Source organism: Rhizobium sp. CF080, from assembly GCF_000282095.2.
In the GTDB taxonomy this organism is placed as follows: domain Bacteria; phylum Pseudomonadota; class Alphaproteobacteria; order Rhizobiales; family Rhizobiaceae; genus Neorhizobium.
Genome location: NZ_AKKC02000004.1, coordinates 1,547,246 through 1,604,916 on the forward strand (window position 1 = coordinate 1,547,246; position 57,671 = coordinate 1,604,916).

Here is a 57,671-nt window from a genome sequence, read left to right on the forward strand (position 1 = left end):
CGTGCCAAGCCCCCCAAACAAGGAAGGTCGTGTTTGCTCCATGCCACAAGCCTCCAAGGACCATGGTGGCCGCCAAGTTGAAATAGGTACGCCCAACACCTTTCCGGTTGCCGCCCAGCGAGATGTAGAGATAGTCGCGCAGCCAACTCGAGAGAGAAATGTGCCAGCGGCGCCAGAAATCCGTAATGTTGACGGACCTGTAGGGCGCGTCGAAGTTCTCGACAAAATGGAAACCTACCATCATGCCGAGTCCGATCGCCATCGACGAATAGCCGGAGAAATCGAAATAGAGCTGGAGCGTGTATGCTATGGCGCCAAGCCAGCTCTCCGCCATGGTCGGATTTGGGATCGAAAAGGCCGCGTCGGCGATCGGAGCGATCGAGTCGGCAATAAGCACTTTTTTCGCAAGCCCCGTCAGGAAGCGCATTGCTCCATAGTTGAACTTCGTCCAGTTGTGAACACGGCCATAGAATTGCTCGGCCAGGTCAGAAAAGCGTAACACCGGACCGGCGATCTGATGCGGAAAAAAGGCGATGAAAGCCGCATAGTCAACGAAGGTCCGCGACGGTTCGAGATCACGCCGATAGACATCGACGACATAACTGATGTTGTGGAAGATGTAGAAGGAGATGCCAATCGGCAGTATGACGTGCGGCAAGGACCAGCTGTAGGGAGTGCCCTGATTGAACAGATAAGCGCTGCTGTCAGCGAAGAAGTTGAAATACTTAAAATAGAAGAGCAAGGCGAGATCGCAGACGACGGTCGCGACCAGGAGCAGTTTTCGCCTTTGTGACGTTTGTGCCCCGTGGACGGAAAGAGCCGCGCAATAGTTGAACGCTGTTGTGGCCAGCATCAGCAGAGAAAAATCCACCCGCCACCACGCATAAAAGCAGTAGGAGCCGATCAGGATGAAATAGGACCTGTATCGGACCGGGCAGGCGTAATAGAGCGCGAGGAACAGCGTCAGATAGACGAAAATGAAGATGACCGACGAAAAGACCATGTCCCCAACCTCCTAGCTCTGGCGGGAACTCGGGCGGTGACCCGCTCGACTCGATACGTGCGACATAACCTCCTGCGAGACCGAGTAAACCGGGCATTCGGGCAAAGCTGCGCCCTCATCGTCAGAAGCAAGATCAGTGGCCAAGTTGATGTCCTCATTCGTGACTGCTAACCGGTGGCGAGCGCGCCGATCGGCCTATCGGGTCAAAACAGACCGGCAAAAAAGGCCGGAATTCACTGTAACTGTTTTAGGGTTGCGTCGACTTCGTAGATCGAGCAAAGGATGTGGTAGAAACTGCTGGCAGGCGCAGGCTCGTTAACAAACTGCCCGCTCGGCGGGAGCTTGTCGTACCAGAGCCCGGGAATGTCGGTGGCAAGGAATTTGCGTAACGCCACCCCGGCCTTCGCCGCCTGGCGGAGATAGTAAGTCCGTAACGCGCCGTGGCTGATCTGGGCCAGCAGGGCGGCGGCCTTCAGCCACTCTGTCTGCGGCCAAAGTCTGGCGACGTGATCGGAAATCGAAAAATCGTCAAACAGCCCCATGAAGGCCACCTGTCGCTCCTCGCAGACACCGTGTTCGATGCCAATTTCGAAAAGCCGCTCGGCAGCCGCAATTGCCTCCGGGGCATTGCGCGCAATCCCCCAGCGGGTCAGAAGCCATGCCCATTCGAATTGATGGCCGGTCTCGACGATCCGTCCCTTGTCACCGGGAAACGGTTTCCAATCGCGGTCGAAGAACTCCCTGAGAGCACCGCTCCCCTGATCGATGAACCGCGTCATCGCAAGATTGGCGATTTCATCCGCCAATGTAATCCAGGGTGTAGGATCGGCAGCCATTGTCTCCCAGGCGAGGCAGGCCTCGAAGAGATGCATGTGCGGATTGGAGCACAACGGCAGCTTGACCGGGCGGCCTTCCTCGAACCCCGCATCTGGATGGGCATATTCCGCCTTCAACTTGGCGAGCAGGATGCGCGCCTTTTGCTCCATCGCGTCCTTCTCTTGGGGGATGGACAGGCCCAACTGGGAAAAAGCGAAGAGGGCGAAAGCCTGATTATAGAGGTCGAAGCTCTCGTCAATCATATCACCAGAGGGGGACGCGACACTACCGAAGAACGCGTCGTCCCTGCGGTAGACGCGCTCAAACCACGAGAAGCCGTGCTGGATCAGTTCGCGCCAATCGACAAGCACATTGCGCCCGCCCGCTGCCGCAAAGCAGTAGATCTGCCGCGGATGCACCCGAGCCCTCCGATTGTCCGCCACGCAAGGTGTCCCATCCAGCGCAACCCGTTCGAAAAAGCCCCCAGCTTGCCGGTCGTATCCGACCTCGAACCAGAGCGGCAGCGCGCTATCGTGCAGCCAGTCGCGCAAGAGAGAGACTTCGTCCGAAAAGGCGGCCAAGGCCCGCGCATACTCAGCGTCCAACATTCGCCAATGCTCCCCTTAGGTCTTGGATTTGAGATAAGTCAAGGCGAAGAGGTCACCCTGTCCGGCCGCCTTGTTAAGATATTGCAGCGCCATCTGCTTGGATTGCGGATCACCACCGTTCTCGTAGAGATCAACGCCGAGTTCGTATTGCGACTTGGCGTCACCCGCATCGGCTGCCCGTTGCAGCCACTTGCGGCCCTCTGCCCGGTCGGCAGCCTTGAAGCCACCGATGCGGTAGAGCGAGCTTAGCGAGCGGGCCGCCTCGACATTACCATTTTGTGCCGCTTTGACGACACCGTCGAACAGGATTTCCGCAGCCTTCTGCCCGGCTTCGGCACGCATGAGCTGAGAGATCATCAGGTCGAGTGCCTCTGACTTGCCTTTGGAATAGGCCTTGACTAGGAGGCTGTTGATTTCGCTCGGCGCGCCGCGCGTGCTGATGTAGATAGCGGCCAGTTCATAAGATGCGTTCGGATCGTTGTTGCGCGCCGCTGCCTTCAGCGGTTCGAGGATCTTCGCCCGGTCAAGATCGGTCTTGGCGCTGCGATAGGCTTCCAGCAACTGCTCTCGCGAGAGTACGTTGACGCCGGCGGCTGTCGCAACGCTGATCAGATAGGATCCGTCGCGCCCGCCTGAAGTGGCGCGATAGACGCGTGCGGCCAGTTGGCCGGCGCCCTGCTTGTCGAGCTTACGCGCCAGTTCGAGCCAAGCATGACCGAGCTTCGGGTTGGCACCGCCTTCGAGGCCGAGATAATGGACTCGCGCCTGGCGCAGGGCCCGATCGGCCTTCGATGTCTTGTCCATCCGATAATAATAATCGGAGGCAAGCGCGACATTTCCGGACTTCTCGGCCCGCTCGGCCAGTTGGCGGAATGCCCTCGTGGCACCCGAGGCCGCAGCTTCATCGAGCCAGGCGTCGGCGGTGCGAAATTCCTTGCCCCCAATCTCGCCACTATCGAGCAGTTGCGCCAAGAGCAGCCGCGTGTTTGCGTCGGACTTGTCAGCTGTCAGCGGCAGATAAACCGAACGGGCGATCATCGGGACATTTTTCGGACGATAGACCCCGTCGAGGTGCGCTTTGACGAGGCGGCGGCCGGCGCTGACATCGCCGACAAGCGCAGCGCGCTCGAAAGCAGTATAGGCTTCACCACTCTTGCCACGATTAAGCACCAGGTTGGCATAGGCGCGGTTGTAACGGATCACCTCGTCCTTTGCCTTCGCTTGCTGCGCGGCGTACGAAAGCAACTGTTCCGGATCACGGCGCGACTTGAAGCCCGCCTTCTCGGAACCGATCTGGACCATGGCATCGTCATAAGCAATCTGAGGCGAACTCGTGCACGCGGCCGCTGAGATCATCGTGGTTCCCACCACAAGCGCCTTACTCAAACTCATAATCTTCTTCATTGTCAGTCCACCCTTACCCTCAAATGCATCCGCCGGCGGCCTTAACCGATCACGCGTCGGCAGATCCAAACCACCACCAAGCCGGCCTCAGGCCGGCCCTATCCTCTTGTTCAGCGCCGATCGGGCTGTATCGAAGTCGCGCAGCAATCCCAGCCCTATATCAAGCACCTGCGCCGTCTCCTCGGCGCTGCCGGCCTCGACATAGCAGCGCATCTCGGGAGCATTCCCGGACGGCCTGAAATGGACGATCCTGCCGTTGCTCAGGGTCACTCGCAGTCCGTCGAGTTCGCTGATCCCGGAGACCTCCCCCAAAGGGGCGGTAAAGCGTTCAAGATTAGTGTTATCGGCGCGCAGCCAGGCCATCAGTGCAGCACTGCGCTCGGTCGCAAAGTTCTCCAACCGGTCGGCAGCTGTGAATGGCAGACCGAGATCCACTTTCAGCTTGGACAGCGGCCGATCGGTAGCCGCCGTGGCGGCGAGCACGGCCAGAATGGGCAGGAACGAGTCACGCGTTGGCAAAGGCTCGAGCACACCTGACGCCACCGAGAAGGAGGAGCCGGTCAGCGTCCCGCCATTCGCCTCGAAGCCAACGACGCCTTGGTGTGTCTTCAGCGCTTCTTGCATTCCGGCGATCACGAAGGGCGAGCCCACCTTGGTACGCACGACATGACTGCCAAGCGCCTCTATGCCCGAGTTGGAAGTGATCGGCGTGATAATCGCATCGGCGCCGAGAAAGCGGGCAGCTATCAGGCCGCATATGTCTCCGTTGATCGGTGTTCCGGTCTCGTCGGCGATCAACGGCCGGTCACCGTCACCATCAGCCGATACGATCGCGTCTAGGCGGAGCTCGGTTGCCCACTGTTGCAATGCCGCGATGGTTTGAGCGGAGACGGCTTCCGTATCGACCGGGATGAAGAATTCGGATCGGCCTAGATCGAACACCTCGGCCCCATAATAACTCAGGATCTCGCTCAGCATGTCGCGCGCAACCGTCGAATGCTGGTAGACACCGACGCGGATACCGGAAAGGGCACTTTGGGGCAGCAAGATCTTGTTGCGGTCCATGAACAGCGACACAGCATCCGCCGCCCCATCAGTATCGGTTGTCGTATCCGTAGCGACAGGCGTTTCCAAATCGGCTAGTTCCTGGGCGATCGCGGAAATCCCCTGCTCGTGTGTTTTGTCGATTTCTCCATCCGGGAGGTAGAATTTGATGCCATTGCGATCGGCCGGAATGTGCGAGCCGGTGATCATCATCGAGGCAGCACCCGTGCGGATCCCGTAGAAGGCAAGCGCAGGGGTCGGCAGATAGCCGCAATCCACCGGCTGCAGGCCGAGTGCGCCGAGTGCCGATTTGACATTGGAGGCGATCGCCGGACTGGAGTCGCGGAAATCATAGCCGACGAGAACGCGATCGCCCGGTTTTGCGATCCGGTTTCGCAGCAGAAAGGTTGCAAACGCTGCCGAATAGACGAAGGAGGGCTTCCCCTTCAGATCCACCGACAGACCGCGCAATCCACTCGTACCAAATTTCAGGCTCAAACCAGCCTCCTTGAAGCAATACGCAATTTGAATGTCAGTCTCGTTCCGATACGTTGTAGAGAACACTGACGCGTCCTCCCAGATTCGAGGAGAACAACGCCCCTTCGAACAGCTTCCCGTAAACCTTTCTGTCCTTTGGATAATAATGCAGGTAGGCACCCAGCCAGGCGATGCGATCAGGGCGGATCAGGCCGTTCTTGCCACGCGGCAGTTTGACCTGCGGTTCTCCCGCCAGCATCTCCATCTTCGACGGGTCACTGATTGAATCCAAGGCGAAATGCGCCAGTCTCTCCAAGCCGTTGTCGCATTGCGACAGCGCATCGTATCCGTTGGCCTGCAGAAGCGACGCCATCATTACCAGAGGCCCGGCGGCATGGAGGTGGTAGTCGCGCGCCTTCTTCTTTCGCATGAGTTCGAGGGGCAGCGCGCCGTCGGCCGTCACCTGACAAACGCCCAGCTTGTAGCTCTCGAAGCCGAAATCCAGGAAGTCCTTCCGCCCGATCGCAACTCCGACCGCGGCCACGGCGAATCCTCCCCAATAGCGATGGTTCTGCTTATTGGAGTTGCGGTCTCCTGATTCCGTATAGACGGGGATCGTCCGATCGGCGAGTCCACCCAGCCACTTCTCGATGGCACCCGTATCGAACTTGAGCAGCGCAGCAGCAGGGCGAACCTGAACGTAAGCCAAGGCGACGCCGGCCACAATTCTCGTTATGCTCAAATAGCTCTGACGCGTCTTCATATCTGAAAGCGCATCGGCCCTTGCCCAAACGTCCAGCGCTTTCAGGGCGCAGCTTGCCTCATCGAGCCGGTTACCATCTGTCTCGGTATAGTTGCTCGCATACTTTGTAACGAATGCAGAGAACTGGCGCATCTGGGAAGTCGCCTTGTCGTAGCGTTCCTTGTTCTGTGGATCGATCGTCGAGTGACTCTCGTCGTCATCCTCATAGATGCTGGTAAGACTGAGCGAAATCACCGGCGCCGGCGGGTTGACCGTGCAGACTTCCTTGCCATTGTTCTTCGCGGCATGCCTTGCCAGCTCGAAGGGGACCGTCAACGTGGCACCCTGTACCGACTGCGTTGCGGCCACCAGGACAAAAGCACTTGCCAGGAAACTAAATCTCGAAAGCTCGACCATTGCCATCTACTCGGTTCATTTCGTTGCGTCGCGGCCTTCCAGCCCCGGTCGTCACGACTGGGGCTGGAACGATCTTCATTGTCCCTTGGACAGTTCCTTGTATTTGCTGTTCCAATAGGCGGCCTTATCAGCATCGGGATCCAGGCCGACAACGCCGACCTTGTAAGCGACGGCCAACTCGCGGGCAGCCTTTGAGTTGCCGGCCTCCGCGGACTTCATCAGCCAGTCGAAGGCCTTAGTGGTATCCTTTGCCGCGCCGTTGCCGAAGAAATAGGCCTGGTAGAGGCGATACATGGCATTTGGCTCTCCTGCATCAGCCGACACTGCCAACCAACGATTGGCCATGGCATCATCCCGCCCCCCCAGCTTTCCGTCGATATTGAGGCGCGCGATCTTGAGCAGATACTTGCCCGGAGCACTGAGGTCCGGCCCAAGGAAAATCAGAAGCTCGTTCACTTCCGCCGGCGTCGATACGATGCGTTCGTCGGCAATCTCGCTGATCAGCTTGTTGGCCGCCTCCTTGTCGCCGGAGGCATAGAGCTTTAGCAGCGCTTCCTTGGCCTTGTCGGCGGATGAGCCCGTCCACATGCCCTGCAGATGACCTTCGGCCAAGTCACGCAGGACGGAGATGCGCCCAAGTGCATAGGAACGCAGGAAGAAGCCCTCTGCCTTGGCACGGTTGTCCACGCCGTCCACGCCATCGCGGAATGCCGCGCCGACCGCGTACAAATCGTCAGCATCCTGATCGGAAATTCTCTCCGCCAACGAGAGCCAATAGCGCGCCAAGTTCTTGGCTTGGGGATCCGGTAGGGTCGAATAGACACGAGCCAAGTTGACGATGGCATCGACCGAGCAAGCCTCGCCGGCGGCGGTCATTTTTGCCAAATCCTGCAGCGCGTTCGGGTCGCCGGGATCGATGAGCGAGATCTTCGCCTTGAAGTCACCGGCATCGGCCGCCTTCCGCAGCCACGCACGCCCGGCGGCCGAGTCCTGCGACAAGTCCGCCAGAAGCATCTTGCCGTATTCACGCATGCCTCGTGGGTCATCCAATTCGGCAAGTGCCTTGTAGATATCGTTGCGCGCCGCCGACGGCGCCTGCCCTGCCCGCTGCAAGAGCTGAGCTTTCAGCATCAGCGCGTCCCGATCGCCTGTCTTGATCAGCGGATCGAGCGAGGCAATCTGGACGAGCTTGTCGCCGAGCTTCGTCGCCACGTCGAAGCGGTTGCTGATGATCGACAACTGCGCCAAGCGCTGCTGCTCCTTGTCGTGCAGTGACGAGACGAAGAGAAGCAGGCGCCGAGCTGCTTCCGGATTCTGCTCGAAGCTGTTGGTACCGGTCTCCCAGCGGGCGACGACATAGCCGATCGCATCGGGGTTGCCCTTGAAGGCCGCCTGCTGGAGGTAAACGCGACCTTTGGCACGGTCGGTCTCCTCCGTCTTGGTCAGCATGTTCAGGCCTGTAACGTAGATCGAATGGACCGATCCGAAGATCGCCGCCTTGTGACGCCAGTCATTTGCCAGTTCCACCGAGATCGGCGCACCCTGTCCGCAGGCGAACATGCCGGCGAGTTTCGCCGCACCATCAGAATTCCCGGCCGCGGCAGCTTCACTGAAGAACTGCATGGCTTTGTTCAGGTAGTTGGGATCCTTCCTGCCCATCTCCAGATAGATCTTGCCAATCTCGTCACTGGCATCAGAGGAGCCCGCCGCGGCCGCGGCCTGCAGGACCTTCAGCGCCTTCTCAATGTCGTCCTTTGAGGCACCGCTCCCTGCGAGGAACTCGCCATATTGTACAGGTATCCCTTCCGAACGGTCCGGGGCCTGCATGGCACGCTCGAAATACGTTTTCGCCTTCACGGCGTCGCGGTCACCGCCGAATTCACCCGAATAGATTCGGGCCAACCACTCGTCTGCCGGGCGAAGCCCGGCTTCGCCGGCGGCGGCGAGATATTTCACGGCCAGCTTGAGGTCCTGGGGCACCGAGATGCCGGTGGCATAAGCCTTGCCGAGGCTGAACTGGGCCGACGACATTCCTCCTTCGGCCGCCTGTTTGAGATAGCTCACCGATTTCTGGATGTCGATCTGGTCGATCTGGTTCGAGCGGTAGAGTTCGGCTAGGTTCTGCGCCGTTTTCGGATCGCCGGTTTTAGCGAAGGCTTCGAGCCACTTGAGCGCGGTTTCAATCTCCTTGCTAACGAGGTTGCCACGCAGATAGAGAAAGCCGATCTGGTTCAGAGCCGAGCAATCGCCCTGCTTGACCTGCGCCACTAGCCCGAGAAGTGCGCCGGTCACCGCACTCTTCTTCTGATGGTCCGAAGCCTGCGGGTCGAGAGTGATGATGCGTGCATATTCGATCATCCCCTGCGGGTCGGATACCAGGGCCGACTTTTCTAGGTAGAAGCGCGATTTGGTCAGATCACGCATCTCGCTCGGGCCATCGTCACCGTAGAACTGGCCGAGCACGAAAGCGGCGCGGGTGCTGCCCGAACCATAGGCGTCGAGCAGATACGACTCCGCCTCCCGGAGTTCGTCGATTGTCGAGCCGTTCTCCATTAGCACGCGTGCAAGCGGAATGAGGAAAATGTCGCGCCGGAATGGATATTTCTTCAAACCTGCGCGCAAGAGTGCTTCGGCCACGGCCGGCGACTTCTGCACCCGCTCGCTGCCCCGACTGTATTCGAGGGCAAGAGCAACGACATCCTGCGATGGCAGTTTGATGTCGCCGATCGGGCCCTTCGTCCAGTCCCGATCGAGTTTCACGCGCGTGACCTGCTCGGTAACAGGTTTGCACACGGCCTTGTAGTCGAGATTCGGAGGGTCAAGCGGGATCGCCGGATTGTCTGCCCGGACTGAGGTCGCAAGCCCGGCCGAAGCGGCCACAACCGCGACAGCGGCGACTAAAGACCGATGAAAATGAAATTTGCGCACTCTACTCGTCCCCACTCTCTTGACCCATCCGTTAGGAAATTATCGGTCGATGCCCGTCGCCGCCAGGAAACCGGCCGGACCACTGGTCGTCTCAACGACGACGACGTTCTGTCGGTCCTTAGCGGTCAGAGAAACCTTCTCTAGCTCCGTGACCTTCTTGCCTCCTTCAGAAACTTCGAGGCCGATGTCGATGACCGGCAGTTCCTTGGATGCCATGGCGGACGGCGCAAGATCTTTGAACAGCACTTTGCTGTCGCCGTTGAGGCGCAGCGACAAGTTCGCCGGCTTTGTCGAAAAATTGTAGAAGGTCAAAGCTGACCTGGAGGGATTTTCGACCTCCTTGTCGGGAATAACCACGATGCCTTTTTGCCCGGCGCCATCGGCCCCGACCGCCACGGTGTAAAATTTGCCGGGTTCGAACTTGGCTTCGGTCGAGCTCGCATTGTCGGAAATCTTATAGGAGCCGTTGCCGATCAGCCGGTAATTCGACAACACGACGGGATCGACATCGAACTTCTGTCCCGAGAAGTCGAGGCTCACTCCGGTCTTCAGCTTCACATTGAGGAAGCGGACGAGACTTTTGTCGGCCGGGATCGGCGCATCGTAGAGGCCGGCGTCGTTTGCCAGCAGGTGCGTCGAGAAGGTGCCCACGCAGGCTCCTAAGACGAGTGCAACACGGATTGCTTGGATTTTGCGTTTCATGATCTCATCCCACTCTTCAATTGGACGTTGCCGCATTCTGGAAAATGCGTTCTGGGTAACGGCACAGTTTCACCGAGCCCGCCGATTTGGCCGCTCCCTCAATCTTGAGGCGAACATGGACAGGTGCATTCCGCGTCTCGCCGGGGAGCGCCTGATAAAGCTTGGCAAGTCCGCTCACGCGCGACGGGTTTTCGAAGGAAACGTTCTTCGCGGGACTATTGGCGTAGCTGTAGCTCGACTGGAATCCGGTCAGTGCTCTATTGGTGAAGGCGTAGACGAGATAGTGATCGGATGCCTTGCCAACCAACGCAGGCAGATCAAAATCAACCGTATCGGTCTCATCGAACGTCTTCTTGGCAAGCTCTAGTTTACCGTCGCAGTCACCGACAATTGCCGGAACGATTGCCTCGTCAACATAGTCCACACTTCGCAGCACCGACTGAAGGTCCGAGTATTCCCACACAAGTATTTCAGGCTTCTTGGCCAATCCATTGGCGTTCTGCGTCCAGCCGTAAATCGACTGCGTCAAACCACCGCCGGCAATAGAGAAGCCAGATAGATCGTGCTTCAGGGCCTCTCGAAGGAAACCGTTGAAGTTGAAATCCATCCGCTCATCCGTAAAGGACGTGCCGACGATATGGACGAGTTCTTGGCCTGGCGTGTCACCTTCAGTTAGCAGGGCATCCAAGTTATCGACATTGCGTTTGGTCGAATAGCCGGTGACGCTTTCCGTAGGGATCTTCTCTTGGCAAATCTCGTTGAGCGCTTTGCCCATATTGAAGCGTATCGGAGCGACTTTGCCAGTCAGTTCAGTCTTAAACTCAACGGTATCAGCAATCTCGCCCGCTAGGCCGCGGACCTTCTCGGCCAGAGCTTTGGCGACCACTTGAGCACCCTCCGGCGTCCAGTGAATATCCCGCTTCAAATAATAGGAATTCCAGTCGAAATCCGTTTTGGTGTCCTTGATTTTAGTAATGTCAACTGCATCGATCCCGACGTCGCGCAAGGACTGAACCATCGCTCGAAACTGCTCGGCTGAGAACGCCGGATCGTAGAACATGTCAGAAAATATGCCGCCATTGGGGATAAACGGCCCACCGGCGATGCCACGGGGCAGCATCGGCACCAAAATGAGGTGAATGCCTCGATAGCGCAGAGCATCGTTCACGTCCTTGAAGGCATCCAGCGTTTCCGCAGACAGCTCATACATGTTCTCCATGTCGCCTTCGCGGAAGAACCAGCCGCCATAACCTTGATACATCTTTACGGCGATCGAGGTCTGAGGAGACTTTTCCACGAGCCCCTCACACTTGTAGAGTATTTCGCCGGCCGACGCAGAAGCCACCGAAAGAGCGCAGGTCAGAGCTGCCATGCAGACCACGGATAAAACGCTCAATAGCCGCGCCGTGCTGAAGGATTTGGCTTGCATCATTTCGAAACTCCGGCACGGGCTTCCTTGACGTAGGAGTTTTTCAGACGCCGCGCGAACTGGCTCCCCAATTCCTCAGCGTGGTCGAGCAGGGAGAAGATCTCATCCTTGTTGGCGTCCTTGTCGCGACCGTAGAGCAGGACGGCTTTGCGCAGGATCATGTCCGGAACTTCGGCCGCAACGAGCGCGTTGAGCCAACGTTCGGCCTCGGGGTTCTGGTTGGTCGGATTCTTGATGAAATGGTAGTAGTAGAGCTGAATCATCGCGTCGGTGTTACCGAGCGCAGCAGCCTTCTCCAGCCAGGCAACACCCTTTTGCTCGTTCTGTACGGCCCCCGCACCGGCAAGATAACTCCGGCCCATCTCAGTCATCGCGGTGACGGACCCGTTGAGCGCAGCCTTGATGTAGTAGGCGAAAGCACGCGATTCATAGACGCGTGAACTCGGTCCCTTGGAATAGTTGCGCGCCAGCGCCAGCGCGCTACGGTTGGATCCCATGAAGGCCAGATCGCGATAGAGCGCTTCGGCCCGATCGCGATCCATCTCTACATCCTGGCCGAAATAATAATTTGTCGCGATGCTGTTTAGGGCTTCCTCATTGCCTAGTTCAGCCGCCTGCTTTGTCAGTTGGTCGGCCTTGGCGAAGTCCTTGGGCCTGTATTGGCCATTCAGGTATTGCCGGGCAAGGAACATACGCAGATTGCCGTTGGTTGGCAGATGCGGCAGCGCCCCTTCGACCGTGTCGATTAGATAACGGAAGCTCTCGTCGCCAACCGCCTTGGGATTGACGTTGACGGCGACGCGTGTGAGCGGCCCGCCTTGCCCACGTTCGGCGAGGATGTTGCACCAGCCGACCACCCTGCGGAAGTTTAACGCCTGGCTCGACGGCCATTTCTGGCGTAGCTTAAACGCGGCAGTGATCGCATTGACGTCACGCCGGTCGGCGAGTTGTGCCAGCCGCACGAGAATCGGTTCTGCAAAATCTTGGCTGAGGCCATCCTCCTGCGTTAGTTGCTGAACGAAGCCGAGTAGAGTGGCATCGTCGCCCTTGAAGGACACGACGACATCTTTCATTTGTCGATGCGCTTCCGCCGCATCCAGATTGCCGACCGCCCGCCTGACTTGAACCAAGAGAAAGCGGGCAGTCGGCAGTTCCAGCATTTCCGGCGTGTCCAGCAGGACCTCGGCCTTGTCGAACTGCTTGAGCGCGAAATCGATCTTGGCGAGCTGCACATTGCTTTCCGGCGTCAGGATGCGCGGATCGAAACTTGCATAGACATCGGCAAAACGCTTGAGCTTGTCGGCACGGCCGGTCGAAAGCGCGAGTCCGGCGGCATCCGGACCGGCGGCAAAATAGCGTTGCGACAGCGCATTCAGAAGCAGAGTGAAGCCGGCTTCCGGATCGGCTTCGAACTGTGGCGCGCCCTTGGCCAACAGCATGCCGTATTCCTTCATCGCCCACAGATTATGCTGGTTTGCCAGATCACGGACCTCGGCATAGTAGGGCGAATAGTTCAAAGTAACTTCGAGATCTTTCCGGACCAGCTTGGCAAGCGCCTCGCGCAGCTGGAGCTGCATCTCGGGCGAATCCGCATACTGCTGCTTCAGTCCCTCGTAGATCGACCGGGCCCGGCCCGACTCTTCCTTGACCAGACGCCCCTCGCGAAAGATATCACCGAGGATGAGGCCAACCGAAAGGTCGCCCGCGTCATAAGCGCTCGACAGTTCGGCGACGAGCTGCTCCGGCGCAATGGGCATATCCGCCGGTGTCGCATAGTTGCCGGCCTTCTCGGCGCTGACGACTATGCGAGCCAGACGACCGATGACCGACGATTTTCCGCCCTTCCAGATGTCCAGGTAGATCGGCAGGGCGTATTTTGCGATCAGGCTGTCCGATAGATTGATGCGGGCGAAGCGGTCGGCTACGACGAGGCGTTCCTGTCCCGCATCGGCGGCGCCGTCCAGCATGCGATCCATGGCAGCAGTGGCGCGGGCCAGATCTTTCTCGACATAGATACCCTGGTAATAGAGCTTGGCGATAAGGTAATTGGCTCGGTAACTTCCGGCCTCGTCGAGCATCGACACGGCCCACATGGAGTCCGCCTCGTCGAAGCCATAGACGTTCTCGTCAACCAAGTCGAGCGCGATAAGCTCGGCCGCGCGGCTTGAGCCACCGTCGACTAGCCTCCAAATCAGATGACGCAGTTTGTCCTTGCCGAGGCTGGAAAAAAGCGCGTTGCGGTTCTTTTCGATGATCCCGGCGGTGCTGTCGCTGCCGGCACCGGCGGCCAACCCCAGCAGCGAATTGAGCACATCGGGGTGCCGTTGCGCATCGAAGGAGGTCACATAGCGTCCGGCGAGGCGGATAATCGCATTGTCGTCGTCGAGCGCCGATAGGTTGGCCATCAGCAGCATCTGGCTACGCAATGTATCGACTTCGGGGGAGTTCTGGCGATTGAGCAGCAGAAGCAGCTCGAAAGCCGCATCAAGCGAACCCTTGGCCATCCTATCGCGCAGGGCCACCTCGGTGTCGGTCGCAATAACCTGTGCCTGTGCATCGACACCGGCCGGAGCCTGGGCAACAGGTTCGGCATGGTGCAACGCGGCGCGCAAGGCCTGTGCTTCGTCTTCGTTTATTGCACCACCCTTACGCAACAGCAGGTCGGCGAGCCCCGACGTCACCCTGGCATTGATCGTAGCATCGCCCGCCGCCAGCAGTCTGCGATAGACGGCGATGGCCGTGTCGATGTCGGCAACCCTCAGAGGGTTGTGATCGCTCGCAATCGTGCCGCGCGCTAGCAGTCGAGCATAGGCCAGGAGCGCGCGCGCCTCATTCGACCTCCTGTAGTCGGCGAGCGTTTTCTGCTCGGCCTGATAGGCCTTTTTTGCCTCGGCCGCCAACTGTCGCGGCATTTCGGACGCCGTCGTAGCCGACGCCATGGCAAGGATCACCACCGAAGACGCCAATGCGGCAAGTAGGAGGCGTGATTTTCTCGTTGCGAGATTCATCCTCTCACTCCCCTTGTTGCGCATTGAACGCGGCCGACTGCGGCGAGCCTGTGGCGTCGATACAATAATTGGTCGAGGCGTTGTCGGCCGCGAACTCCGGTTGCAGCGATTGCGGAGTGATGATGCCGTTCTTCGTCAGCGCGCACTGCTTCTCAACCGGAATGCGCGGCACGCAGACCGAGCGCACCAGCACACCCGTCTTCATGTTGCGCGTGACGACATGGAGCGCGAGCGGCTTGAGATCACCTGAAACGTAGCGAGGCAGTTGGTCGACAAACTTGTTGCCAAAAAATATTGCCTCGGACGCACCGCGGGTCATCAGGCCGACGCGGTTGTTCTCAAGCAGGTTATCACGAGCAGCCACCGTAGCGACCGGATAGTAAGGATCCTCGGCGAAGTCGCGGAATTCGCTTTGCGCTGCAACCTGCAGGTTGTCGATATAGGCTTCAATGCCGGCTGCCTTGTTCTGACGGATCTGGTTGCCCTCCACATGGACATCCCAGGAATTGCGTACCTTCACGCCAGATCGACCATTGCCGTAAAACATGTTGCTGTCGACGAGAGCGCAGGGGCTTTCCATAGCGGAGAACCCATCACCTTCGTTGCGGCTCGCATCATTGGCATAGACGATTGTACCATAGCTCTGGCGGTCGAGCATGATGCCGGACCCGTGATTCTCGAACGAGAGGTTGCCAAGGATGAAACTGTCGTCGACCTCTCGCGAGATGATGATGCCGTGCTTCTTCTGCGTCCCGTAGGCCGTGTTATAGGCCATCATCAGGTTCGTCGACCGATCGTGCGGGTCGAGGCCATAGATCACGCCGTTGACCAGTTCGTTGCCGACGAAGACGATGTCCTTTGCCTCGAAAGCGTAGAAACCGTAATAGAGGTTCTCGAACGAGTTGTTGATGAAATAGCCGGTTGGCGCAGCCGCCTGGACCTTGCGGGCGGCGGTGTCGGTCGAGCCGGAAGACAGCGACATGCCGTAGGTTCGGCCGCCGGCATAGCCCAGCGCGACGAAGCGGGAAGCGGCGGCAAGGGTCTCGCTGCCGCTCCAGCTGAGGATGAAGGGACGGAAGAAGATGCCCTTCTCATGGTCGTAAACATAGCTCGGCTGACCAGTCGTTACATCGACCGACGAGACAGTCACACCATCGAAATAGATCTTACCGCTGTTGACGATGAAGGCGCCGGCCTTGGTATTAAGCTTCAGCGACTTGATCTCTTGGCCGCTAACGACCAGCGAAGCACCGTCGTTGACGGCGAGCGGCACGTTCAGGGTAACCTCGTTGCCGTCCAACGAGATGGCATCTGGATCGGTCGCCCGCACCTGGGCGATGAGCTCGCTCATGGTCAGCACGCCTCGCGTGACGAAGATGATGCGAGGAACGGTCGATTCAGAATTAAGGTAGAGATATTCTCGGACGCCGAGGTTGATGATCTCGTCGAAGTGTTCGGATGAGAAGCGAATCAAGCGGGTCGCACGCGTCTCGCCGCGTTTGGAAACGTCGGCCAGCGCCTCGTTCGCCTCCCGCAACGGCGGCACGGGAATCCTCGACGTCACCGACTCTTGCCCAAGCAGCAGGTTGGGCATGAACGGCCGGCCGGCCGTCGGCAGGCTGTTTTCCTTCGATGAGGACAGGGCGATACGCCCATCGCTGATGGTCGAGGCTTCGCCGAAGTCGAGCGCATCGGGCGCGGACTTTGCCGGCGCGGTGGCGCTGTTCAGCCAGCCCTTGTCGTCCAGCACGCTGGCGCGGGCCTCGGCCAAGCGGCGGAACTCACTGACGCGTGCCTTGTAATCGGATACTGTCTTCACGCGGCTGGTCGCGACATCGACATTGCCGAAGATGGCGTCCGCCTCGCTAACGACGATCTTGCCGGCATCGGTAGCAGTGGCAAGCGAAGCCAAGGACCGGCCGCGCGCCGCCAGATAGCGTGCATAGCGCGCCAGTGCTTCGCCCCGCAGCTTGGAGGGCTCGGCCACCTGACCTATGGACGCAGCAAGGAGCGCCTGCCCTTCGCCCGAGGTCGCCGGCAACAGCTCGCCGATAGCGGCGACAAAGTCGGCACCACTGCCCTCAGTACCACGGAAACCGGCAAAGTCCGTCACTCCGAGCGCGATCGCTTGCCTAAGATCGGCATCGGCTCCGCTACGGACGAATTCGACAAGCAGTTCACGACGACTGGCATATTGCCAAAGCCTCTCCGCCACTTGCGACAGCAGGGCGATGTCGTCGCCGCTCGAAACATCGAGCTTCGAGAGAACCGCCGCATTCGGCAGCTCTCCGTTGAGCAAGCTGGCAGCAACCTGCAGAGCCTTCGTCGCCGCCGGCCCGCTTGTAATCGCTTTCGTTCCGATCGGCTGGTTGACGGGAAGGGAAAAGATTGTCCTGATGTCGGCACGCAGCGCCGTAACCTGCGAGATCTGCGCGCCAGGCCGTATTTCCTGTCCCTGCGCCAGGATAAACGCGGGATCCCGAACGGTTTCGATATCGCGGAACAATGCCACGACCTGCCCGTCGCTGAGCTGCAGCTGCTTCGACTTGACGGCACTGGCAACGAGCTGCACCAGGGCCTTCACGTAATTGTCGTAGCCGGCGACGGAGAAGCTGTGAATGAGCGCGAGATAGCTATCGACAGCCTGCGCCGGCGGCAGGGCCAGATTGACAGCCCTGTCGTAGCCCACCAGCGGCCGCTCTTCCCGGATGTCGGCCATGACTGCATCTGACACCTGCCGATTGCGCGTTGCCACATCCTTTTCTGCGAGGGTCAGGAGTTCGAAGGCACGCGTATCGAGGCTCAGCCGCGCCTGTTCGCGAAGCGCCGCGTTATCATGTCCAGCCTTGGCGCCATGCGCAACTTCTACAGCATCGACCCATGCCGGCATGATGAGGCTTCCAGAACCAGCGGCACTGTCACGGGCATGCCGGATGACGTCGACGTCGATCTGGTCGAACACCAGCCGGGCGAGTTCGAACTTTTCCGCACGCGGCGACATGCGCAGCAGATCGGTCAGCACCCGGAAGACAGCCGGGTCCGCGACCGCTCCCGCATTTGCGGCTGCAAGCTTCATTAGCTCCCGCCGATCAGCCGCGGAGGTCAGACCGTCGAAATAGAGCGGCAAGAAATCGACATAGATATCCAGGGCAAGTTCATTCAGCTTCGACTGAGCCAGCCGTTTGGCGAGATCGAGGCTGAGCTTGGCTGCGTCGATCCCGGACACGTAGTCGAGAATGAGCGTGTAACGCACCTTGAACGAATCCGGATCTGTCGTCTCCAGCAACTGGTCGGAACGGCCGATGAGGGTCTTCAGTGCGCGAATGCCGGCCTCGCGTGCCGACAGTCCTTGCGCAATCATCTGCTTGTGCAGCTCGGAGGCCACAATGGCCAGCCGGCTGCGCACATCGACGCCGGCGATCTGGGTTGCATGATCGAGGCTCTCGATGCGAGCCACTTCCCTGAAGATCTCGAAATAAGCGTCGAAATTGCGCGACTTCTCGTCATCGTGCAGGGCCTGCCAGCGCGTCAGCGCAAGCTGTGCCCCATATTTCAGGCTGTTCTCGGTGATTTCACGCTCACCCGGAGCGAGCTGATCCAACTGCGGGCTCTGCTCGCCGGCCGTCAATTCCTGCGCATGGACGGCGCGTAGGTTCATGTCCGTTGGCGCAATCGATAAGAGCATTGCCAAGGCAGTCAGGCCGATAAGGCCCATGACCCCAGGTGTTGCAATCAGTGTCAAGGAAGTGCGCATGCCATTCGATCCTTACGACAGCAGCGAGGAGACGGTCTTCAGCCACTGCGGTGACATCACCGAGGGGCTCCATACCGGCCGTTGGAACTTGACGATCACCGGTTCGTCGACAGGAACGTCAACGCCGTCCGAGATCCTGAGTTTGATTTCCGCGAGAGCCTTGCCGTCCTCGTCGGTGAAGACCTTGGTGCTGTTCACATAGTTTCGCGCATCGATCGGAACCAAAACGATTCGCCCTGATTGGGGGAACTCGATCCGGGCCTCTGCCGCGTTGAGGGCTGTGACCACATCGGACAGTTTCACATAGGCTGCAACATAGGGCCTTGCGCCTTTGTCCGAGAGGCGTACGATTGGTGTACCCTTGCGCACATAGTCTTGCGACGCGACAGCGTGAGCACTAATTTCACCGCCATTGCTGGCCTCAAGAAACTTTGTGTACTCCTGCGAGGTCTTCAGTGCGGCAAAGAATTCTCCCTTCGCCACCTTGCCGGCATCCTTGACATAGACAACCTGGCCCGCGGTATGGGAATCGAGCTCCGCGCCTGGTACGGCGACATAGGCCATCTGCGAGACGGCGCTCATGCTGCGTTGCGACATCAGCTGAAAGATTAGTCCGATCAATACGAGAGCGACTACGCCAAGGCCAGCCAGCTTGGCGGAACCGCCAAGGCCTGTAAAAGCACGGCGAACATCCGGTGGCACGCTGTCGGCGAACTGATGAGCAAAGGACGGATTGCGTCCCTTGTACCATCCGAGCACGCTGACCAGCCTACTATACTGCTCGCGCCCGCCGGTCAGAACGAGGTTAATCTCGTCGCCGGACTGCTCTGCGCGAACGAGGACATCTCCCTTCCAGGCCATCCCGCCCTTGACGATGGCGACGCGCGCAATGCCGCCGTAACCCAGGAGTTCCTGCGCCAAAGGCACGATCAGACCACTGGTACTCAGACCGAGCACGAGAAACATGCGGCCAGAAATTTCCACCGTTATATCCGCGGACGCGTTCATCTCGCTCGTACCCATTGCGTTCAGCCCAGACGAACCTTCGGTGCTTCGATCTCGGCCACCTGGGGGAACCAGTCGTCGATCTTCGAGTTGAGATCAGGGTCCTTGCGGACATAGGTGAACTCGGACAGCCCGAAAGCGTTGCGGATCGTCACCACCTGCCCTCTACTGAAGGAGACCGGATTGCCCGACACGAAGGGTGTGAAATCCCCGTCCACGCCGTACTCGGCACGCTGATCACCATGCAGGAACCAGGTCTCACGCTCGGCACCAGAGACTCGGTAAGTCACCGAGTTCTTGCCGTGGAGCGTCACGGCGCAGACTTGGCTGCCGTCGTAGGTGCGGTCAATCTTAACCGCTCCCCAACTCTTTAACGCGCTGCGAGTAAAGCTGACCTCCGGGGCATCTATCTTCTTCAGCGAGGCGACGATGTCCTTCACCCGCTGGGCCTGGGCCTTGGGCAGTACAACTATGGCATCCTCGCTGTCGATAACGATGATGTCCTCGATATGGCTCAGGACGACGCGACGCCCGGACTGAGCGTGCACGAGGCAATTGCGCGACTGCGAGACGAAACCGTCACCGCGCAGTACATTGCCGTTCTCATCCTTAGCGCTGATATCCCAGAGGGCCGACAGCGAGCCGATGTCTGCCCAGCCGATGTCGTCGCATGGTACAACAGCGACATTGGCGCTCTTTTCCAGCACCGCCGTGTCGATCGGAACGTCGTGCGGGCAGCGGGCGAAATCTTCGTCCGCCGGCATTAGCAGCGTATGACTGCCAAGGTTACGGGTCGTGCCGCCGGCGATTGAGGCCGCAACGGCTTCATAGACTGCCGGAGCGTGCCGCTTGAGTTCCTCGACCAGCACCGATGCGCGGAAGAGGAAGATGCCCGCGTTCCAGAGATATCCCATCTCGACGAACTGCTTGGCCCGCCCCAAGTCCGGCTTCTCCAGGAAGCCCCCTGGCTGGTCGACCAATGCGCCGACCTCCTCGCCGTTCACGACATGAGGCTCACCGGGACGGATATAGCCGAAGCCGGTTTCCGGTGCTGTCGGCACGATGCCAAAGGTGACGATCTTCGAGTTCTCGGCCAGCGGAACTGCCTTCTTGACAGCTTCCAGGAAGAGGGCCGGATTGTCGATGACATGATCTGCAGGCATGGCCAGCACGAGCGCATCCGCATCTCCCTGACTCGCGGCAACCGCAATGGCGGCAAGCGCCGCAGCCGTACCGCGCTGGAACGGCTCCAGAACGATACCGGCGAATTCCTGCTCCATCTGCCGCGCCTGGGCATTGACCATGTCGATGAAGGCGCGGCTGGTCAGCAGCCAGGGAGCCGAGAACATCGGATCGTTGACTCGTGCCAGCGTGTTCTGGAACAGGCTACGGTCGTCGACCAGCTGCAAGAACTGCTTGGGCATATTGCTGCGCGACAACGGCCACAGCCGCGTGCCGCTTCCGCCGATCATGATGGCCGGCGTTATTTTTGCAGGCTTTGTCGGTATGCTCATTGTCATGCCTCCGGCTTCGTCAGCGCAATGGATCTCAATCTTTCAATTCAGTGCCACGGCGCCGTGTCAAAGGTCGCCAGCACCGGCTGTCCGACCATGGACGGATCGAGGCTGCGACCCGGCTGCACCTGAATTTCAAGCTGTGTGGCGGTGTATTCGGTCACCTTGGGGATGGAGACGATGTCGACATTCTTCGCCTCGACGCCGTCGAGGTAGCTGAGCGAGATCTGCGGCTTCTCGGAGATGTTGGCGAGACGGCGGAACGGCACGCGAACCGACACGTAGAGATTCGCATCCTGGCGGACGAGAGAGAGCATCCGCCCGCCCGCACGGCCATAGGTCGAGCCCGGATGGTCGACTGACAAGAGATAGCAGTCGCATGCAGACAGAACCTCCACAGTCGACTTGCCGGCGGCGGCCGGCGTATCGAGGGTAATCGTCGCCAGACGGTCTCCCTGCTTCACCTTCTGCGGCAGATCGGCAAATTCGACCACGCCATCGCGTGGCTGATAGACGGTGACCGTCTCCGCAGCGATACTCGCCGAAACAGCCTCGAACGTGAACAGCCTCTTGTAGACGATATTGAACAAGAAGGAGAAAGCGGCCAAGCCGATGACGACGAATATCAAAAGCCCGAATATACGACCTGTAAGACCGTTCACGGTCGATGACGTCACACCGACCACCGCAGCCTTAGCATTTTCCACTTCTGCCATATGATTTCCCAACACGAAAATTTTTGAACCGCTTTGAACGACCCGCCCGGCGAGATAGAGGTCGGCGAAATGCGCCAAAGGCGCCGTCTTTTCCGCAGGGTCGAGAATCTGAAGGCCGGCGCGCCGTTCGTCTGTATTTACCCAAACGACGCGCGTATTGAGGGCCAGCTCGAGGCAGGAGCTCTCGGTTTCTATAAGCAGGGTCACGGCGAGGTGATCGCCTGGAGCCTGCGTGAGCGCGACCTCGGTGAGCCCGAGACCGGTCACCGACCAGTCGCATACCTCGATACGCTTTCCGTCGATTTGTGCCACCAGCGGCAATTTGAAGCGCGGGAACTCCCGTTCGCGACGCTTGGACACGGCAACCGCAGTCATCAAAACACCCTGTCAGTGATTTTCGGCAAGCGTTCCGGCGCTTCGTCCGTGAAATAGCTACCGAGATTGGCGAGGAAGACGAGAACTGACACAAAGACCAAGACGGCAACGGTATTGACCAGCCGGGACGACCACAACTTGAAGGCTGCGTCGAATCGGGAATCGGTCCGCTTGAAGGCAGTCTTCTGGCGCGTCCACTTCTGCCGGTCGAGCCGGAAGAAGATCAACACCTTCACTGCCGAGCCGAAGATCTGATTGAAGTAGAGCAGCGGGATATAAACCAGATTGATCGACGGACGCACGGTCAGGAAGGTCAGCGCCAAGATATATCGCGAGACGACGACCCAAAGGGCATAGAAGGCGGCCGTCCAGGGTGTGATCATGACGGTGCCAAGAATGGCGAGTGTGATGCCCGACAGGCTCGTCCACATCGACATGCGCTGATCGAGAATCGACCACCAAGTAAACGCGCCGACCTTCATCGGACCAAGATTAAGGGCGCGAGCATTTGTGCGCAGCATGTTGCCGAACCAGCGGGTCATCAGCACATAAGCGGAGCTAATGAAGCTCGGGCTCGGCGGCTGCTCGATGGTCTCCACCTGAACGTCCGGCACGTAATACATGTTGTAGCCGTTTTTCAGCAGCCAGAACCAACTCGACTTGTCATCACCGGTGAGCATGCGGATTCGACCCAAGCGCCAATGGTCGATATAGTCGTTCTGCACGTGATCGATGAAATCCGGATCGCAGGCGAGCCACGCGCGGAACATTGACATGCGTCCTGTCAACGTCAGCACGCGCCCTGCAAGACCATGCGACGACATCAGAATCTGCCGCTGTGCAAAGCGCATCGAGTACCACTGCTTGAAGATTTCCGCACCCTCGACGGTGCACACCTCATCGGTGGTCAGCGCTCCCAGGTTCGGATTGATCAGAAACATGCAGGCACAACGCTCGACGAGATCGGGCGGCACAATGCTGTCGCCGTCGATCACCGAGACGGTATCGTCGCCAGCCGGGTTCAATGCCGCGATGGCACGAAAGCCGGCAGCCAGGGCATCGCGCTTGCCCGTCCCGGCAATGCGCACGATTTCCAGCCGGAACGGCAGGCTGTCGCCATACATCACTTCGGCAAGGCGGCGAATGAGGCGCTCGTCGCCGATTTCAACGATCGAGCAGACGATCGTTGCGCCAGCCGGCGCATTGGCTGCCGCGACGAAAGCGCCACGATAGACCTTGGTAGTCGTCGGGGCATCGATCCTGAAGCTCGTGATCAGGAAGTAGGCATGCCCCAACCCTTGCACTTTCGCCGCCGCTTCGGCTACCCGACGCATCGCCGGGAACCGGACCAGCCGGAACCAGACGCTACGCAGCAAATGAAGCAGTCCCCAAGACCACCGCCACAGCCCGATAACGCCGACCACCAACGCGGCATCGCGTGCCTTCTCGTCGAACGCCTGCTGCGGCAGCAGCGCTGCACACACCCCCAGCAGTAGGACGAAAACGATGTGCTTTAGGACCCCCAGCATCAACGTTTACCAGACGAGACCTTCGTAGTGCACACCTGACGGCATCTCGACGGGGATACGGACGAGGTCAATGACCTTGACGCCTTCCCGCGCCTTCTTCAGCGCATCCTTGGTGCCCTGGCCATTGATACCGACCACGATGGCTTCACTCTCCGAGACGACTTCGTCCGGCGACGAACGCATGAAGCCGGCCAGGTGCGAGATGAAGTTCCTGCCGCCATGATCGTTGACCGAGACGTTGGCGTCATAGATCGATAACTCGTAACCCTTACCCATCAAGCGTTCGGCCAGAAGTACCAGCGGGCTCTCACGCAAGTCGTCGGTATCCGATTTAAAGGTCAGGCCGAGAAGGCCGACCTTCTTGGCACCAGAACGATTGACGAGGCGGAAGGCGCGATCGAGTTGGTACTGGTTTGCCTCGACGGTTGCGTCGAGGACTGGCGTAGACACGTTCTGCATCTTGCCGAAATGGCGCAGCGCACGAAGATCCTTCGGAAGGCAGGAGCCGCCATAGGCAAAGCCGGGCTTCATATAGGCTCGAGAAATGTTGAGTCGCGTGTCAGCGCAAACAACATCCATCACGACGTGGCTGTCGATGCCAACGGACTTGCAGAGATTGCCGATTTCGTTGGCGAAGGAAATCTTCACCGCATGCCAGCAGTTGTTGGTGTACTTAACGATTTCGGCGCTGCGGATCGGGATGACATGCGGCTTTATCTCGACCGAGGCGCAGAGGTCATGCAGGGCCTGAATAGTTTTCTCGTCGCCTTCGTACTGGCCAAAGACGATCGCACCTGGGCTGTAGTAATCGGCGATCGCCGTGCCTTCGCGCAGGAATTCCGGATAGTAGGCCAGACCGAAATCAACCCCGACCTTTTTGCCAGAGGCGCCTTCGAGGGTCGGGATGACCACAGCCTCGACCGTGCCTGGAAGGATCGTCGAACGCATGACGATCATATGGAAATCGCTCTTGTCACGCAACGCAACACCGATCTGCTCGCAGACCAGCTTGACATAGCTCGTGTCCAGCGAACCATCTTCACGGCTCGGCGTACCCGGGCAGCAGAACGACATATCGGTCTCGTTAATCGCGGCGATATAGTCGCTTGTTGCGGTCAATAAGCCGTTCTCGACGCCCGTTTCGATCAGGTCATGCAGACCCGGTTCGTAGATTGGAGAGCGACCTTCAGAGATGCACTTGACCTTGTACTGGTCTGGATCGACCGCCACTACTTTGAAGCCATCTTTTGCAAGGCATCCAGCCGAAACGGCTCCAACATAACCCGCACCAAAGATACTTACGCGCCAATTTTTCTTGCCCACCACTGCACCCTTTCCCGCAATTTTCGATCAATAAAGAATAGAAATGTCGCCTTCCTAGCCGCCGCAACAAACTCAAATAAATCTATATGTTGCACATGCGAAGAGCGCCCCTTTCGATGTTGCAATACAGCATATTTTTATGACGTCAACATAACGGGTCTCAGTTATCAACGTGATCAAAAGCCTATATTTGCATCAAAATTAGTCACACTCATTTCGAGCCAATATTACGCAACTCTATTTATATGCATGATCTCACCGTCAGGATTTTATTAACAATATCAACATGTTATTATATGATAAAAATATATGCATGCGGCGCACAATTTTTGTGTATCGCAGCATTAACGGAAATTGGATTTATGTGAGTTCTGGGACGACTGAGGCAACGGCGCAACGCTTCGTCAACGGCACCATGGAGAGAGAATCGGCAAGCGCCACACGCAACAGGCATAGGCGCTCTGCGGCCGGCAACGCCAAGTCGAACTCTGCAACAAGGCGCGTGTCTGCCCGCGACCTACGCACGCGTCGAAGCACGACGCCATCCCCCACACAGTTAGCATCGCAACCCGAACTTTGCCGCCGCACAGTTCGTGATGACTAATCACATAGGGAGAACACTCAAAAAAGGGCGCATTGGGCGACGCCCAAAGCGAAGGACTTCTCACAATTAATTTTCACTTAATTCATTCCATAAAATATAATTTATGTAATCAATACACGGTACACCAAATAAAAATTGGGTTTCCTAAAATTTTATACGCTATAAAAACGGAATGTTGCTTTATAGACCCTATTATCCCCCATAAATACGGGAGATAATTATGAGAATAAAAACATTTCAGGCCGGAACTATTATTGCGATCAACATATTCTCCACCACCATCTGCGCTGCTCAAGAAGCGGCAACCATGCCTGAGGCAGTCACGATTCAGTCGCCCAGCAACACTTCGGAGAGGGCACAGACCCTATTCTCAAATCTGCGTAGCCACTTTTTTGGCGCCTCTGACTTGCAGGATGCAACTGCGTCAGCTGCCAGCGCAGAAGCGACAGCGGCTGTACCCCCGGAGAAGGACTATACGATCCAAACAGGCAGTATTTCGCCCCTTCCCACAGCCAACGGCTTCGGCAGTGGAACATCCGGCACGGAACCCGAGCAAGTTCCTCTCTGCGTCAGCATTCCGGCACCGCCGGCAACGCTACAGACGCAATCGAAATACAAGGCTGACGACAACTCGAAATCCTCGATCGATGATGATGCCTTGGCCGCCCGTGATAAGACCGTACAGCCAATTCGCAATTCCATTCGCCTGCTGACCAACATTGCCTATACCGAATCGAACAGTTCGTTAATTGCCCAGGCGCGGGCAGAATGCGTGCTGCACAATGTCGATCGCTGGGCGTCCGCGAACGCGTTGACCGACATGCGCACGGTTGACGCCTATCTTAGCCGCGACCGTTGGGTGGCGGAAATTGGACTTGCGGTTGAATCCGCCAGCAAACGTGTTGAGCTCTCCAGCGAGCGCAAAGCGCTTTACTCGACATGGTTCAGCACACTTGCCCGCGACACCATCGACGCTTACTCGTTACGTCTCGGCCCGAAGTCGAAGACGAATAACCACCGCTACTGGGCAGGCCTGTCGGTTACTGCGATCGGATTCGTTCTCGACAACTCGGATTTCAAGGCATGGGGCAAAACGAGTTTCGAGATTGGCGCTTGCCAAGTCGATGATCGCGGCTTCCTGCCGGCTGAGCTAGCGCGCGGAGAGAAAGCGCTGGACTACCATGTCTATGCGTTGCGCCCGCTGGCGGCCATCGTCAAACTCGCCGCGGACAACGGTGAGCCGCTTCAATCAAAATGCCTCGACAGATTCAAGCGTCTCACCGCGATGACGCGTGACGCTTTACGGGATCCCACGGAATTCGAACGTGTCGCCGGTCAGCGCCAGGCAGCGACTTCCCCGGAAACCAGCTATTCTGCGGCATTAAAGCTCAACACACTTCCACTATTGTGAGATGGGCAAGCCTTCAGGACGCTAAATCCGCCGCATCAGTTGCGCGTTGGTGAAGCGGATAGAAGTTCGATTGGCGTGGCATCGCGCCATCTCTTCTGATCCAAAATGGAAGCGCCTGCAGTCGCGGTATTACCCAAAAGTAAAGCCCGGGAAATCGCCGCCTTCATGCCGTCGGGGCCGAGCTTGGCAAACCGAACCATGTCCATACCAAGTGCGGCGCTCACTTGATCGATATGTCTCGGAGCCGCGAGATTTTCAATATCGGCAAGCGCATCCTTCAAAATTGCTCTTTGCTGAACGTCCACAGGATCCTCCCATCCTTTTTCGTAAGCTGATTTTCCCTATTCAATAGAAATGTTGATAGCTTGATTTTCGATTCTGACACGAATGGAAAGATCCCACAACCGTTTGCATTATGTAATATTAATCGAACTTCCGAATATTAAAACCGCGACTTCATACGGAAAATGGCAAGTGGTACTAGATCGAAAGGCGCATCATGGCCGTAGATACCTCTACGCCAGCAAGCAATACGTGATCCCCTTTTGACTTAACACCCCAGATTTACAGCTCGCGCTTTGTGCGGTGGCGAGCTTGCGGGAGCAAACAGTGCGAACGAACAATCTTGTCCGTCAGAGGATAAAGTCAATGCTTTGAAGCTCAACGACGCCATCGACGTGGATCGAGAAATCCGCGGCCCCATCGCCATTGATATCGCCATAAATATAGGTCTCCGACCCGGTATTGACGTAACGCAATTCGCTGACTTGCTCCGAAAACGCGTTAGTCCCAATGAAATCGAAGGCTTGACCGCCATTGACGGTAGGGTTGGCGTCGATCCCGCTAAGATTGATGATATCGCCGTCAGCCTCAGAAAACTGGTAGATGTCATCACGGCCGCCGGAAGTTAACGTCGATGGATCGAGCCAAGTGAAGACGAAGGTGTCGGCGCCCGTCCCACCGTAGAGGTTATCAGCGCCTTCGTCGGCATAAAGCCGGTCGTCGCCAGCCCCTCCGTAGAGCGTGTCGTCGCCGTCGCCGCCTACCAGCTTGTCCGATCCGGCGTCACCGTAAAGCTTGTCATTGTCGCTGTAACCATAGAGCGTATCATTGCCATCTGCCCCAACCAACTTGTCAGCGCCGCCCTGACCGATGAGCACGTCATCACCACCCTGGCCGTAAAGCCGGTCGGCACCCTCCCCGCCATAGAGCTTATCGTTATCCGCACCGCCGCTGAGGATATCATCGCCCTCGCCTGCGACGATGGTGTCTTCACCGGCGTCGCCGCTCAGGTCATCGGCCCCTACTCCACCATAGATGGTATCGTCTCCTTCGCCGCCGGTGATCCTATTCGCGCCAGCTTCGCCCTTGAGCGTATCGTTACCGGCACCGCCGTCGATCGTATCATCACCGTCGCCGCCATAGACGACATCATCGTCCGCCCCCGCGAAGATCGTGTCGGCGCCGTCCTGTCCCAGCAGCTTGTCAGCACCAGAGCCACCAACCACCCTGTCGTCGCCAGCACCGGCGCGAACTACGTCGTTACCGCCATAACTGTAGATGACGTCAGCGAGCGTACCACCCGTTAGCACATCATTGCCGATCGTACCGGTTGAATCTACCGAATAGGTGCTGGAATCGTCATTGGCTGTCGCTGTGCTCACCAAGCCGTCCAGCCCCTCGCCTGTTTCATGAGAAAAATCGAAGCCATAAAATGATACCTGACCGGCACCGGTACTGTTCGTCTCATTGTTTCCAAGATAGGCGCCTGCCTTGAAATAGAACTGTTCGCCATCCCAGGCCGAGCTGACCGTTGTGACCGACGTGTAAGTGTCCCCGTCGGCGTAGACGATGACCGTCAGTGTGTCTCCGTGAACATCAATCTTGTAGGAGAACTGATCACCAAGGGAAATTTGCGGCGTGTCGCCGCCCGCATTGGTGAGCGCGAATTTCAAGGAATCGTTGCCATCTCCACCTTTGTCGCTCTTGAAGTAGACTTCACCGTCCTCCCAATAGAGCCTGACCAGTTCGTCCTCCGAACCATGAATCTGGCCGACGACGATGCGCCCCTCCGCGCCGTTCGTCGTGTGCGGCGCCTCGTCGATCTTCAAGGTCGCAGTCATCGTGCCTCCTTCATCCAAAGTCCAGGAGGCTAAAGAGTGACCATTCATCTCGCGCAGCTCCGACCTTGCGCAGGTTGTACCCTTGGTCAAGGCACCTTCGGTGATCGCACGAAACACCATCGCACCATCGTCGGCTGTGTAGAAATAAGACGAATGTTCGAAGCCCGAAAGATCCAAGATCTCCAAGGCCGTGCCAATGGTTCCACCGTCCTCGTCGATCGGTAGGCAGAGTTTCCAGCTCGTTAAATCGAAATTATCGGAGTTTGTCGCCACGAACTTGTCCTCAAACTGAGATATTATCTTGTGTCATTGGGAACTTGAATCGCTATCTGAACGCCACCTCCAGGTGGTGCCGGTCTTAGCAATCACCTGACAACCCGTTTCCAAACCTTCACTCGGGACGCCTCCATTAACCTGATATGCGTCTCGCCGTTCACGGCCGGATATTATGTAAACCAAAGGCAGCTAGGCTGGATGTTTTCCGCTGAGCGGTGCCTGAAGATGACTTTCCGACTGGTCCTGCCGCTACCATCTCCGCGTCGCTCCTCGAAGGACTGTGGGTCGATGATCCATCCAAAAAATTAACAAACGAATTCAGCGATCGCAAAAAAGTTAACGTTTCAGGGATTGGGATGCAGTACACGGCCCTTTCCAGGGCGCTGTTGCGAATATCCCGGGTGGTTTGCGAGATCCCCGTGTTCTCCGCTGTCAAGCGGCCTGACCCTCGAGATTCCGAGCGATCAGGACTACGGCTCGGTCCGATGCAGAAAGCACGTTCAACGATGCGGGCTTGCACTCAGGCTTTCAGTGACTGAACCATGGCGGCCAGCCGGTCGCAGGCGCCCTCGAGCTCACTGTCGGATGCCGCAATCGACAGGCGGATGAAACCGGGAGCACCGAAGGCCGCGCCGGGTACACTCGACAGGCCGAACTGCTGCAGCAGGTGAGAGGCAAAGGCCGTATCGTCGTGTATTACATCCCCTGTAGCCGTCTTTCGGCCGAGCAGCCGGTGAATACCGATGAAGGCATAAAAAGCGCCATCCGGCGGCGTGAAGTCGAGCTCATCGATCTGAGCCAGACGATCGGCCATGATCTTCGCGCGGCGGGCGAAGATCATGGCTCCCCTGCCGACGAAATCCTGATCTCCGGTCAGAGCAGCGAGCGCGGCCGCCTGGGTGACCATCGACACGCACGAAACACTCTGGGACTGTATCTTGGTGAGCGCGGAAATGAGCGTCTTCGGCCCTGCCGCATAGCCCAGGCGCCAGCCCGTCATCGCATAGGCCTTGGAAACGCCGTTGACGATCAGCGTCCGGTCCCGCAACTCCGGGCAGGTTTCGGCGAAGCAAACAAAGGAAGTATCCTTTAGCAAAACATGTTCGTAGATCTCGTCGGAAACGACGAGAACGCGTGGATGGCGGGCTAGCACGTCTGCCAGTCGGCGATATTCGTCTGCCGTATAGATCGCGCCGGTCGGATTGCACGGAGAATTCAGCATCAGCCAGCGGGTCTTCGAGGTGATCGCTGCCTCCAGTTGCTCCGCGGTCATCTTGAAGCCGGCCTCTGCCCCGCAGCCCACCCAGATCGGTTCACCGCCATGCAATGACACGATGTCACCATAGGAGACCCAGCAGGGCGTGGGAACGATCACCTCGTCACCTGGCTCCAGGGTTACCAGGAAGAGGTCGAACAGGATCTGCTTGGCGCCATTCGCGACGATTACCTCGTCGAAGCCGTAATCCAGTCCGTTCTCGATCTTGAATTTGCTGATGATCGCTTTGCGCAGGCTTTCCGTGCCGGCCGGAGCGCCATACCGAATGCCGCCCTTGCGGATCGCCTCGGCCGCCGCCGCCGCGACATGCGCAGGCGGCTCGAAATCAGGTTCGCCAAGCGAAAGATCGATAATGTCGCGGCCTTCCGCCACAAGTTTCTTTGCTGCCATCGCAATCGCCATGCTTGGCGACGACTGTATGCCCGCAGCACGGCGGTTCTCGAACGTCATCCCTGGTTTTTCCTTGCGCTGACGAAGTTTAGAGGCCGGGCTAGACGTCACCTCGCCCGGCTTCTGGGAGGATCACTTGGCGACGACGTAGTCGAACGCGCGGTCACGCTGAGCGGCATCCGGATCACGCTTTTCGGACGGGCCATAGCCGCCGCCGCCGGGAAGCTGCAGGATCAGCCGTCGTCCGGCCGGCACATGCTGGCGCCCCTTGGATGCAAGACGGGTGCCGTCGTCGAGCAGCACGGCACCGGCTGCGCCGTTGTTGCCGCCCTCGCGGCCGCGAGGGGGATGGTCGATGCGATCGAACATGGCGTTGAAATGCATCTCATGACCATCGGTCGGAGAGATTTCCACGACCTGGCCGAGACCGCCGCGGAACTGTCCGGCACCACCGGAGCCGTCGCGCAGTTCCTTGCGCCAGAAGATCACCGGGCCGACATGCTCGGTGGCCTCGATCGACATCGAATGCACGCCGCTTGGGAACGCCGTGGCGCTGAGACCATCGAGCGTGGAACGGGCACCGGTACCACCGCTGTTGAACAGCAGGACTTCGGCACGTTGGCCACCGTCTGCCGGCGCCTTGTCGCCTTGCAGCGGGCGCACGCTGACGTGTAGGTTCCACAAGGCACCTGCCCCCTCCGCCGGCACTTTGCCGGGCAGCATCTTGTGCACGGCGCCAAGCACCGCATCGGGCACCAGATGGCCGAGCACGTGTCGCACCGAAACCGGCGCCGGGTGCTGAGCATTGAGGATGCAGTTCTTCGGGGCCGTCACGCGGAATGGCAGTAGCGACGCGTGGTTATTGGGGATTTCCGGTGCGATTGAGCATTTCATGCCGTAGCAGGCATAGGCGGCCGAATAGATGATCGGGCAGTTGATGCCCTTCGGGCTTGGCGGTGACGTTCCCTCAAAATCAGCGAGGATATGGTCCTCTGCCACGTCGAGACGCACAACGATATCTACCGGCGACCCGTACCCATCGACGCGCATACTGTTGGAATAGGTGCCCTTCGGCAGGGCCGCGATCCGCTCGATGGTGGCATCATAGCTGCGCTTGAAGATGAATTCGCCCAGCGTCTCCAGATCCGCGAGTTCGAACTCTTCCATCATGTCCATCAGACGGCGATGACCGATCTCGTTACAGGCCGCCAGCGAATAAACGTCACCGACCACCTGGTGGCTTTCACGCACATTGTTGTGCAGGATGTTGACAAGATCCTTGTTGACCTTGCCGCGCTCGGCGAATTTCATGATCGGAACGAAGATGCCCTCTTCATAGACCTCGTTGGCATCCGGGCCGAAACCACGACCGCCGACATCGACGACGTGCGCCGTGCAGGCGAAATAGCCGACGAGCGCGCCCTTGCGAAAGCTCGGCGACACGACGGTAAAGTCGTGCAGGTGGCCGGTCCCCTTCCACGGATCGTTGGTGATGTAGACATCGCCTTCGAAGATGTTCTCAGGCCCGATGTCGCGGATGAAGTGGCCGACGGCCTCCGCCATGGCGTTGACATGGCCGGGCGTACCCGTCACGGCCTGGGCAATCATCTTGCCACCGCGATTGAACACGCCAGCAGAAAGGTCCCCCGACTCACGCACGCTGGTGCTGAAGGCGGTGCGGATGAGGGTCACGGCCTGCTCTTCGACGACGGAGATCAGCCGGTTCCACATGATCTGCATATGGACGTCAGAAAGTGCATTGGTTCTCATGATCTGTCCTTCGTTCAAGCGGTCTGCTTGACGCATATGAGCAGGCAGCCATCGGCCTGCATGATAACTTCGCGGCTCGCGGTGATGATGGTCGAGGTCTCGCGTTCGGTGATGACGGCAGGGCCGGCAACCCAATCGCCCGGCCTCATGTCCTGGCGCGAAACGATCAAAGCCTTCTGGAAGCGACCTTCCTGGACATCGAAAATGTCGCGGGTGCCGCGCACATTTGCGTTCGCCACCTTTCCGGTCCTGCCGATCCTGTCCGGCGGTGCGACCTTGGAAGTCGCACGCAACGACCAGCTGACGATCTCAACGTCGAGACCTTCGATGACGCGGCCGAAGAAATGTTCGTACTGCTCGTCGAACAGCGTGCGGAACAGGACACCGTCGGCATCGACGTAATCGCGCACCGCAATGGTGATCGGCACTTCCCAGCCCTGGCCGACGTAACGCATATAGGCCGTGCATTCGAGAACGGGGTCCGCATCCGGCGCACCGGAACGTACGAAGGATGTGGCTTCCGCGATCAGATCCGCGATCGTCTGGTTGATCGCTCCCGCATCGAAACGACTGAGGCGGCTATAGGCGCTGCGGACGGATTCGAAGCCGAAGGGCGCACGCAGGAAGCCGATCGCCGAACCGACGCCGGCCCCCGGCGGGATCAGCAACCCCGACATGCCGAGCTTTTCGCAAAGGCGGGCGGCATGAATGGGGGCAGCACCGCCAAAGGCGATCATGGTGAACTCGGAAAGCTCCTTGCCATTTTCCACCGCATGCATGCGGGCGGCATTGCTCATGTTCTCATCGACCACTTCGCTGAGGCCGTAAGCGGCCGTCACCACATCCGTATCGAGCCTTGCCGCGATGTCCGCATGCATGGCCTTCTCCGACGCAGGCCGGTCGAGTTTCATCACGCCACCGGCGAATTCGTCGGCATCGAGGCGACCCAGGATCAAGTCGGCGTCGGTGACGGTCGGGTTTTCGCCACCGCGACCATAGCAGGCAGGGCCCGGCTCGGAACCAGCACTGTGCGGGCCGACGCGGATCTGGCGCATGCTGTCGACGGTCGCGATCGAACCGCCGCCGGCACCGATTTCGACCATCTCGATGACCGGGATGGAGATCGGCATGCCGCTGCCCTTCTTGAACCGCCAGGTGCGGGCGACCTCGAAAGTCTTCGAGGTCTTCGGCGTCAGCTTTTCGATCAGGCAGATCTTGGCGGTCGTTCCACCCATGTCATACGAAAGCACCTGGTCGAGACCATAGCTGCTGGCAATGTAAGCGGCGAAGATCGCGCCACCGGCCGGACCGGATTCGAGCAGGCGAACCGGAAACTCCACCGCGCTCTCGACACTGATGATGCCGCCGCCGGAATGGATCATGAAGACCGGGCAGCCTGTACCCTCGTCCGACAGCCGCCCGACGAGACGGTTGAGATAGGATGCCATCAGTGGCTTGACGAAGGCGTTGGCGCAGACGGTGTTGAAGCGCTGGAATTCGCGCATCTGCGGCGAAACTTCAGACGAAATCGAGACTGAGAGGTCCGTTTTTTTCGCCAGAAGCCGATCACGCACGGCCTTCTCGTGAGCGCCGTTCAGATATGAGTGGATGAAGCCGATTGCGACGCTTTCAAAGCCGGCCGCAATGATGTGTTCGCAAAGAACATCAACTTCGGCAAGGTCCAGCGCCTTCAGCACCGAGCCGTCGGCCCCGATACGCTCGTCGATCACGAAGCGCTCGTTGCGCGGGACGAGCGGCGCCGGCAACACAATGTCGAGATCATATTGCTCGAAGCGGCTTTCGGTGCGCATTTCGATGACGTCGCGAAAACCCTTGGTGGTGATGAAGGCGGTGCGGGCGCCGCGCCTTTCGATCAGGGCGTTGGTGGCGAGCGTGGTGCCGTGAATGATCGTGTCGATGTCGGAGAGCTCAACTCCCGCTGCCTCCGCGACCTGGCGGATCCCCTTGACGATCGCATTTTCGGGAAAGGAATAATCGGTCAGTACTTTGATCGAATGGAGCGCGATGCCCACCTCCATCGCAACGTCGGTGAAGGTACCACCGATATCCACGCCGACCCTGATCAGCTTGCCGTCTTTCGCCATTTTCTAACTCGTGCTCCGTATGAGAGCTGTTGCCACGCCGCGCCCGGAAAGGCTCAATTTCGACGTGCAGCGGCCTGCCCCGCCCGCGCGAACAGGCGGGGGGCCAAAAGCTCTTCAGTGGTTGATACTTCTGTTGCGCTACGCGGCGGCCCGTGAGGTCGCGCAGGGCTTCTGCTTACTGCTTGCCGGTGAAATCAACACCCGGTAGCGTGGTAGGGAGTTTTGCGCGATCGACGCCGATCCATTTCTTGTAGAGCACGTCGAGTGATCCGTCAGCGGTGTGCCGGGTCACGAAATCTGTAAGGAAAGCGAGCATCTCGGCATCTCCCTTGCGGACCGCCATCCCCTGGAAATTGTCGGCAACCTTGTACTTGCGCTCAAAGTCATCATCATGGCCGGTCTGTTTGATCACCAGCCCATAGGTAACGCTGCCGAGGATGGCGTCGACCTGGCCGGAGAGAAGCGCCTGGACGGTCGTCGCGTCGTCGTCGAACCGCTTGATCTGCGTGCTCGGCGGAGCTGCTTTGACCAAGATCGGTTCGAACACGCTGCCACGGTTAACACCGATCACGAACTTGCCAAGATCTTCGTTGCCCTGGATCTTCGCATCCTTTTTCGCCCAGACTGTGATGTCATTCGATGAATAGGGGATGACGTACTGGAGCACCTTGGCGCGCTCTTCGGTAATCGTCATCGACGGCACGAGAAAATCTACATTGCCATTGACCAGCAACGGAATACGGTTCTGGCCGGTAATGCGCTCGAACTTCACCTGAACGCCCAGTTCCTTGGCGACAAGCTTGGCGATTTCGATGTCGAAGCCGTCATTCTGACCCTTCTGGTCGATGAAACCCCAAGGGAACTGGTCCATCTGCACGCCGACGGTGGTGGTACCCTTGGCCTTGATCTCTTCAGGCGTCACGGCCAGTGCCGCCGTCGCAAAGGAGGTCGCGGCCAGAAGCATGGCGGCGAACCCGCGCAGAACTTTCGAACGCGAAATGGTTAGTGCTGTATTGAACATGTGGTCACCTCTGGTTGGTTTGTCATGCGTTCTTGTTTTACCGAGCGGCGTTGAGACGCCGTTCGATGCGTGCACTGCAGTAGGTCAAGGGAAGGCAGATGAAGAAGTAGATCAGTGCGACCGCCCCGTAGACCTGCAGCGGCTGAAACGTGATGTTCGACATCAACTGACCGGAGCGGGTAAGCTCCGTCAGACCGAGCAGCGCGGCGAGCGCGGTGCCCTTGATGAGGTTGACGAGGAAGCTGATGGTCGCCGGAAGCCCGATACGGAAAGCTTGCGGCAGGACGACATCGACCATCCGGTGGGCATATCCGATCCCCAAAGCCCGCGCAGCTTCGCTTTGTCCGTCGGGAACCGCCTGAATACTTCCGCGCCAGATTTCGCCGAGGAACGCGCTGGTGTGAAGCGACAGGCCGATCGTCAGCGCCACCCAGACATCCACTTTGAAGCCCAAAAGCGGCAGGCCAAAATAGACGAAGAACAGCTGGACCAGCAGCGGTGTGCCCTGGAAGACCTGGATGTAGGTCGCCATCAAGATGCGTAACATCTTCCACTGGCTGGTGCGGCCGAGCGCCACGGCCAGCCCGAACGCGCCGCCGACGGTGAAAGCAAGAAGCGAAAGAACGATGGTCCAGCGCGCTCCTTCGAGCAGGAAGACAAATTCTCCCCAACCAAATTGACGGATCATCGCAATGCCTCACTTTGCAGGATAGGAGAAATAGACCCTGCCGATCACGCTCAGAACGACAGAGAGGAGCTGGGACAATCCGAGATAGATGACACCGAGTGTGAAATAGATCTCGAAGCTGCGGAACGTCTGCGAGTCCAGGGTCTGAGCAAAGTAGGTCAACTCTTCCGCAGATACGGACGAAACGAGGCTTGAATTCAGCATCAACAGGATGAACTGACTGCAGAGTGCAGGAAAAACGGCACGGATCGCGGGCCTGAAGACGATGAAGCGGTAGATATCGGCTGTGTGCATGCCGAGCGCCCTGCCCGCTTCAACCTGTCCCGACCGGATGGACTGCACGCCACCGCGGACGATCTCCGCCGCATAGGCCGCGCAGTTCAGCGTCATCGCAAGGATAGCCGCCTGCTCGCCGCTCAGCCGGACACCGAGCGCCGGCATGCCGAAGAAGACGAAGAAGACCTGAACGAGGATCGGCGTGTTGCGGATCAGCTCGATGTAACCGATCGCGATCGTACGCAGGACGGGCTGTTTGCTCATCCGCATCAGCATGAAGACGATACCGAGGCTCAGACCGAAGACCATAGAGAGCGACGACATCCTCAGCGTCCCTACGACACCTTCCAGAAGCGTTGGCCAAGCGGCAAGAACCGGGCTAAAATCAAATGTATATTTCACCGGCCGCTCCTCAATGGTTGAGAATCTGGCTGAGGAACGCCTTGGTGCGTTCATGGCCCGGATTGCTGAAGAACACATCGGGCTTGGCGCTTTCAATGATCTCGCCGCGATCCATGAAGATGACACGGTGCGCGACGGCGCGCGCAAACCCCATCTCATGGGTCACGCAGATCATCGTAATCCCGTCGTCAGCAAGCGAGATCATCGTATCGAGCACCTCTTTGACCATTTCCGGATCAAGGGCGGAGGTCGGCTCATCGAACAGCATGATCTTCGGATCCATGCAGAGCGCCCTGGCAATCGCCACGCGCTGCTGCTGACCGCCGGAAAGCTGAGCCGGATATTTCTGCGCCTGTTCCGCGATATGGACACGTTCGAGGTGGCGCATGGCCTTGTTCTTTGCTTCGGTTGCCGAAGCCTTCCGGACTCGGCGTTGCGCTAGCATGCAGTTTTCGAGAACGGTCAGATGCGGGAAGAGGTTGAACTGCTGGAAGACCATCCCGACATCACGACGAATATGGTCGGCGTTCGCACCTTTCTGGTTAAGCGTCGTGCCATTGACGGCAATGCTGCCTTGCTGGATTTCCTCCAAGTGATTGATACAGCGGATGAGGGTCGATTTGCCCGAACCGGAGGGGCCGCATAGAACGATGTGCTCGCCGCGGCCGACCTCCAGATTGATGCTCTTCAGCACCTGTAGGTGGCCGTACCACTTGTTGACGCCGATCATCGCGATGGCTTTTTCCGACATGCTGGTCCCCGTCATGGCCAGTTCCCCTTTTTGTTGTCAGGCTTACGGTGCAACTTCGAATATGGCATCGACCTCGACGGACGATCCGCGTGGCAGCGATCCCGCGCCAAGCGCAGTGCGAACGTGGCGGCCCCTTTCGCCAAAAATTTCGACGATCAGGTCGGAGGCCCCGTCAACAACGGCTGGATGGTCCTTGAAGTCGGGCGGCGCATTGACGAAACCGCGCAACTGGGCGCAGGCAATCACCCGGTCGAGATCACCGTCCAATGCGGCACCCACCCTGGCCACGATATTGAGAGCGCAAAAGCGCGCTGCCCTGTATCCGTCCTCGGGCGAGATCTCCTGGCCGACCATGCCGACATAATGCTCGACACCGTCAATTCTCGGAATCTGTCCGGCAACGAAGAGAAGGCTCCCGACGAGCCGATGGGAAATGTAGTTACCTGAAGCCGGGGCAATCGAAGGCAATACGATACCCCGCTCGGAGAGACGTGCGGAGACGACACCCATAGCAGTTTTCCATCTGACTTTTCGAACGCGCTCAATCGCGCGGACCACGTTCCCGAACCATTTCGCCATTCCGACTGTCTTGCCGTCGCTGACGCTGGTCCTTTTTTCTGTCACTCAGAGTTATTGAAATAGTACCTCTTGTCAACATCGAAGCAAGAGATGCTCTCTCTTACGAGAAACTTCCCAAAAAACTATATAAAACTATTTTGATTCAATTAGTTATAAGGTACTATCTTCATTAGTTTTAAGTCCTTGGCGGACACGCCGAGAAAATATTTTTGAAGAATTTCGGTCAGCGGGCGTCCGGCTAACTCGTATTCAACCACCATTTCACCGCAGTGTGCGCACTCTCACTACGGAAATTTGCGGCAAAGAGGTAGCACCACTGGGCCAGGTCGTGCTACCTTGTTTCCATTATCGACATAGGCGCCATATCTGAAGCAGGCGCCTGGGACGGGTGACTTTTGGATACACTGACAGGCCGAACAATCCAGGCACTGAAGACTCACATCAGCGAAAGCCAGCTTGCCAAGGGTAACAAGCTTGGTTCGCTGAACGAATTGTCCCAGCGATTCGGCGTGAGCAGGACAGTTATCCGCGAGGCGGTGTCGGCATTGCGGTCCGATGGCGTGGTCGAAGCGCGTCATGGTGTCGGCGTCTTTGTCCGCGAACCGCCGCGCCCGAGCACGGACGAGCCTAGCACCTTTGACGCCGACGTCGCCTTGGCTCCGCTGGCACGCCTCAAAACCTCTTTCATGGATCTTCTTGAACTAAGAATGGCCTTCGAGGTCCATGCCGCCGGACTAGCTGCGGTCCGACGCTCCTGGGCGCAGGAATCGAATATCTGGAACGCCGCTCGTCAGTTCGAGGCGTCACTGGAGGATGAAGCCGAACTCGATCATCTCGACTTCGTTTTCCATCGCTCCATTGCAGAGGCGACGAATAACGGGGCCTTCATCGAATTCTTCAGCCTCATGAGCCTGCAGATACTGCCGCAACCGGCATTTTCGAGACAGCTCAATCCGGCACTCATCACCCCCGACTACATTCAGAATACCGTGGTCGAACACCAGGCAATCTGCGAGGCCATCAGTTCCGGTAGCGCGGAACAGGCCCGCGAGGCGATGCGGGCTCACCTCAACCGAAGCCATCTGCGCTACCGTGGCTTTTCGGACGGAGGCAATTCGCCGCTCAGCAACGTCGCGCATGGGGATTGAAGATACCTGGGATCGGCTGGGATCGGCTGGGATCGGCGGTGCGAGATGCCGTCTGGAGACTCTGCAACTCAAAATGTGCTTCGATAGTATAGGCTGCCGCTCATCATCTTCTAAAATAGAGAAATACTGGACCTTAGATAGGAGCTCGTAATGGGTTGGAAAACGCCGAAGATCGAATACGTGAACGGGTACAAGATTGTTGAAGTCGATGGGCCTGCCTTCAAAGTCTACGAAGGCGATCGTCAGCTCGGGGATGATTTCGCCTATTCCGGCGAAGCGGCTGCTCACGCGAATTCTCTGCCAAGCCGGGATCCTCCACGCGGCTAAGCAGGAAAAGCGAGAAATCATCATGTTCCAGAATATGATACCCAGTACCGCGGTGTCCAGAAATCCGGCAACCCGCTCAACTCGATCTAACCTCGGGAGAGGTAAGCCGCCTAAACTCACGCCGAATACCCTGCGCCTGTCTAGTCTCGTCAATTTGACGCCGCATCCACGTCTCGCTTTTTCCCGCTCATGTTCGGCCGGATAGATTGCCCGCCCGTGCTCGTGGACTGAAGCGAACCTGCAATCCCGTCGGCTGTCTATCGATAGCGGCCGCAGAAACACCAATACGACTGACAGAAACGGGATAGCCAGGCTCTACGAGGAGATTCCGGCTGTTCGAAGTTTGCTCGACATAGCCGGATCGTATGTGCCATTGTCGATAAAGTTCTCGATCATGGTGCGATAAGGCTCGATATCGATTCCTTTTTCCTGCAACCAATCGGTATTGTAGTAAGTCTCTGCATACCGGTCTCCACTGTCACAGATCAACGAGACCAGTGAGCCTGTCTTGTCCTCTGCCATCATATTGGCCGCTATCCAGCACAGTCCGAAGAAGTTGGTGCCGCTTGATCCACCGACGCGCCGGAACAGCCGGTCTGACAGAACATGCATCGCGGCGATCGACGCGGCATCCGGTATCTTGATCATGTGATCGATGACGCCTGGAATGAATGATGGCTCGACTCTCGGCCGGCCGACACCTTCAATGCGAGATGGCGTGGTGCAGGTGACGTCGCGATCACCCGAGATATACGATGCGTAGAACGCAGAATGTTCGACATCGACAACGCAGAGCCGGGTATTGAAATTGCGGTAGCGAATGTAACGGCCGATGGTGGCCGAGGTGCCGCCCGTGCCAGCATTCATCACCACCCATTCAGGCTCGGGATGCTCTTCCGCTTTCATCTGTTCGAAAATGCTTTCGGCGATGTTGTTGTTCCCGCGCCAGTCGGTGGCTCGCTCAGCGTAGGTGAACTGGTCAAGGTAATGCCCACAGGTCTCCTTTGCGATCTGCGCCGCAATGTTGTAGACCGCAGCGGGACTGTCGACGAAGTGACACGTCCCACCGAAACGCTCGATCGCTTCTATCTTTTGCCGGCTTGTGGAATGTGGCATCACGGCTATGAAAGGCAAATCCAGCAGATGCGCGAAGTATGCTTCACTGACGGCGGTGGAACCCGATGAGGCTTCGACTAGCGTGGTGCCTTTTCTGATCTTGCCATTACAGATAGCATACAGAAAAAGCGACCGCGCCAACCTGTGCTTGAGGCTACCCGTCGGATGCGTGGATTCATCTTTGAGATAGATCGAAATCCCTTTCAGCCCCTTGAAGACCGGATTGACCAGATGGGTATCCGCCGATCGTCGGCCGTCGCCCTGGAGAATACCGATCGCATGACGTGACCATTCACGGTCGACGTTGGGCGGCAACGTTTCCAGTGGCGGGCAAGGAATGCAGGGATCGACATGGGCTTTTGACATCGAGGTATCCTCAAACGAGTTCGATGATGGCTTCGACCTCGACCTTGGCACCCTTGGGGAGCGCGGACACCTCGAAGGTGGCACGCGCCGGATACGGCTCGGAGAAGGTGGCGCCATAAGCCTCGTTGATGGCAGCAAAACCCGAAAGATCGGTAAGCAGGATGGTCGTCTTGACGGTCTTCGACAGGTCCGTGCCGGCAGCCTTGGCGATCGCGGCAATGTTTGCGAGGCACTGCCTCATCTGATCGACGGCATCTTCCGAGCTGAATTTGCCGGTGGCGGGATCGATCGGAAGCTGGCCTGAAACAAACAGCAGTCCTCCGGCAATACGGGCCTGCGAATAGGGGCCGATTGCGGCGGGCGCCTTGTCGGTGGAGATTGAGGTCATGGAACTGCCTTTCACAATTTGACGTGCCCTTATCCGTCTTGAGACGGATCCGGTGTATGCGCCATCTATATCAGGAATAGTCACGGTTGGTGACTGATGATGGGATGTCCTTCATGTCCGAAAACGTGACGCGGAAAGACTTGCTATCTCAGGCATAAATTGACGCCCGGCGATGAGGTCCGCAACGATTAATGCGGTCACAGGCCCCGTTGCCATGCCAATATGGCCATGTCCGAAGGCATGGATGATGTCGGTGCTCAGGCGGGCGGGACCGATGACCGGCAAACCATCCGCCACGGACGGGCGATGTCCCATCCAGCGATCGATCTCTTTCCCCCCGGTTCCGTCTGCGAGCGCCGTGTACGTCTTTCCCGCATGGCGCAGCAGAATATCGGCCCGCCGCCAGTCTGGTTTAGCGTCAACGCTGGCGAGCTCAACCTGCCCAGCAATGCGCAGACCCGCAACGGTTGGATTGTTACCCATCTTGCCGTCTCCCGGCATGACCGGCATCGTTCCCGTCAGAATGTCGGATGGTATCACTACATGGTAACCCCGCTCGCTCTGCAGAGGCACCCGATCACCGGCCGCCTGCGCCAGTGCTTTCGAATGAACGCCGGCAGCTATGACGGCACGGTCGCAAGAAATCAGGCCCGTCTCGGTGACGACACCCTCCAGGCGCCCATTTGCCACCTGGAAAGCGGCGGCTTTTGCCTTCAACCGCTCGGCGCCCAGTCTGACGGCCTGCTCGACGATTGCCGCTACGTAACCACCCGGATCGACGACGTGGCCACCGTGTTCAACCAAGGCAGCAAATGTATAACGGTCGGACAGTTCAGGTTCCAATGCATGCAGTTGAGCAGCGGACAGTTCGCGGAAGGCCACGCCGTTGTCGCGTCTCACGCGCCACGCAAACGCCTCCGCTTCGAATGCTGCCCTGTCGGGATATGCGTAGATCAGGCCGTTGCGCCTGATCAGTTCCGGCCGGCCTATTTTTTCTGCAAGCGCCGCATGGCGCGCCGGCGCATCGTGCAGCAGGCCAGACAGGATGCGGGCCGTGCACTCCACTTTTGTCGCAGTCGAGCCAGCCGTGACGAACCTTACGAGCCATGGGGCGAGCGAGGCCAGATGCGTCCAGCGGATCGCAAGCGGCCCTGTGGGATCGGCCAGGAATCCGGGGACCTTCTTCCATAGTCCCGGCATCGACATCGGGATTATGGAGGCCGGGCTCAACCAGCCGCTGTTGCCGTAGCTTGCGGCATGGCGACCGCCGGGCTGCTCCGGCTCGATGATCGAGACACGATGACCCTGGTCGACGAGTTCCAACGCAGTCGCGGCGCCGACGATACCGGCTCCAATGACGGCTACATGCATGGGAATATACCTTCGATGAGATGTCATCCGCGCGTCATTCCTGAAACGCTTCCTCGCGAACGCTGCTGATTTTCGGAAGCGCCACGATGACGAGGCTGATGACCGCGCATGCAAGGAGCACAGCCGAGATCGGGCGATCGACGAAGATCACCGGATTGCCGCGGGAAAGGAACATCGCTCGGCGGAAATTCTCTTCCATCATCGGCCCCAGCAGCAATCCCATGATCAAAGGTGCGGCGTCGCAATCAAGCTTTGCGAAGATGTAACCAGCCAAGCCGAAGATGGCGAGCAGCCAGAGATCGAAGACATTGTTGCCAAGCGAGATTGCACCGATCGAGCAGAACACCAGAATGGCCGGGTATAGATAACGGAAGGGCAAAGTCAGGAGGCGCGTCCAGATGCCGATCAACGGCAGGTTCAGCACCAGCAACATGAGGTTGCCAACCCACATGGAGACGATCACACCCCAGAAAACGTCGGGGTGATCGGATATCAGGGTCGGACCGGGCGCTATGCCCTGCATGATGAGAGCTCCGAACATCAGGGCCATCACCGCATTCGCCGGCAGCCCAAGTGTCAGGAGCGGGACGAAGGAGGTTTGCGCGCCAGCATTGTTGGCACTTTCCGGCGAGGCGACACCTTCGATCGCGCCGCCGCCAAACCCTTCCGGCGGAGAGCTCACCCGTTTTTCAATCGCGTAGGCAGCGAAGGCGGCAAGAAGCGCACCACCGCCCGGCAGGAGGCCGAGAAGCGAACCGATCCCTGTTCCACGTAGGATTGGCCCCACCATTCGCCTGAGGTCATCCTTCGATGGAATCATCGAAAACAATGGAGCGCTGATTGCGGTGCGGCTCTCGGGATTTTCGAGATCCTTGATGAGTTCGCCGATGCCGAACAGCCCCATCGCGACGACCACAAAATTCACACCGCTCGACAGATCCTCGAAACCCAATGTGAACCGGGGTACTGCCGTCTGGACATCCTGACCGATCAGACCGACCAGAATGCCGATGAAGACCATGGCAAGCGCCTTCGGCAACGAACCCCGCGCCAGGACGACCGAAGCGATCAGGCCGAGGATCATCAGGGAGAAATATTCGGCCGGACCGAAGAGCAAACCAAGCTCGGCCAGCGAAGGCGCAAACAGGGCAAGCAGAAGAGTAGCGACTGTCCCTGCAAAGAACGACCCGATGGCAGCTGTCGATAGCGCGACACCAGCCCTTCCGTTGCGCGCCATCTTGTAACCGTCGATCGCCGTAACGACCGATGACGCTTCGCCGGGGAGATTGAGAAGGATAGCCGTTGTCGAGCCGCCATATTGCGCGCCATAATAAATACCGGCCATCATGATGAGCGAGGTCACCGGCTCAAGCCCGATCGTGAACGGTAACAGGATCGCCATCGTCGCCGCCGGCCCGAGACCCGGCAGAACGCCGACGAGGGTGCCGAGCAGAACGCCGACGAAACACCACAGGAGATTGACCGGCAACGTGGCCTGATCGAGGCCGAGAAGCAAAAGGTTCACGGTTTCCATGGCTGCTCTCCTAAGATCCAAACCAGGGACCGACGATCGGAACCGACATTCCGAGGCCCTTGATGAAGACGACACTGCAAATCGCGCCAAGCGCCAGGCCGTACAGCACCATTTTTGCGAACTCGAAAGGTCTGGAGGCCAGAGCAGCAATGAAGCTGCAACACAGGACTGCAAGCAGAAGTCCACCTCCCCGGACGATGAGCCCGAAGACAATGATGGACGCAATGATCACAAACACTTTCTGGATATGAACGTGCGCAGGAGCGATCTTCGCTGTGCTTCTGCGACCCGAGACGAAGACGACGAGACCCATTGCGATAAGCCCGACTGCCACCAGCGCCGGAAACGCGCCAGGCCCGATCCGCCGAAAGCTCCCGAACGGAAGTTCGAAGCTACCGACGAGGAAACACGTTCCGACCAGGATGAAGAACAGCCCGGCGATGATGTCTGCATTCAAACGGGATGACACGGAAGCTCCTTGGCTGTCGTAGTTACGGGGCGTGGGTCGGCGACGAATTCGGGTGGAGCATACGCACGCGACACAGGCAGCGGTGCCGTAAACCGGACGATCTCGACCAGGCAGGAATTAGGGCTGGGGCCCTGAGACAGGCGGGAAGTGCCGCGATCGAGGGTCAGCACGTTGGGGTTTCCGTTGAGCTCGAGGGAGCCGGCCTCTGCAGGATCGGACGGGTCGAACCATGCCCCCGTCGCCATCTGGACCACACCCGGCAGCACGGCATCCGTAATGGTTGCGATCCCCAGGCATTCTCCCCGAAGGCTCGCCAGCTTGACCACATCGCCTTCGGCAATACCTCGCAACGACGCGTCGTGCGGATGGATGCGAACAGGCTGACGGCCGCCTTTCTTTGTTCGCCGCGATGGTATCGCATGATCCCACTGGCTGTGCAGCTTGTCATGCGGCTGGCAGGACAGGAGATGAAGCGGGAATTGCGCAGCCCTCTCAGCGCCAAGCCATTCGGCCGGAGGCACCCACGCCGGGTGGCCAGGACAATCGTCATAGCCAAAGCTCTCGATCGGGCCGGAGGCAATTTCGATCAGGCCGGAGGGCGTTTTCAAAGGGTGAGCGAGAGGGTCCGCCCTGAATTCGGACATGAACGGGACATCAGGTTCACGCCCCTCGATTTCGACCAGTCCAACCTCCCTAAAATGTCCGAAATCCGGGATCTCTATCCCGCTTTTCAATGCGTTTGCCCGGGTTTCATCATAAAGCCGACGCAACCATTCCGCCTCAGTCAACCCCTCGGTAAAGGCCAGCTCCGCGCCGAAACGTCTTGAGATTTCTCGCAGAATTTCATGATCCGTCCGGACGCCGGCGGGCGGCGGGAAAACTCCGGACGAATATCCGATGAAACTGTCGCGGCCGCTGGCGACGATATCGTCCCTTTCGAGATATGTGGCGGCTGGAAGAACGATATCGGCATGTTTTGCGTGAGCATTCCACCAGTGCTCGTGAACCACGATCGTATCCGGCCGTTGCCATGCTTCGACCAAGCGATTGAGGTCCTGATGATGGTGGAACGGATTGCCGCCCGCCCAGTAGACGAGCTTGATCTCCGGGTAGTGGAACGTCTTGCCGTTATAGTCATAGGCCCCACCGGGCGACAGCAACATGTCTGCGATACGGGCAACCGGAATGACGCCGGCAATCGCATTTCGCCCTTGTGGCAAGGAGGGCCATTTCACTGCAGGTTTCGGCTGGCCGATACCGGCCACGGATGCGTAACCGAAACCGAAACCGCCCCCCGGCAATCCGATCGTGCCGAGCAACGCCGAGAGCACGACCGTGGCCCAATAGGGCTGCTCGCCATGGTCTGCACGCTGCAGCGACCACGACATCATGATGAGCGTGCGCTTTGCCGCCATCTCGCGTGCGAGAGCGACGATAGCGTCCGCAGCAAGCCCGGTGATTTCCCACGCCCATGCGGCATCTTTCACGATACCATCCTTACGCCCGAAAAGATAATCCCGGTACCTTTCGAAACCTATCGTATAGCGCTCGATGAAGGTTCTGTCGTACAGTTCTTCAACGACCAATGTATGGGCCAAGGCCAGAAGCGCAGCCGTGTCTGTACCGGGACGCAACCCGAGCCACTCCGCGTCGAGCTCGCTCGCTGCATCGTCCCGTACGGGCGTGATGTTGACGAAACGCGCGCCAGCCTTGCGGCAGGCCAGCAACCCACTACGGGTTTCATGGCGCGACACGCCGCCGGCATTCACTTGGGCATTGCGCAAGGGCGTGCCGCCGAACATGACGATCAATTCGCTGTGTCCGACGATCTGGCTCCAGGGCGTGTGCCCGGAAATCATCCCCTCCGTCGAGCCAATCACATGCGGCAGGATTACTTCGCCTGCAGCATAGCTATAGGTCTGGACAGACCGGAACGAACCACCGATCGTGTTGAAAAAACGTTTGAGCTGGCTTTGGGCATGGTGAAACCGCCCGGCGCTGGACCAGCCATACGAGCCCGAAAAAATGGCCTCGTTGCCAAATTTGTCCCGAACCAGACGGATTTCGTTAGCCACCAGATCGAGCGCCTCTTTCCAGCTCACCTCGACAAACGGATCGCTTCCACGCCGTGAGGTGGCGGTGCCAGGACCGTTCTCAAGAAAGGATTTGCGAACAGCGGGCTTCAGAATGCGGCAGGGCGCGAGCCTGTCGGACAGAAGTTCGCTACCGAACAATGCCGGATCGGGATCGATCTCGGCCGGGCGAAGTACGTCCTGTTTTGCGTCATAGCCGTAAAACCCCCAGTGCGCCGCGACATGGGGCTGCCGCGTTGAAGGCTCCGGACATCCAGTGTCTTTTTCCAAGATGTGCGGAGCCTTCGCCATGATCACTCTACCTTGATGCCAGTAGCGTCGATGATGGAGCGGTAGCGGGTGGTTTCATCCGAAACGAAGGTCTTCAGGTCGGCACCGTTCTTGTAGGCGGGCTCAAAGCCGAATACAGCAAGCTTGTCCTTGAATTCCTGCGAGGTCGCGACGTTCTCGACAGCCGAGTTCAGATATTCCTGTGCTTTCGGATCCATGTTCTTCGGCCCCCAGATGGCGTACCAAGACAGCATTTCCAGCGGCTCCATGCCACTTTCGGCAACGGTCGGGACATCAGGTGCCAGGGCAGAGCGCTTCAGACTGGTGATCGCGAGAGCCTTCAGGCGGTTGGCCCTCACATGTGGAAGCGAAGACAGGATCGGATCCGCGATCAGTTGAACCTGTCCGCCGATCATGTCCGTCAGTGCCGGACTTGCACCCTTGTAGGCGACGATTTCCGTATCCACGCCAGCCTCGTGCTTGAGAACCTCAACGGTCAAATGACCGGCAGAACCATAACCCGATGTCGCGAAATTGAAATCGTCGGGATTTGCCTTCACCTCGGCGAAGAACTCCTTCAGCGTATTTGCCTTGACGGTCGGATTGGTCGTTACCAACAGCGGGCCTGCGGCGACTTCGCCGATATGCGTGAAGTCATTGATGATATCGAACTTGACGTTCTTGTTCAGGAGCGGCGTCACGACATGGATTGATGCGTTGAACAGCAGAGTATAGCCGTCCGCAGGGGCCTTGATCACCTCTGCTGAGCCGACGGCGCCCCCAGCGCCCCCAGCGCGGTTATCGACGACGAAGGTCTTGCCGGTCTTTGCAGCCAGGCCGCTCGCGAGAACCCGCGCTATACCATCGACTGCACCACCTGGCGGATAAGGAACAACAATTGTGACAGGACGCGATGGGAAGTCATCCGCTGCTGCAAAGGCTGGAGACACCAGCGTCATCGACAAGGCAAGCAATGTTGGTCCAACACTTCTCATAATTGTGTTCCTTCTGGTTAAAGTCGCGAGCGATCAATGAGATTTCTTTGCAGTTCTCGATCGAATATCCGGGTTTTCGAACCTTCGATCATGACAAACGCTCTGCTATCGTCAGAACGTTCCGGGGTATTGCCCCCCGTCTATCAACAGGTTTTGCGCCGTTACGAATCCGGCCCTGGCAGAGCACAGGAAGGCAATATAGCTGCCAACCTCATCCGGTAATCCGTAGCGGCCAGCCGGGTTTTGTGCTGCCCGCGCACTCCAAATTTCCTCGAACGGCCGGCCGCTATCCTCTGCCAGAACCCTGACATGCTCGCGCTGGCCGTCCGAAGCGATGATCCCTGGGAGGACGTTGTTGATCGTCACGTTGTATTTGATGGTCTGACGGGCGAGACCGGCAACGAAACCGACAAGACCGGACCGCGCAGCATTCGACATCCCCAGCTCGACCTGCGCGATCTTGACGCTGCGCGAGACGATGTTCACCACGCGGCCGAAACCCCGCTCCATCATGCCGTCCACGGTAAGACGCATCATATCGATCGGCGTCAGCATCATCCGGTCGATCCCGCGCAGCCAGTCCTCACGGCTCCAGTTGCGGAAATCGCCAGGAAGCTCGCCATCGGCGTTGTTGACGAGAATGTCCGGGCTCGGGCAGGCCGCCAGCGCGATCCTACGTCCTTCGAGCGTCGTGATATCACCCAGAACGGTCGTGACCTGGGCGCCGGTCAGATTGCGGATCTGGCTCGCCGTTTCTTCAAGCGTCGCCGCCGTGCGGGCCATGATGGTGACATCAACCTTCTCGCCCGCAAGCGCCAAGGCCGCCGCTTTGCCCATGCCGCGGCTTGCACCGGTCACAAGCGCCTTTTTTCCGGATATGCCGAGATCCATGACATGACCTCAAGCGGCGATGGCAGAGGCGGACTTGACCGTCCAACCGTATTTGCTGTCGAGGCCCAGTTCCTGAACGATGCGAATACCCTTCGCCAGCGCTTCGCCTTCAAGGCCCGTCAACGGCCGGCGGAGTTCGCCGGCAGGCAGGCCGACTGCCTTCATCAACGATTTGACCGCCACTGGGTTGATGGCGGAATAGTTGTAGTGAAGAAGGGGCAAAAGGTTTAGATAATTGGTGCGGAAATCTTCCGCTTCCTCGTAACTCACCCATGGGCGAGACATGACAGCGACTTCGGCGGGCGCGATGTTTCCGCTCATGTTAGCCGTACCGTGGCCGCCAAGACTCATGGTCGGGACGACCAAGCCGAGATTGGGGCTGTCACAGCACATTACCGAAACATCCGGACGAGCGGCAAGAACCTGCGCGACCTGACCCACACGAGCAGTTGATTCCTTGTGCACCACGTAGTTCGGGTGCTTGAAGATGCGCAGCAGATGATCCCAGTGCAGGTCGCTCTTCACACGCGGCGGATTGTTGTAAAGGCCGAGCGGAAGGTCGGTGGCATCGGCGATTTCCAGGAAATAGCGCTCGATATCGGCTTCCGGCGCGCAAATATAGGCGGGCGCGGCAATGACGGCGCCATCTGCACCGTTTGCGTGTGCAAACTTGACGTTCTCGATCGTAACATCGGTGTTATTGCCGGTGCATCCGAAGAAAATCGGCATGTTCTCAGACTTCATCTTCGCCATTTCGACGATGATTTTTTTCTTCTCATCGGCGGAAAGCATGGAGACCTCTCCGGTCGAGCCCATGATCAGGATGGCAGATGTGCCATTGGATTCGTGAAAGGACAGGAGTTCGCGGAATGCTCCGAAATCAACGGCGCCGGACCGGTCGAATGGGGTAATCAACGCAACGAAAGACCCCGTGATTTTGCGGCTTGCAGTTAGCGCCATCAGATTGCTCCGTAAGATTAAACAATGTTTGAAACATAGTTTAACACTCACGTCAGTCAATGACTAAGAATGGTCATTGCGGCTAAATATTGAGCAATGTCTGCACAATAATAGCGCTCCTCCGCGCGGCCACGTCTTTCCTCGTTATCATGGTCTTTGGCGTTCCGAGACGTGCGCTGTATCTTCGTGAAATCTGAAAAATCTATTCAGGGATTTTTATGGAATTGGCTTCAATGGCATCCACTCCCGTTTCGAGCGAGAGCCACTTGCTGACTGTTATTTGACCGGCGGAGCCCGAAACCCGGCACAGACGAATGACTTCAGTTGCAAAATGATCTGCTCATCGTCATCAGTGTCGCACAACCCGCCAGACAATTGCTTGAGACGATAGGATGATGGGTCGGAGTCTGTCAAAACCTGCATGACTGCACCGATTGCGAAATTATAGCGCCAAAAAATATCCTTGCGCGTCATTGACGGAATGACTCGCGCCAGCGCATCGATGAATCGGAAGATCGCCGGATCGACGCGCCGGATAAAAAAACTCGTTGTCAGCTCACGCGGACGCGAACGGATCTGAAGGATCAGCCGCGTCAGAGGCCGCGCTCCGGATGCATCCCGGCTCAGCTGGACCATCGGCCGAACCAGAGCCTCGACGACATCCTCCAGGGAAGGCAATTCCGGCGATGCTGCCTTTTCGCATGCTTCCAGCGCCGCGATGCGCGCATGCGTGTAGGGCTCCATCATCAAATTGAGCACTTCACTGATCAGTTCGTCCTTGGAACCGAAATAATAATTCACCGCCGCCACGTTGACATCAGCGCGAAGGGTAATCTCCCGAACCGTTGCCAGGTCGAAGCCCTGCTCAATGAAGACGCTTTGCGCCGCCGCAATAATCCGGCCACGAGGATCCCCTGCCTTTGCGTCCGAAGCTCCATCAGATGTCATCGCGGTCATTACTTTTCGTGCCATGCCGTGGGGATTCTCTGTCTCATCTGTAGTCAGGGGAGTGGTAAGTGCTGTCGCGGTACCGTGGTTTGCTATGCTATAATCAAGAGTAACGCTACTAGGCAAATAAACCTCGGCTCGACTCATGGGGAGTCGGGCAGCCAGGCGCCGCATTGGATGTATGACAGAAACGCTGGATTGAGAAGTTGCGGTGATGTCAGGTTAACTGGTCGTGAAGCTGTTGCTGGGTAGAGGGCTTCATGATGCAGCCCAAAGTCCGCTACAAGCGTCGAACTTTAAAAGACGACCGGATGGATTGCGCCGGTCTGGACATTCGCCAGTCCCTGAGGGGCATAATCGCTCGGCGCCACCAGAACCCAGCGCCACGGTGCGCAAGTGACAGTGGCCCAGGCCAAACGCTCGGGAAAGCCCGGATACCAGCGTGGCTGGAAACTCGGTTCATACATCCAGTCAACCTTCTCGCCCTCGGAATACAGCGCCTGCATCTCGACATGCAGGGCTTCCGCGGGGCGACAGCTCATCAGGCCAGCAACCTCGTACCGAACCCGCGCCGCCAGCTCGCCTTCGCGCACCAAGGCCCAGCCACCATCATTGTCGGCGAGCGAGTTGACGGCCTTGGCCATCGCCTCGTTGGAAGAGCTGACGCACCAGACATTGTGCTTGTCATGCGCCATCGAGCAGGCGAGAGCCGCGTCCGGCGTGCGCGGGCCGCAACCGAGCCAGAACATCTTCGAGACCGCCGCCTTGCCGGAGAATCGGTCGACGATTGAAATTTTGTAATGTTGCGTGTCTCGTCGCGCTGCACGAGACCGTCTACGACCCGCGTCGAGGCTGATGTCGTTGACGGAGCGTGCAGTCACGGGTCTGGCCCTGTCGGTCATTGCTGTGTTTGTATCTCTCCGACATTCCGATCGGCATACCGGAGTTCGCTGGCTATCGATTTCTATCTCGCCGGCTCGATGACGCCCTTGCGCTCTACGATCAGACCATATTGCGATGGTTCCCGGTGGCGGGCAAAATCGAAGATGGTGCGCTTGTACAATGTGCCCATGTCGAGATCGCATTTCGCGTTGACGAGTTCGTCGCCGGTCGTCGATGCCATGGCGATGATTTGGCCCGAGGGTGCCACGATCATCGACAGGCCGATCATGTTGGTACCTTCCTCGCAACCGGCCTTGGCGGCGGCGGCAACCCAAGTGGCGTTCTGATAGGCGCCAGCCTGCAGCGACAATTGATGGTGAAAGCCGGTCAACTGATCGAAATCGAAAACGCCGGTATGATTGTCCGGGGTATTATAGCCGATGCAAATCAGTTCGGCGCCCTGCAGCGCCATGACGCGATAGGTTTCAGGCCAGCGCCTGTCGTTGCAGATACACATGCCGACGATCCCGTCCAGGGTTCGCCAGACGGGGAAACCGAGATCGCCCGGCTCAAAATATCGCTTTTCCAGATGCTGTGCCGTCCGGCCCGGTACCGGTTCGGCGTGGCCGGGCAAATGAATCTTGCGGTACTTGCCGACGACGCTGCCGGATGCATCGACAATAATGGCCGTATTGAAGTGGTGCGTCACTCCGTGTTCGACGGCGAGTTCGGCATAACCGATATAAAAGCCGATCCCGAGTTTTTTTGCTTCCTCAAACAACGGTAGGGTTTCCAGGCTTGGCATCTCGGTTTCGAAATAGGCATCGAGTTCCTGTTGGTCGTCGATCAGCCAGCGGGGAAAGAAGGTGGTGAAGGCGAGCTCCGGGAAAACGACGAATTCGGCGCCGCGCGCCTTTGCTTCGCGCAGCAGCGCTATCTGACGTTTGACGACCTGCGTGCGGGTGTCCGCCTTGGCGATCGGCCCCATTTGTGCGCAAGCAATATTGATAGTGCGGCTCATCCACCAGCATCCTTGTTTCGGACATGGCCGTAAAGACCTTCGTCGCCTAGCCTCTCCAAGATGGCGGAGACTTACAAGACGCATTTTTCGGACGAATTTTTCCGCTGTATCCCTTAACCCCGCAGCCTTCCGCTTGTGCCTGCGGCGACCGTTGCCAAAGTCGCAACGGTCGATGCCGACAATTGCGCTTGTGCGCGGCGCGCATCACTCCTTAATTCTTTCGTCATTCCCAAAATGCCCGATGGTCAATCGAGGAGCCTGAAATGCGTCGCAAAGACAAAATCAAACTGAATGCCTATATGACGTTCACCGGCAACCATTTCGCCGCCTGGCGTGATCCGAACTCCACGACCGGCCTGCAACTGGCTCATTACGCCCAGCTGGCAAAGGCAGCCGAAGAGGCCAAGATGGATGCGGTTTTCCTGGCCGACGGCGTCAGTGTACCGCTGGACAATCCGACCGCCGCAAGCCGAAACGCCCACAATGGCGTGCGACCGTTCGAACCCGTCACGCTCCTGTCCGCCCTATCGGCCGTCACCAGCCATATCGGTCTGATTGCCACAGCATCCACCAGTTTTTACGAGCCCTATAATCTAGCCAGGCTGTTCGGGTCGCTCGACAATCTGAGCGGCGGCCGCGCCGGCTGGAACCTTGTGACGTCAGCAGATCCGTTCTCCGCATTGAATTTCGGCCTCGTCGACCAGCCGGATCATGGCGAGCGTTATGTCCGGGCCGAAGAATTCGCCGATATCGTCTTAGGCTTGTGGGACAGTTTCGAGGAGGATTCCTTTCCGCGAAACCGTGAAACGGGTGTCTATCTCGATCTCGACAAGGTCCATATGCTCAACCATCACGGCAAGTATTATCGTGTCCGGGGGCCGCTCAACCTGCCGCGTTCGCCGCAGGGGCATCCTGTCGTGGTACAGGCGGGGGCATCGGAACCGGGACGACAGCTCGCCGCCCGAACCGCTGAGGCGATTTTCTCGGCCCATGACAAGACTGCGGATGCGGTCGCGTTCTATTCCGATCTCAAGGGGCGCATGCCGGCCTTTGGCCGGGAGGCCGATGACATGAAGATCATGACGGGCTTCCTGCCGGTGATCGGCAGCACGCAGTCGGAAGCGGAAGACCGGTATGCCCGGCTGCAGGATCTGATTGATCCGGAAATCGGCGTCGATCGCCTGTCCAATCTGCTTGGCGGCATTGACCTCAGAGGCTATCCGATCGATGGACCCTTGCCGGACATGCCGGAAACGAACCGCGAGAAAAGCCGGCAAGCGCTGATGGTCGAAATGGCGCGGCGCGACAACCTGACGATCCGCCAGTTGTATCAGCGCGTGATGGGGTCCTCTGGGCACTTTCAGGTGATCGGCACGCCCGAGCAGATCGCCGACGCGATGGAAGAACGTTTCGAGGCCTATGGCACTGACGGTTTCAACGTCATGTCGCCGGTCTTCCCGGGAGATCTCCTGACCTTCACCACGACTGTGGTCCCGGTCCTGGTGCGCCGCGGCCTGTTCCGCTCGGAATACGAGGGCACGACATTGCGGAATCATCTGGGGCTCAAGAAGCCCGGGAACCGGTTTGCCGCATGACAAAGGAGCCGCCAGCATGGCCGGCGGCTCCTTTCCCTCGAAAGCAAAAGCGAGTGTTGTCAGCCTTTCAGGGCTGCATGCGCTTCGTCGGCGACCGAATAGTCGATACACTTCGACAGATCCGGAATGCTGGTGCGGCCGGACGCCTTGGCGGCATCGATCATCGGGCCGTTGATGAGATCCTTGTCGAGGGTGAACAGCGGGTAGTTCGGTTTGTCGGCCGGGCGCAGCAGGCCGATCTGGACCTCGTTCTCCTCGATCTGATGCTCGTAATTGAGCGAATAGTCCCGCCCGTATTTTTCAGTGGCGTATTTGGCCGCCACCTTCGGGTCCTTGGAGTTTTCCGCCCAGCCCTGGATCATGGCCTTGACGAAACCGACGACCGCGGGACGATTGGCATTCAGATAGGCGCGCGTCGTGAACAGCAGGCCGGAATAGGACTTGAAGCCGAGATCGTCAAACAGCGTGAAGAAATAGTCCTTGTTCGGGGTCATGCCCATATGCTTGAGCTGCAGAGGCTGATCGGTGGCGTAGCCGATATGGCCGTCGCCCTGACCCGCAACCAGCGGTTCCGGCGAATAACCGACCTCGACAAGCTTGAGTTCCGGCGGCAGCTTGTTGATGGCGAGCGTCGCTTCCAGCGTGGTTTTCACGGTCGCACCCTTGCCCAGGAAGGTTGCGCCGACCATGTCCGCGGGTTTCAGAATCGGCCGTTTGGCTAGCGACAGAATCCCGAGCGGCGAGCGCTGGAACGTGACGCCGATGAGGACGAAGTCGTTGCCTTTGTTGACCGCATCGATGAACGGGATCCAGCCGGTGATGCTGACATTGGCATTGCCCGCGGCGACCGCGACGGGACCCTGCGGGGCATTCGGGCCGCCCGGCGCATAGGTGAAGTCGACGCCTGCCGATGACATGTAGCCCTTTTCGAGGGCGACCCACAGGCCGGCATATTCGATGTTGGGGATCCAGGCGAGCTGCATGCTCAAAGGCGTGGCAGCCCTCGCCATTGACGGCAGAAAAGGCAACATCGCCGCACCGGCGATTGACGTGAGCATCGTTCGGCGATTTACCAGCATGGAAAACTCCTGGATAGCGATAGGGTTGGACGGGATTAGACGCAGGTTTCAACCGCTTGAGAAGCGCAAAGATCGGTACGTTGCGTTGCATGGACGCGTACGATCGTCCCGCATTGCAAGCTCCTCAGCTCAGTCCCAGCGGTCGCGGACGATACGTTCGGCGGAGATGGCAAGAAGAAACCCAATGACCGAGATGATGGTCGCGACAAGGCTTGCCCCGAGCGCCCGCGTCATATCGAAACTGTCCCTGGCTTCGCTGAAAACCGAACCCAGACCGCTGGTGCCCATCGCAAATTCGGCGATGATCGCAGACAGCACGGCACTGGCGGCCCCAAGCCGAAGGGCTACCATCCAGTGTGGCACGGCTGCCGGCAGCGCGAGATAGCGCAACTGCATCCATGTCGAGGCGCCATTGACCCGGAACAGATCGGCGCTACCGGGGGGAAGCGCCCGAAGGCCGGACCCTGTGAAGACGAAGGACGGGAAGAAGCTGATAACCGCCACGATCGCAATCACGGTTCGGATATCGTATCCGAGCAAGCGCGCGATGACCGGCACGAGCGCGACGGCCGGGACTGCCGTGAAAATCAGGGCCAGAGGCGTCAGCAGGCCCGAAAACAGCCGGGAATACCAGGCCAGTATGGCCGCGACGCTGCCAAGCAGCATGCCGATGACCGTTCCGATAATCGCAACGGCGAGCGTCTGCAGGCCGGCGAAGGCGAAAAGGCCCAGATTGGTGGCGACCTGATGCAGGACGCTGAGCGGAGGCGGCAGCACGATCGCATTGTAGCCACTGATCAGCACCCAGGCCTGCCACGCTCCGAGGATGATGATGACGCCCCAGAAACGAGCGACGAACCGCGCGAAGATCGAATATAGCCACCGCAGTGGATTGGCATCGATGGGCTCGGCCGTAACGCCTTGTTCAGGTTCCATCGCCTTATCCAAACCGGTGAGAGACGTAATGTTCGATCAGGCTGGTCAGAGCCATCATCGACAGCGAGATCGCCACCGATAACAGCACTGCGGACCAGAGCATCGGGATCTGGAAATTCTGCATTGCGGCGACCATCAGCAGACCAACGCCCTGCGGCGCGCCGAACCATTCCCCGAGAATCGTGCCGATCAACGCAGCAGGCACGGCAAGTTTCAGGCCGGCCGCAATCGACGGCAGCGCGGCTGGCAGTTCCAGCCAGCGGAAGCGGTCGTAACGATTGGCGCCATAGGCCGTGAACAGGTCGCCGTGAGTGTTGTTTACGCTCAGCAAGCCTGACGACGTCGCATTGTAGACCAGGAAAAACACATTGAGCGCACAGATGGCGATCGGCGTCGCCGCCAACCCGAAAAACACGATCAGCAGCGGGGCCAGCGCGATCGCCGGGATCGCGTGAATTACGGCGGTCGTCTGGTCGGTGCCGACTTTCAACCTGGGCCACAGATGCCCGAGCAGGGCGAACCCGAAACCCATGACGAAACCTGCGACATAACCGAGAAGAACGGAGCGAACCGTCGCGGTCACGGCGCGCTGGAATGTGCCGAAGCGCGATGGCGTGGCCAGCACGTCGAGGACGCTGGTCAATGTCGGCCAGCCCATTCCGGCAAGCCGGTAAGCGCCGATAACCTGCCACAGAACCAGGAAGAGGATCACCCCGACTGCCCCGGTTAGAAGGTTCTTCGCCATGCTGCCGTCGCCGCTGTTCATGGAGCGCCCGTCCCTTCCGTGGGATGAAGCGCCTCTGTCAGTTCATTGAC

The 57,671-nt window shown here is 58.6% G+C and carries 44 protein-coding genes and 1 pseudogene (2 of these 45 running past the window's edge); 4 read left to right on the top strand and 41 right to left on the bottom strand.

The annotated features are described in order from the left end of the window. The 15 genes from PMI07_RS14125 to PMI07_RS14195 all read right to left on the bottom strand — a co-directional run. A protein-coding gene (locus PMI07_RS14125; RefSeq protein WP_007756177.1) for an MBOAT family protein crosses the window boundary here: on the bottom strand, window positions 1-1,003 show its 5' portion. The gene continues 434 nt to the left of window position 1, outside the view; 1,003 of the gene's 1,437 nt are visible here — the first part of the coding sequence; its start codon is at window positions 1,001-1,003; its stop codon lies beyond the left edge, outside the window. Between the two features lie 233 nt (window positions 1,004-1,236). Next, window positions 1,237-2,427 carry an AGE family epimerase/isomerase gene (locus PMI07_RS14130; protein ID WP_024163806.1) on the bottom strand — a complete coding sequence of 397 codons (1,191 nt, stop codon included), beginning with the start codon at window positions 2,425-2,427 and terminating at the stop codon, window positions 1,237-1,239. Between the two features lie 15 nt (window positions 2,428-2,442). Continuing rightward, window positions 2,443-3,819, bottom strand: coding sequence for an SEL1-like repeat protein (locus PMI07_RS14135; protein WP_037086308.1), 1,377 nt, complete (start codon window positions 3,817-3,819; stop codon window positions 2,443-2,445). Between the two features lie 99 nt (window positions 3,820-3,918). Then, window positions 3,919-5,373 (bottom strand): phosphomannomutase, encoded by a 1,455-nt coding sequence (locus tag PMI07_RS14140; RefSeq protein ID WP_037086310.1) that lies wholly within the window; start codon window positions 5,371-5,373, stop codon window positions 3,919-3,921. Between the two features lie 34 nt (window positions 5,374-5,407). Then, on the bottom strand, window positions 5,408-6,517 hold the full coding sequence (locus PMI07_RS33585) for an alginate lyase family protein (RefSeq protein WP_051484147.1): 1,110 nt from the start codon (window positions 6,515-6,517) through the stop codon (window positions 5,408-5,410). Window positions 6,518-6,586: 69 nt separating this feature from the next. Beyond that, a complete protein-coding gene (locus tag PMI07_RS14150; protein WP_155956459.1) occupies window positions 6,587-9,271 on the bottom strand; it encodes a tetratricopeptide repeat protein in 2,685 nt (894 codons plus the stop codon). Between the two features lie 207 nt (window positions 9,272-9,478). After that, window positions 9,479-10,141, bottom strand: a complete 663-nt coding sequence (locus PMI07_RS14155) for an alginate O-acetyltransferase AlgF (RefSeq protein WP_007760514.1) — start codon at window positions 10,139-10,141, stop codon at window positions 9,479-9,481. A gap of 16 nt (window positions 10,142-10,157) precedes the next feature. Then, window positions 10,158-11,573 (bottom strand): hypothetical protein, encoded by a 1,416-nt coding sequence (locus PMI07_RS14160; RefSeq protein ID WP_007760515.1) that lies wholly within the window; start codon window positions 11,571-11,573, stop codon window positions 10,158-10,160. After that, window positions 11,570-14,578 carry a tetratricopeptide repeat protein gene (locus PMI07_RS14165; protein WP_007760516.1) on the bottom strand — a complete coding sequence of 1,003 codons (3,009 nt, stop codon included), beginning with the start codon at window positions 14,576-14,578 and terminating at the stop codon, window positions 11,570-11,572. Before PMI07_RS14165 ends, PMI07_RS14160 begins: the two co-directional genes overlap by 4 nt. 4 nt (window positions 14,579-14,582) lie before the next feature. Next, window positions 14,583-18,332, bottom strand: a complete 3,750-nt coding sequence (locus PMI07_RS14170; protein ID WP_007760518.1) for a right-handed parallel beta-helix repeat-containing protein — start codon at window positions 18,330-18,332, stop codon at window positions 14,583-14,585. 12 nt (window positions 18,333-18,344) lie between these two features. Next, a complete protein-coding gene (locus PMI07_RS14175) occupies window positions 18,345-19,316 on the bottom strand; it encodes a hypothetical protein (RefSeq protein ID WP_155956460.1) in 972 nt (323 codons plus the stop codon). A 44-nt stretch (window positions 19,317-19,360) separates the two neighbouring features. Beyond that, entirely contained in the window at window positions 19,361-20,851 is a 1,491-nt protein-coding gene (locus PMI07_RS14180) for a sugar phosphate nucleotidyltransferase (RefSeq protein ID WP_007760524.1), read from the bottom strand. Window positions 20,852-20,898: 47 nt separating this feature from the next. After that, window positions 20,899-21,942: a PilZ domain-containing protein gene (locus PMI07_RS14185; protein WP_007760528.1), complete on the bottom strand. Its 1,044-nt coding sequence runs from the start codon at window positions 21,940-21,942 to the stop codon at window positions 20,899-20,901. Then, window positions 21,942-23,471 (bottom strand): glycosyltransferase, encoded by a 1,530-nt coding sequence (locus tag PMI07_RS14190; protein ID WP_007760532.1) that lies wholly within the window; start codon window positions 23,469-23,471, stop codon window positions 21,942-21,944. The genes PMI07_RS14185 and PMI07_RS14190 overlap by 1 nt, the downstream gene beginning before the upstream one ends. A gap of 6 nt (window positions 23,472-23,477) precedes the next feature. Continuing rightward, window positions 23,478-24,797 carry a nucleotide sugar dehydrogenase gene (locus PMI07_RS14195; RefSeq protein ID WP_007760534.1) on the bottom strand — a complete coding sequence of 440 codons (1,320 nt, stop codon included), beginning with the start codon at window positions 24,795-24,797 and terminating at the stop codon, window positions 23,478-23,480. Between the two features lie 821 nt (window positions 24,798-25,618). Here PMI07_RS14195 and PMI07_RS14200 point away from each other — a divergent pair. Beyond that, window positions 25,619-26,809, top strand: coding sequence for an alginate lyase family protein (locus PMI07_RS14200; protein WP_007760537.1), 1,191 nt, complete (start codon window positions 25,619-25,621; stop codon window positions 26,807-26,809). Window positions 26,810-26,844: 35 nt separating this feature from the next. On the opposite strand, the gene PMI07_RS14205 is transcribed toward PMI07_RS14200, so the two are convergent. From PMI07_RS14205 to PMI07_RS14250, 10 genes are all read right to left on the bottom strand, one after another. After that, window positions 26,845-27,114 carry a hypothetical protein gene (locus PMI07_RS14205; RefSeq protein ID WP_007760539.1) on the bottom strand — a complete coding sequence of 90 codons (270 nt, stop codon included), beginning with the start codon at window positions 27,112-27,114 and terminating at the stop codon, window positions 26,845-26,847. A gap of 327 nt (window positions 27,115-27,441) precedes the next feature. Beyond that, window positions 27,442-29,205: a polysaccharide lyase family 7 protein gene (locus PMI07_RS33590; protein ID WP_007760541.1), complete on the bottom strand. Its 1,764-nt coding sequence runs from the start codon at window positions 29,203-29,205 to the stop codon at window positions 27,442-27,444. A gap of 523 nt (window positions 29,206-29,728) precedes the next feature. Then, complete coding sequence (locus PMI07_RS14215; RefSeq protein WP_007760548.1) at window positions 29,729-30,934, bottom strand: pyridoxal phosphate-dependent aminotransferase; 1,206 nt, start codon at window positions 30,932-30,934, stop codon at window positions 29,729-29,731. Between the two features lie 72 nt (window positions 30,935-31,006). After that, window positions 31,007-32,644 (bottom strand): hydantoinase B/oxoprolinase family protein, encoded by a 1,638-nt coding sequence (locus PMI07_RS14220; RefSeq protein ID WP_007760549.1) that lies wholly within the window; start codon window positions 32,642-32,644, stop codon window positions 31,007-31,009. A gap of 14 nt (window positions 32,645-32,658) precedes the next feature. Beyond that, window positions 32,659-34,749: a hydantoinase/oxoprolinase family protein gene (locus PMI07_RS14225; RefSeq protein WP_007760551.1), complete on the bottom strand. Its 2,091-nt coding sequence runs from the start codon at window positions 34,747-34,749 to the stop codon at window positions 32,659-32,661. A gap of 175 nt (window positions 34,750-34,924) precedes the next feature. Then, complete coding sequence (locus PMI07_RS14230; protein ID WP_007760554.1) at window positions 34,925-35,770, bottom strand: transporter substrate-binding domain-containing protein; 846 nt, start codon at window positions 35,768-35,770, stop codon at window positions 34,925-34,927. A gap of 37 nt (window positions 35,771-35,807) precedes the next feature. After that, window positions 35,808-36,458, bottom strand: a complete 651-nt coding sequence (locus tag PMI07_RS14235) for an amino acid ABC transporter permease (RefSeq protein ID WP_007760556.1) — start codon at window positions 36,456-36,458, stop codon at window positions 35,808-35,810. Window positions 36,459-36,467: 9 nt separating this feature from the next. Beyond that, the gene (locus PMI07_RS14240) at window positions 36,468-37,136 is read right to left on the bottom strand and encodes an amino acid ABC transporter permease (RefSeq protein WP_007760559.1); all 669 of its coding nucleotides are present in this window, start codon (window positions 37,134-37,136) and stop codon (window positions 36,468-36,470) included. Window positions 37,137-37,146: 10 nt separating this feature from the next. Continuing rightward, entirely contained in the window at window positions 37,147-37,902 is a 756-nt protein-coding gene (locus tag PMI07_RS14245; RefSeq protein ID WP_007760562.1) for an amino acid ABC transporter ATP-binding protein, read from the bottom strand. Window positions 37,903-37,929: 27 nt separating this feature from the next. Next, window positions 37,930-38,397 (bottom strand): RidA family protein, encoded by a 468-nt coding sequence (locus PMI07_RS14250; RefSeq protein WP_007760565.1) that lies wholly within the window; start codon window positions 38,395-38,397, stop codon window positions 37,930-37,932. 464 nt (window positions 38,398-38,861) lie between these two features. On the opposite strand from PMI07_RS14250, the gene PMI07_RS14255 reads away from it, so the two are divergent. Then, the gene (locus PMI07_RS14255) at window positions 38,862-39,614 is read left to right on the top strand and encodes a FadR/GntR family transcriptional regulator (RefSeq protein ID WP_007760567.1); all 753 of its coding nucleotides are present in this window, start codon (window positions 38,862-38,864) and stop codon (window positions 39,612-39,614) included. 150 nt (window positions 39,615-39,764) lie between these two features. After that, window positions 39,765-39,941, top strand: coding sequence for a hypothetical protein (locus PMI07_RS35325; RefSeq protein ID WP_007760569.1), 177 nt, complete (start codon window positions 39,765-39,767; stop codon window positions 39,939-39,941). Window positions 39,942-40,256: 315 nt separating this feature from the next. Here the strand turns inward: PMI07_RS35325 and PMI07_RS14260 are convergent, their stop codons facing one another. The 12 genes and pseudogenes from PMI07_RS14260 to PMI07_RS14315 all read right to left on the bottom strand — a co-directional run bounded on the left by PMI07_RS14260 (window position 40,257) and on the right by PMI07_RS14315 (window position 53,245). Beyond that, window positions 40,257-41,423 carry a PLP-dependent cysteine synthase family protein gene (locus PMI07_RS14260; RefSeq protein WP_007760571.1) on the bottom strand — a complete coding sequence of 389 codons (1,167 nt, stop codon included), beginning with the start codon at window positions 41,421-41,423 and terminating at the stop codon, window positions 40,257-40,259. Window positions 41,424-41,433: 10 nt separating this feature from the next. After that, complete coding sequence (locus PMI07_RS14265) at window positions 41,434-41,811, bottom strand: Rid family detoxifying hydrolase (RefSeq protein WP_007760574.1); 378 nt, start codon at window positions 41,809-41,811, stop codon at window positions 41,434-41,436. A 111-nt stretch (window positions 41,812-41,922) separates the two neighbouring features. Next, the gene (locus PMI07_RS14270) at window positions 41,923-43,182 is read right to left on the bottom strand and encodes an FAD-binding oxidoreductase (RefSeq protein WP_007760576.1); all 1,260 of its coding nucleotides are present in this window, start codon (window positions 43,180-43,182) and stop codon (window positions 41,923-41,925) included. Between the two features lie 34 nt (window positions 43,183-43,216). Continuing rightward, window positions 43,217-44,716, bottom strand: a complete 1,500-nt coding sequence (locus PMI07_RS14275) for a tripartite tricarboxylate transporter permease (RefSeq protein ID WP_007760577.1) — start codon at window positions 44,714-44,716, stop codon at window positions 43,217-43,219. A gap of 10 nt (window positions 44,717-44,726) precedes the next feature. Further along, window positions 44,727-45,185, bottom strand: a complete 459-nt coding sequence (locus tag PMI07_RS14280; RefSeq protein ID WP_007760579.1) for a tripartite tricarboxylate transporter TctB family protein — start codon at window positions 45,183-45,185, stop codon at window positions 44,727-44,729. After that, window positions 45,170-47,569 (bottom strand): molybdopterin-dependent oxidoreductase, encoded by a 2,400-nt coding sequence (locus PMI07_RS14285; RefSeq protein WP_007760582.1) that lies wholly within the window; start codon window positions 47,567-47,569, stop codon window positions 45,170-45,172. The genes PMI07_RS14280 and PMI07_RS14285 overlap by 16 nt, the downstream gene beginning before the upstream one ends. Window positions 47,570-47,571: 2 nt before the next feature. Continuing rightward, window positions 47,572-48,543 (bottom strand): tripartite tricarboxylate transporter substrate binding protein, encoded by a 972-nt coding sequence (locus PMI07_RS14290; protein WP_007760584.1) that lies wholly within the window; start codon window positions 48,541-48,543, stop codon window positions 47,572-47,574. Window positions 48,544-48,654: 111 nt separating this feature from the next. Continuing rightward, entirely contained in the window at window positions 48,655-49,434 is a 780-nt protein-coding gene (locus PMI07_RS14295; protein ID WP_007760586.1) for an SDR family NAD(P)-dependent oxidoreductase, read from the bottom strand. A gap of 9 nt (window positions 49,435-49,443) precedes the next feature. Then, complete coding sequence (locus tag PMI07_RS14300) at window positions 49,444-50,394, bottom strand: 4-hydroxy-tetrahydrodipicolinate synthase (protein ID WP_007760587.1); 951 nt, start codon at window positions 50,392-50,394, stop codon at window positions 49,444-49,446. 276 nt (window positions 50,395-50,670) lie between these two features. Then, window positions 50,671-51,351 carry a TetR/AcrR family transcriptional regulator gene (locus PMI07_RS14305; protein ID WP_245277139.1) on the bottom strand — a complete coding sequence of 227 codons (681 nt, stop codon included), beginning with the start codon at window positions 51,349-51,351 and terminating at the stop codon, window positions 50,671-50,673. A 287-nt stretch (window positions 51,352-51,638) separates the two neighbouring features. Further along, a pseudogene (locus tag PMI07_RS14310) lies at window positions 51,639-52,183 on the bottom strand (adenine deaminase C-terminal domain-containing protein); the annotation flags it as partial. 123 nt (window positions 52,184-52,306) lie between these two features. After that, window positions 52,307-53,245, bottom strand: a complete 939-nt coding sequence (locus PMI07_RS14315; protein WP_007760602.1) for an N-carbamoyl-D-amino-acid hydrolase — start codon at window positions 53,243-53,245, stop codon at window positions 52,307-52,309. A 263-nt stretch (window positions 53,246-53,508) separates the two neighbouring features. Here PMI07_RS14315 and PMI07_RS14320 point away from each other — a divergent pair, with 263 nt between their 5' ends. Beyond that, window positions 53,509-54,840, top strand: coding sequence for an LLM class flavin-dependent oxidoreductase (locus PMI07_RS14320; protein ID WP_007760604.1), 1,332 nt, complete (start codon window positions 53,509-53,511; stop codon window positions 54,838-54,840). A 59-nt stretch (window positions 54,841-54,899) separates the two neighbouring features. Here the strand turns inward: PMI07_RS14320 and PMI07_RS14325 are convergent, their stop codons facing one another. From PMI07_RS14325 to PMI07_RS14340, 4 genes are all read right to left on the bottom strand, one after another. After that, window positions 54,900-55,919, bottom strand: coding sequence for an ABC transporter substrate-binding protein (locus PMI07_RS14325; RefSeq protein ID WP_024163809.1), 1,020 nt, complete (start codon window positions 55,917-55,919; stop codon window positions 54,900-54,902). Window positions 55,920-56,048: 129 nt separating this feature from the next. Next, window positions 56,049-56,855, bottom strand: coding sequence for an ABC transporter permease subunit (locus PMI07_RS14330; RefSeq protein ID WP_024163810.1), 807 nt, complete (start codon window positions 56,853-56,855; stop codon window positions 56,049-56,051). A gap of 4 nt (window positions 56,856-56,859) precedes the next feature. After that, window positions 56,860-57,621, bottom strand: a complete 762-nt coding sequence (locus tag PMI07_RS14335; RefSeq protein WP_007763882.1) for an ABC transporter permease subunit — start codon at window positions 57,619-57,621, stop codon at window positions 56,860-56,862. Then, window positions 57,618-57,671, bottom strand: partial view of an ABC transporter ATP-binding protein gene (locus PMI07_RS14340; protein ID WP_007763878.1) — the 3' portion only. The gene runs 780 nt beyond the window's last position; only the last 54 of its 834 coding nucleotides appear in the window; its start codon lies off the right edge, out of view; the stop codon is at window positions 57,618-57,620. Before PMI07_RS14340 ends, PMI07_RS14335 begins: the two co-directional genes overlap by 4 nt.

Coding starts and splice junctions, on each gene's coding strand:
- PMI07_RS14315 (WP_007760602.1), bottom strand. CDS start 53,245: ATGAGCCGCACTATCAATATTGCTTGCGCACAAATGGGGCCGATCGCC.
- PMI07_RS14265 (WP_007760574.1), bottom strand. CDS start 41,811: ATGACCTCAATCTCCACCGACAAGGCGCCCGCCGCAATCGGCCCCTAT.
- PMI07_RS14330 (WP_024163810.1), bottom strand. CDS start 56,855: ATGGAACCTGAACAAGGCGTTACGGCCGAGCCCATCGATGCCAATCCA.
- PMI07_RS14320 (WP_007760604.1), top strand. CDS start 53,509: ATGCGTCGCAAAGACAAAATCAAACTGAATGCCTATATGACGTTCACC.
- PMI07_RS14295 (WP_007760586.1), bottom strand. CDS start 49,434: ATGGATCTCGGCATATCCGGAAAAAAGGCGCTTGTGACCGGTGCAAGC.
- PMI07_RS14135 (WP_037086308.1), bottom strand. CDS start 3,819: ATGAGTTTGAGTAAGGCGCTTGTGGTGGGAACCACGATGATCTCAGCG.
- PMI07_RS14250 (WP_007760565.1), bottom strand. CDS start 38,397: ATGGGTGTCGTCTCCGCACGTCTCTCCGAGCGGGGTATCGTATTGCCT.
- PMI07_RS14160 (WP_007760515.1), bottom strand. CDS start 11,573: ATGATGCAAGCCAAATCCTTCAGCACGGCGCGGCTATTGAGCGTTTTA.
- PMI07_RS14215 (WP_007760548.1), bottom strand. CDS start 30,934: ATGACGTTCGAGAACCGCCGTGCTGCGGGCATACAGTCGTCGCCAAGC.
- PMI07_RS33585 (WP_051484147.1), bottom strand. CDS start 6,517: ATGGCAATGGTCGAGCTTTCGAGATTTAGTTTCCTGGCAAGTGCTTTT.
- PMI07_RS14230 (WP_007760554.1), bottom strand. CDS start 35,770: ATGTTCAATACAGCACTAACCATTTCGCGTTCGAAAGTTCTGCGCGGG.
- PMI07_RS14155 (WP_007760514.1), bottom strand. CDS start 10,141: ATGAAACGCAAAATCCAAGCAATCCGTGTTGCACTCGTCTTAGGAGCC.
- PMI07_RS14305 (WP_245277139.1), bottom strand. CDS start 51,351: ATGACCGCGATGACATCTGATGGAGCTTCGGACGCAAAGGCAGGGGAT.
- PMI07_RS14235 (WP_007760556.1), bottom strand. CDS start 36,458: ATGATCCGTCAATTTGGTTGGGGAGAATTTGTCTTCCTGCTCGAAGGA.
- PMI07_RS14335 (WP_007763882.1), bottom strand. CDS start 57,621: ATGAACAGCGGCGACGGCAGCATGGCGAAGAACCTTCTAACCGGGGCA.
- PMI07_RS14260 (WP_007760571.1), bottom strand. CDS start 41,423: ATGTCAAAAGCCCATGTCGATCCCTGCATTCCTTGCCCGCCACTGGAA.
- PMI07_RS14170 (WP_007760518.1), bottom strand. CDS start 18,332: ATGCGCACTTCCTTGACACTGATTGCAACACCTGGGGTCATGGGCCTT.
- PMI07_RS14285 (WP_007760582.1), bottom strand. CDS start 47,569: ATGGCGAAGGCTCCGCACATCTTGGAAAAAGACACTGGATGTCCGGAG.
- PMI07_RS14325 (WP_024163809.1), bottom strand. CDS start 55,919: ATGCTGGTAAATCGCCGAACGATGCTCACGTCAATCGCCGGTGCGGCG.
- PMI07_RS14185 (WP_007760528.1), bottom strand. CDS start 21,942: ATGACTGCGGTTGCCGTGTCCAAGCGTCGCGAACGGGAGTTCCCGCGC.
- PMI07_RS14190 (WP_007760532.1), bottom strand. CDS start 23,471: ATGCTGGGGGTCCTAAAGCACATCGTTTTCGTCCTACTGCTGGGGGTG.
- PMI07_RS14245 (WP_007760562.1), bottom strand. CDS start 37,902: ATGACGGGGACCAGCATGTCGGAAAAAGCCATCGCGATGATCGGCGTC.
- PMI07_RS14290 (WP_007760584.1), bottom strand. CDS start 48,543: ATGAGAAGTGTTGGACCAACATTGCTTGCCTTGTCGATGACGCTGGTG.
- PMI07_RS14275 (WP_007760577.1), bottom strand. CDS start 44,716: ATGGAAACCGTGAACCTTTTGCTTCTCGGCCTCGATCAGGCCACGTTG.
- PMI07_RS14130 (WP_024163806.1), bottom strand. CDS start 2,427: ATGTTGGACGCTGAGTATGCGCGGGCCTTGGCCGCCTTTTCGGACGAA.
- PMI07_RS14300 (WP_007760587.1), bottom strand. CDS start 50,394: ATGGCGCTAACTGCAAGCCGCAAAATCACGGGGTCTTTCGTTGCGTTG.
- PMI07_RS14180 (WP_007760524.1), bottom strand. CDS start 20,851: ATGAGCATACCGACAAAGCCTGCAAAAATAACGCCGGCCATCATGATC.
- PMI07_RS14165 (WP_007760516.1), bottom strand. CDS start 14,578: ATGAATCTCGCAACGAGAAAATCACGCCTCCTACTTGCCGCATTGGCG.
- PMI07_RS35325 (WP_007760569.1), top strand. CDS start 39,765: ATGGGTTGGAAAACGCCGAAGATCGAATACGTGAACGGGTACAAGATT.
- PMI07_RS14270 (WP_007760576.1), bottom strand. CDS start 43,182: ATGCATGTAGCCGTCATTGGAGCCGGTATCGTCGGCGCCGCGACTGCG.
- PMI07_RS14220 (WP_007760549.1), bottom strand. CDS start 32,644: ATGAGAACCAATGCACTTTCTGACGTCCATATGCAGATCATGTGGAAC.
- PMI07_RS14200 (WP_007760537.1), top strand. CDS start 25,619: ATGAGAATAAAAACATTTCAGGCCGGAACTATTATTGCGATCAACATA.
- PMI07_RS14225 (WP_007760551.1), bottom strand. CDS start 34,749: ATGGCGAAAGACGGCAAGCTGATCAGGGTCGGCGTGGATATCGGTGGT.